Raw genomic sequence first — 54714 nt, 5'->3', positions numbered from 1 at the left:
TCCCCCGACATCACCCTTTTCCTCAACGACACCGTGGAACCCACTGACGATGAGTGGGAAAAGCTCGCGGCCCGGTCCGTAGCGGTCGTTGACGGCGCCGTGGCTTCCATTGACGCCGTCGACGGTGTCCTCACCGGGCTCACGCTCCGCCAGGGATCCTCCTTCGACGTGCAGGCCCTGGCTGTCGGAACCCGGATGGAGGCCAGATCCGCCCTGCTGGAATCACTCGGGCTGGAGTCCCAGGAGCACCCGTCGGGGGCCGGGTGCTTTATTGAGACCGACGCCATGGGTGCCACGGCCGTCCCCGGCGTGTACGCGGCGGGCAACGTCTCAAACATCATGGCCCAGGTGATCACCGCGGCGGCCGAGGGTGTTATGGCCGGCGCCAGAATCAACGCCGACCTTATCGAAGAAGAAACCCGATGGGCGGTTGAGGGGCACTTCGGCCCCTTCTCGGCTGCCTCGGAAGCGGCGGCCGCCGAGCTGGTGGCGGGTCACCGGCGCCATGGCCTTGAGGGGCGCCAGACGGCCGGCATGGGCCCTGCTGCCACAACAGAAAGTAGATGAGTATGAACCACGTGCCAATCCGGACGCCGGACGATTCCCATCTTCATCACCAGCACCCTGGCAGCCATGACCAGCACCGCGTCCTGGACCTCGACGCCGAAGTGTTCGGCGGCAACCTCGCAGCGGTCCTGGACATGGCCGGGGTGTCGGCGGCGCGCAGCGTCGTTGACCTCGGTGCCGGCACCGGCGCGGGCAGCCGGCTGCTTCGCGGGCGCTATCCCGACGCGTCGCTGACATGCATCGACAACGACCCGGAGATGCTCGAAGTGCTGCACAGGCAGGGCTTTGCCGTCGTGGCTGCCGACCTCGACGACGGCCTCCCTGTTCTTGCCGGCACCCTGAACACTTCGGATGCGGCGGTGACAGCGGCCGGGGCACCGGTTGACCTGGTGTGGGCGTCGTCATCGCTGCACCACCTCGCCAACCCCGCCCGGCTCCTGTCGGAGGTCCACCGGGCACTCGCGCCGGGTGGGGTGCTGGTGGTCGCCGAACTCGCCACACTGCCACGCTTCCTCAAAAACTTGCCCGGGGCGCTGCTGGAGCAGCGCTGCCACGCCGCTGCGGCGGCCGAGGGGTGGAACCGCCACCCGGACTGGACCCCGGTCCTCGAGGTCGCCGGTTTCGGCGTCACGCGGTCCGAGGTGACAACCAACGCACCGGTAACACCGGCTGCACGGGAGTACGCCCGGCAGTGGTTCGCGCGCTTCCTGCATCTGGCGGCGCTGACCGCAGAGGACCGTGGTGCCGTGGAAAACCTGCTGGAGCAGTTCTCCGACAACATCGAACTGGAACCGCGCGCCACCCGGACCGCCTGGATTGCCACCGTCGACTAAAACCAGAGGCAGCCATAGGCTTTGCCGCGAAACGCAGGGATGCCACCGGCGGGCTCAGTCGGCAGCGGCCGGGATTCCCGCCGCTTTTTCGGCTTCCGTCAGGGCCAGGCGCAGGCGCGCGACGGCGGGGACGTACCCCTGCTGGGGGACGGTCCGGAGCTGCTCGGCTTCCCGCATCGCCCTGATCACTGCCGCGGTTTCGGGCTGGCGGACGTCAGTCATGGCCGGGTAGTCGATGCAGAACGCAGGGTCCAGCTCGTAGCGGCTCCAGCGGGCCAGGAGTGTGGTGTGTTCAGCCTGCGCTGCCGTATGGAGGGGCTGCTCCTGCCGGCGCTGCCGCCGGCCGGTGTGCCACGCCATGATCCGCGGATGGCCCCGGTAGGCAGCGACGCCTGTTGCCCCGCCCACCGCGGCGAGCACCAGCCCGGACCATGGCGAGGCCAGCGTGGGGATCAGGAGCGCCGGGACTGCCACGGCCGAACCCATAAATACGTCCCAGAACAGCGTGTCCGAAGCACGGCCCGCCGGCTCCGGCGCGGAGTGCAACCGGACGGCAAAAACCGTCGCCGCCACCGCGCAGGCCAGCACGGCCCCCCAGAACAACAACTGCCAGGCTCCCGAAAGGACGGATTCTGTTAAGGCGGTCACCGCGGCACCTCCCAGCGTCAGGCCCGGCCCAGGACTCCGGGTTGCTACTTCCATTCCAGCCCCTGCGGCCACCCGGGTCAATGGGCAGGTCGCGGGCACGCGCAACCCCCGGAATACGAGCTACTCAGCCGTGGCGGCACCGCGTAGCGTAGGACCATGCGACTCAAAATGTGCAGCATCCACGTCCAGGACCCCGCCGCCGCCCACACGTTCTACACGCAGACCCTGGGTTTTGAGACCTTGATGGCGATGCCCGAATACAACCTGTTCATCGTCAAGGACCCGGGTGCGGAAGCCGGTTCGGTGGGCCTGCTGCTGGAGCCCAGCGACAACCCGATCGGGGCGAACTACATGAGCGCCCTGCACGACGCCGGAATCCCGGCCATCGTCTTCGGCGTACCGGATGTCCGGGCGGAGTACAAACGGCTCATCGAGGCAGGCGTGGCGTTCAAGGGTGAACCGTCCGAGGACCCTTCCGGGATCAGTGCGGTGTTCGACGACGGCTGCGGCAATTTCGTCCAGCTGCACCAGGACTGACGCCCCGCCGGGAGTACAGGACAGGTACCAAAAAGGCTTGTCCGCGGATCCGGCCCTTGAAGGCCAGGATCCGCGAACAAGCCTAGGATTCGCGGAGCGAAACGGTCTACTCTGCCTTGGCGCGGGCTTTCTTAGCGTCCTTCTTGGCTGCCTCGTCCTTGACCCGCTGGGCCTCGGCGCGGACGGCAGCGTGGGTGGAGCGCTCGGTGACCAGCCACGCGGGGGGAGCCTGCAGCAGCGCGGTGATTTCCGCCGTCGTCAGCGCTTCCTCAACACCGCCGCGGGCCAGGCCGCTGATGGAGACGTTCAGTTTCTGGGCCACCACGGGGCGCGGGTGCGGCCCGTTGCGGCGGAGTTCGGCGAGCCACTCCGGCGGGTTGGCCTGGAGCTCGGCGAAATCGGCGCGGGTGATGGTTGAATCCTGGAACTCCTGCGGTGTTGCGGGCAGGTAGATGCCAAGCTTCTTGGCAACGGTGGCCGGCTTCATGGACTGGGAGTTTGCAGAGGTCATGCTTCAAGGGTATCCGGGCGGGCGGTACTGTGAAGACGTGCCCGCTGACAATGAATCCCCGCAGAACCCCAGCCCCTCCGAATCAACGGAGGAAGAGGCGCCGCGGGTGCTTCGTTTCGCCTACGTTGCCGGCGTGACTCCGGGCAAGTGGATCCGCCGCTGGGAGGAGCGCGTGCTGGACATCCCGCTGCAGTCGTTTATGTCCGACGACGGCGCGCAGCTGCAGGTGCTCCGTGACGGTTCCGCGGACCTCAGCTTCGTCCGGCTCCCCGTGGAGCGCGAAGGCCTCAGTGTGATTCCCCTGTATGAGGAGCAGCCCGTGGTGGTGGCTCCCAAGGGGCACGAAATCTCGGTGTTCGAGGAAGTTGCCCTGGCCGACCTGGCCCAAGAGACCTTCCTGGATGTGGCTGAACTTGGCGGCGCGGAAATGGCCATGCAGGTAGTGGCGTCAGGGGCCGGCCTGATCATTCTCCCGATGTCCGTGGCGCGCCACTTCAACGTCAAGGACACCGTTGCCAGGCGCCTGACCGGCGCCCCCGCCACGGAAATCGCGGTTGCGTGGCCGAGTGACTCCACGGATGAAATCATCGAGGAGTTCATCGGCATAGTCCGTGGCCGGACGGCGCAGAGCTCCCGGCAGCCGTCAGCCCAGCAGGAGAAGCCCAAGAAGGAGCCGAAGCCGGACCGGCGGGGGCCTGCCGTCAAGAAGCCCAAGGTGGCCCAGCGCTACGCCCCCAACCCCGACAAGGGCCGGGGCAAGGGATCGCGGAAAAAGGGCAAGCGCTGAGCCGTTCGGGAGGGGATCAGTCGTCGTAGGTGTTGGCGATGTAGACGTCACAGGGGGCATTGTGCGCCACGCTGTTGGCCACGCTGCCCAGAACCCGGCCAATGCCGCGCATCCTCTTGTTGCCCACCACAATCATGGTGGCATCCAGGCGGGTTGCTTCTTTGATGAGGGCCTCGGCCGGCTTGCCGCGGGTGGCCGAAAAAGTCACGTTCAGCGGCTGCCCGGCTGAGCCGGCAAGCTTCTTGGCGACGCGTTCGGCGCTGTCGGCCTCGGAGATGACGATCTGGTCCGTGCCGCGGCCGATAACCTCCGCACGCTCGGTCTCGAACGCAGTCACCACGTGCAGGGACGCCCCCAGCGAAACCGCGAGGTCCCGTGCGCACTCTGCGGCTTTACTGGCCGTTTCGCTGCTGTCGACTCCAACGACGATGACTCCACCCATTTGCATGCTCCCTTTTGTTGCTGTGCTGTACGCATTGAAGCTGCCCGCGCCCCGGCGCCGGCAGCTTCAATGAGGATACAGACGGTCTAGAGGACTGACTTCAAATAGCGGACAGAATTTATGAAGTCCTCGTCCATATGAGGCTCGCACTTGGCTTCCATAGTGAGCTTTCCCGCGTAGCCGTCAGCCTTGAGAGCGGACACCTGCCCGGCAATGTCCGTGACTCCCGTGCCGAAGTGCTGCCAGGTCATGACGCCGTCCACGAATTGTCCGTCCTTCAGGTGCACGTTGCGGATGTAGGGCTTCAGCAGTTCGTAGCTCTCGCGGAAGTGCTTTTCTTCTGCCTCATAGAGATTTCCGGTGTCCCACACGTATCCGAAGTTGTCCCTTCCTACGCCCTTAAGCAGTGCGAGGCAGTTTTCGCCGGTGTCAGCCCACGAGCCTGGGATGTTCTCCAGCTGCACGGCGAAGCCCCGCCGTTCGGCGCGGTCGGAGGTCTGGCCGAGTAAGTCGATCACCTGTTGAACATCGGCGGCGGTATCGTCCTTCCCGCGCATTACGCCGAAGACGATCAGCGTCCTGATGTCCAGGCGTTCGGCCAGGTCAAGGCTCATATCAAGGACGCCGTTGGCGTGCAATGACAGCAGGTCGCTGCTCAGGGGTGCCTTGAACAGCCCTGGTGAGACCGCGGAAAGGGTGACGCCAAAGTCTCTTGCTGAAGATTTGAGTCGGTCCCAGGCGTCCGGGTCCACGACGGGGAATCTTTTGGCCTCGACCATGCGGATCTCAACGTCATTGATCCCTTCTGCCGTGGTCGCTTCGAAGATTCGGGGAAATGCGGTGGGGGACCGGTCGGGCGTGACCTCGTCCGTTACCGTCGACAAAATCATGTCAGGGATCCTACTTTCTGTGGGTTTTGCAGGCGCTGTCAGCCTTTGACAGCACCGGTGGTCATACCGCGGACCAGGGAGTTTTGGAGGAGAAGATAAACCACCAAAGATGGGATGAGGGCAAGGAATGCCCCCGCGAGGAGGACGCCTGTGCCGACCTGGACGTCGGCACGCAGGCTGGCCAGTGCCACGGTGATGGTGTAGTCCGAGGTGTTGTTGGCCGCGATCAGCGGAAGCAGGTATTGGTCCCAGACGCCGATGAAGCCGAAGATGGTGATGACGCCCAGCGCGGGCTTGCACAGGGGAAGGATGACCTGGCAAAGCATGCGGATCTCACCGGCGCCGTCGATCTTTGCCGCTTCTTCAATTTCGTCCGGGATGTCCTTCATAAATGCCGTCATCACCAGAATGGAGAAGGCCGAAGCGGCGACGGGCAATGCCACCGCCCAGATGGTGCCGCGCATGTTGATGCCGGTGAGTGGTACGTCTCCCAGAACAACGGCGAGGGGAACGGCCACCACTTCCTCGGGCAGCATCATGGTGGCGAGGAACAGGCCGAGTACCACTGCCTGGCCGCGGAACTTGTGCCGGGCCAGTGCGTAGGCGCTTGTCACGGCGATGACTGTCTGGAGGAGCAGCCCGAAGCCGGCGATGAGGACGGAGTTGAAGAAGAAGCCCCAGACGCCGCGATCGGTTGCTACTTCAAAGTTGCGCAGGCTGGGATTCTGCGGAATGAGGCTCAGCCGTGTGGGGTCTGAATTCAGGTCGAAGGCGCTGGCGATGATCGCAAGGATGGGCCCGGCGAAAAGCAGGACGACGATCAGTGCCAGCCCTGTCCGGAGGAGGATGGATGATGTCTTGCCGCTCTGCCATCCCAAGGCTGATTCGAATCTGCTGTCCTGTTGCGTGCTTCGCCGGAGTATCTTGACGGGGGTTGCTGCGGGGGTCTGGTTGTCAACGGACACGGTCAGCTCTCCTTCCTGCGTCGCATGACCAGCACTGAGCCCAGGGTCAATAAAAGAGTTGCGACAAGTAATAGGACCGAGGCAGCGGACGCCACGCCGATATCGTTGCGTTCGAAGCCCAGGGAGTAGACCCGGGTCATCCAGACGTCCGTAGCGCCGGAGGGCCCGCCACCTGTCAGGACCCAGACATCTGTGAAGACCCGGAGGCTGCGGATGGCGGCCAGGACTATCACGATGGTCATCGCCGGGCGGAGCGCGGGGAGGACGATGTATCTGAGGCGCTGCCAGGTGTTCACGCCGTCGATGGCTCCGGCTTCGTAAAGTGAGCGGTCAACGGCGGCGAGGCCGGCGAGGATGATCACCATGTTGTACGGTGCGCCTTGCCAGATGCCTACGGCCATGACGGACGCCAGTGCGGTGTCGGCGTCTTCGAGGAAGCGCACCGGTCCGATGCCGACGAGTCCGAGGATTGAGTTGAGGAGGCCGTCAGGGGCTGGAAAGTAGATGATCCGCCAGACTTCACCGATCACGGCGGTGGCGGTGACAACGGGCAGGAACGCCAGGGTCCGTACCAGTGCCAGGTGGCGGCTGGCGCCTTCGAGGATCATGGCCAGGGCAAGGCCGCCAATGACGGCTCCGGTGGACTGGCCGAAACCGAGGACCAGCGTGTGCCAGATGGCGCTGCCGAACTTGGGGTCGCTGAAGACTGTGAGGTAGTTATCCAGGCCCACCCAGATGTCGCCGAGGAAGGGGCGGACTTTGTGGAAGCTCATCGAGATGCCGGCAAACATCGGGATGAACTTGAAGTACATGAACAGCAGCAGGGCCGGGAAGAGCAGGAGCCAGACCATCCAAGGAAAGGCCCTGCGCCGCCGCCGGACCACGGTTCGTGCCCTTCCTCCGGCCGGGGCCGGTTCCCTCTCGGGTTCCGGGCGGGGGGCCGGAGCAGGAGAGGGAGCCGGGCGGACGCTGCGCTCTGTCATCGGAGCGCTTTCCTGCTCTCGAGGTCCTCGGTGATGCGGTCAGCGAGGGAGGACAACTCGGCCTGCACGTCGGATGAGCACTGGCCAAACATTGAGTTCAGGGTTTCAGCGACATCCTGGCGGATGACGGTGAAGTCGATGTCAGAGGGCAGCAGTTTCGAGTCGGCCAGCTGGTCCTGGACTACCGTCCAGCGCTGATCCCCGTAAACTGCAGCTGCATCTACCGACTCGTTGACTGGGATGCGGACAACGGGCTGTCCCGGGGCAGTCATGCCAATCTTCTGGGCCTCGGGCGAGATGAGGAATTCGGCGAGGGCCTGCTGCTTGTCCGGTTTGTTCGTGGAGGCGCCGAAATAGATGCTGGTCCGTTCGGTCAGTGTTGTGCCCCCGCCCGGTCCCTTGGGTGCTGCGATGACCTCGTACTTGTCTTTGCCGGGGGATTTGTCGAAGTTGACGAATGCGTAGGGCCCGGTCTGATAGATCCCTGACTTTCCTTCCGCGAAGAACGGCGTGGCACTGGCGTTGGTCAGGGCCCCGGGCTGGACCATGTTTGGTGTGCAGAAGAGTTCCTTCAACCAGGAAACCGCCTTGACCGTCCCGGGACTGTCCACCTCAACGGCGTACTTCCCGTCGCCGCCGCTGACGATGCTGCCGCCGCGTTGCCACAGATACGACGAAGCCCACCAAGTGAAGAATCCACGGTCAGTTGTTCCGGGAATAGTCATCCCGTAGGTATCCCCGTTGACGCCGTTACCGTCCGGGTCTCCCGTGGCGAATGCGGTGGCCAGGTCCAGGAGTTCATCATGGGTCTTGGGCGAAGCAATGCCAAGACGTTCTCTCCAATCTTTGCGGATGAAGGTAATTTGGGCGTGCTGGCTGAAGGGAACTGCATAGTGGCTGCCGTCGGCCGTTTGCACGGACTCCCACGAAGCGTCGCTGAGTTGGTCGGCGCCTGCGATGGCATCGCGTTTGACCGGCAGCAGCATGCCTTTTTCGGCGTAGCCCGCCATGCTGGCCTGGTCATAGATCATGACGTCCGGGAGATCCTTGGCCGCCGCGCGTGCCTGAAGTTGCGTCTCGAACTCCACCGTGGCTAGGTAGTCCACCTTAATGCCGGTCTTTTGGGTAAAGGCGTCGAGAACCGCCTGATAGGTCTTGGCCGCCTCGGGTCCGCTGCGGGACCAAACCTCCAAGGGTTGGCCATCGTCTGCGGTGCTGACCGGCTGGGACGACGAACATCCCGCGGAGCAAATCAAAGCGACCGAGCATCCCGCGGCCAGAAGCGAGCGGAAAAGAGTCAGTTTAGTCATGGGTTGATCCTCGGCTTTTCCTCCAGAAAGAGGTCCTCGATTTGAGGGTTAAGACCGACTGTACCCAGCAAAATTGCCTCTGTGAGGGGCGTCACCATACGGGTTCGAGATGCCCATATCTGCCATCACGATGGGTGGTTTCCGACTCTGGGATAATTGGAGCCCGGGGAACGGAAAAGGGAGCGTATGGATACCTGGAAGCTCGAGGCCTTCGTTAAGACTGTTGATCTTGGCAGCATTTCGCGCGCTGCCATAGCCCTTCACCTCGCGCAGTCGGCGCTGAGCCAGCACTTGTCGAACCTTGAAACAAAGCTGTCCGTGCAGCTGTTGGTTAGGACCAAGCAGGGGGTGGAACCCACGGCCGCAGGGCGGGTGCTTTACAGGCATGCCCAGTCCATCATCCGAGGCGTCGACAACGCCGTCCAGGAAGTCAAATCGGCGTCGGACGGACCTGGCGGGCGCGTTTCGGTGGGTCTGGCACCATACAGTCTTGCTGCCGCCTTGGCCGTGCCGCTCATTGAGGCTGTTCGCACGGCGGCCCCAAGGATTGTCCTGCATGTCAGGGAGAACTTCGGCGGGATCCTGAGCGAGGCGATCGCCACCGGGCAGATGGATCTGGGCGTGCTGTATACGCCTGTGCCGCTCCGGGCCGTGCATGTGGAGCCCATCGATCGCGAAAGGCTGTATTTGGCGGCCAATGCCAAGGCCGGCCTTGCGGCCACCGTCTCCTTCACGGCGCTGACGGACGTGGGAGTCTTTCTTCCGTCGCGCCAGCATTCCATTCGGCTTGCCGTCGACGCGGCCTTCCAGCAACAAAATCTCTTTCCCCGGCTGCTTGGCGAGGTCGAGTCAATGCCCACTCTGCTCGAGCTGATCGACAGGGGGCTCGGGGCGACAATTCTTCCCCTGTCGGCCTTTCCTGCCCTGGACAGCCATCCCGGGGTCCGGCTCCATGAACTTGAGGACCCGGTTGCTGAAATTGGTTTGGCCCTTTGCACGGGGAGCCATCAGCCATTGTCGGAGCAAGCTGTCGTGGTGGAGGGGATCCTCAAGGGCCTTCTGGCCGACCGGGCGAGTATGGCTAAGGCACAAGCGCTACACGGCAATTAAGAACTGGGATCAGACTGCGTCCGGCACCCTCCGGCCCGGCCGGAGCGCCCGCACGTGTGGCGAGGAATAATAAGCATACTTGCAATCTGCATGGTAAGCATGCTTATGGTGGAGGTGGAAGTGATGCACCATATCGAGGTGACATTGCGCCCGATCCGCCATCCATAGGAGGCAGCGGCCGATGACCAGCAATCTTGATCCAGATGCACGGAACAGCTACCGCCTGCTGACGCTCGCCGCACGGATGGTCCAGCGCCGGCAGGATGATGCGCTCGCGCCGCTGGGCCTGACCCGCGCCGCCGTCATAGCCCTCGAGGGGCTTGCCGACGGACCCCTTAATCAGGAGCAGCTGGCGGAAGTGGTCCACGTGCAGAGCCAGACCCTCGGACGTGTCCTGCTCCGGCTTGAGGGAACCGGCCACATTACGCGGACGCGGCAGGCGGTTGACCGGAGGCAGTTCCGGGTGGAGCTCACCGATGCGGGCGCGGCCGCGCTGGCTGCCGCGGGGCAGGCCGAACTCCGCGCCTATCCCCAGGATCCGGCCATTGGCTGGAAGGTGCTCCAGGAGGAGCTGGCCAAGCTGGTGGGTTCCCTGCCGGGCCCGGGGCCGGGCTCCGCCGTCGTGCCGTTCCCGGAGTACGACGACCGGCGTGCCCGCCACGCGGGAGACCAGGCCCCCAGGCTCCACGGAGTGGACAACATCGACAACTGGCGCGGATGACCGGCACCGCGCCCTTTAATTAGGCGGGGCAGGTAGCTAGTAACTAGGCGGGGCAAGCAATTAGGCGGGGCAGGCTGCCTTCAGGGCACTAACTGACTCGGCCGGAACCTGGTCCCCGGCATCGGCGATCTGGCCCAGCGGCGTCGTAATCTCGGCGGGGACGCCGGCTGTTTCGGCGGCTGCGACGAGCCCGCCGAGCGCCGCCTTGTCCTCCACGCTGACCAGGCCGTCCTGGATCACGGCGCAGACCTGCCTGGTCACCTCATCGGCCGCGGCGGTGGCGACCTTGGAGGCGGCGTCGCTGGCCGCCGTTTCGGCGGCCTCCTGCACGGATCCGCAGCCGGCGAGGACGAGCATCAGGGGGACGGCGGACAGGGCAGCAAAGCGGCGTTTCATGGTTCCAGCCTAACGGCCCGGAAAATTCCTCAGATTCAACATCGTTGGATTGTTGAACAATTTAGGGTTTTAGGGCATTCTTGGTAGAGCACACCCATGAGATGAGGATCACAATGGCAAGCATCGACCTGAACAGTGACGTAGGCGAATCATTCGGGCGCTGGACGCTCGGCGATGATTCGGCCATGTTCCGATCCGTCAGCAGCGCCAACGTGGCCTGCGGGTTCCATGCCGGGGATCCCAGCGTCATCAGGGCCACCTGCCGCCAGGCCGCGGCCGCCAATGTGGTCATCGGCGCGCACGTGGGCTACAGGGACCTGGCCGGCTTCGGCCGCCGCTTCCTGGACATCAGCCCTGGCGAACTCGCTGACGACGTCGTCTACCAACTCGGCGCCCTGCAGGCCCTGGCCGCCGCAGAGGGCGCCCGGGTCCGGTACGTGAAACCCCACGGCGGCCTCTACAACGCCATCGTCCACCACACCGCCCAGGCGCAGGCCGTGGTGGACGCCGTGAAATCCGTTGACCCGTCACTTCCCATCCTTGGCCTGCCGGGATCCGAAGTGCTCCGGCTGGCCGAAGCCGCCGGACTGCGGCCCGTCACGGAGGCCTTCGCGGACCGGGCCTACAACCCCGACGGCACCCTGGTGTCCCGTTCCCTGCCCGGCGCCGTGCTGGAGGACCCGGCCCAGGTGGCCGAGCACGTGCTCCGGATGGCCACCGAATCATCCGTCCGCACCGTTGACGGCTCGGTCCTGAAAATCCACGCCGAGAGCATCTGCGTCCACGGCGACTCCCCGGGGGCCGTGGAAATGGCCACCGCCGTCAAAGCCGCGCTTGCGGCCGCCGGCGTCACCATTTCGGCATTCGCCTGAGCCGCGGAATGTTCCCCATGGAAACAGTCAGCGAAACCAGCGCCGCAGCCCGTGTGCTCGCCGTCCGGCCGGTAGGCACGACGGCGGTGCTCGCCGAACTCTCCGGGCTCCACGATGTGCTTGCCCTGCAGGCCCTCCTCCTGGAGGATCCGCTGCCCGGCCAGGTGGACGTCCTGGCCGCCGCCGAAACCGTGATGGTCAAGGCGGACTCACCCGCCGCCGCCCGCCGGATGGGGGACCTGCTGCTGGGGATGGACCTGGCGGTCCAGTCCCATGCGGAGGGCACGCTGGTGCAGATCGATACCGTGTACGACGGCGAGGACCTCGCCGAAGTAGCGCGGCTCACCGGCCTCAGCGCCGAGGGCGTCATCGCCGCCCACACCGGACAGATCTGGACCGTGGCCTTCGGCGGCTTTGCCCCGGGCTTCGGCTACATGGTGGGCGAGAACCAGGCGCTGGAAGTGCCGCGCCGGAGCTCGCCCCGGACGGCCGTTCCCGCAGGTTCCGTTGCCCTGGCCGGCAATTACTCCGCCGTGTACCCGCGGAAGTCCCCGGGCGGCTGGCAGCTGATCGGCCGCACCGCGGCACACATGTGGGACCTCAGCCGTGACCAGCCGGCCCTGGCCGCACCGGGAGACCGTGTGCAGTTCCGGGCCGTGCGCGAACTCGTTGAGGTAAAGGAATCCGCCGCCTCCGGCTCCGCCACCAACACTGCGGACATCCAGTCGGGCCTGCGGATCCTCTCGCCGGGACTGCAGAGCCTGATCCAGGACCTCGGCCGGCCAGGCCATGCCGGCCTGGGCGTCTCCTCCGCCGGAGCCCTGGACCGTTCCTCCGTGCGGCGCGCCAACCGGATCGTGGGCAACCAGCCGTCCGCCGCCGTCGTCGAATCCGTTGCCGGCGGGCTGCGCGTGCAGGCTGTGGGGGACCAGGTCCTGGCGGTCGCCGGTGCGCCGTCGGCACTGACTGTGGTGACGCCGTCGGACGCTCCCGGCGCGGACGACGGCGCCGGCGACGGCGGACAGCCGGAGCAGCTGCGAACCGTACCCATGGCCACGGCGTTTGCCCTGCTCGACGGCGAGATCCTGACTATCGGGGCGCCCGAGCGCGGCTTCCGCAGCTACCTCGCGATCCGCGGCGGTGCCATGGCTGATGCGGTGCTGGGCAGCCGGTCCACGGACACGATGTCCGGGATCGGGCCCGCGCCGCTGGCTGCCGGACAGCTGCTGGGCGCGGGAGTGGCCACGTCCTCCAACGTGGTGGGCAACCCCGAACTGCAGCCGGAGTTTCCGGACACCGGCGTTACCGTGCTGGACATCGTGCCCGGCCCGCGCGACGACTGGTTCGACGCCGCGGCGCTGGAATCGCTCTGCAGCCAGGACTGGGCGGTGACGCCCCGCTCCAACCGGGTGGGCATGCGCCTGGACGGAACGCCGCTGGGCCGGAGCCGGGAGGGGGAGCTGCCGAGCGAGGGAACCATGGCCGGCGCGCTCCAGATCCCGCCCGAAGGCCAGCCCGTGCTGTTCCTGGCCGACCACCCCATCACGGGCGGCTACCCGGTCATCGGCGTGGTGGTGGACCACCAGCTGGACCTGGCCGCCCAGGTTCCCATCGGCGGTTCCATCCGGTTCCGCTGGGCTCCCGGCTACGGGCTGCCCACCAGCTTTTCCTTCCCCGACGTTTCCCAGACAAAGTGAGCAACTGATGCGCAAGGTCCTGATCGCCAACCGCGGAGAAATCGCCGTCCGCATTGCCCGTGCCTGCGAGGACGCAGGCCTGGAATCCGTGGCCGTGTACGCGGACGTGGATGCCGATGCCATGCACGTGGCCGCCGCCACCGAGGCATACAGCCTGGGCGGGAACGCCCCGTCGGAGACCTACCTGGACATCCCCAAACTGCTGCAGGCGGCCGCGGACTCCGGCGCTGACGCCATCCATCCCGGCTACGGCTTCCTGTCCGAGAACGCCGGATTTGCCCAGGCGGTCCTGGACGCGGGACTGACCTGGATCGGCCCCACCCCGGAGGCCATCCGGCAGCTCGGCAACAAGATCACGGCGCGCGAAATTGCCGTCCGCGCCGGGGCCCCGTTGGTGGCCGGCAGCGACGGCCCTGTGGCCACGGCTGCCGAGGCCCGCGAATTCGCCGAACAGCACGGCTTGCCCATCGCCATCAAGGCGGCCTTCGGCGGCGGCGGTCGCGGGCTGAAAGTGGTCCGCGAGATGGACCAGATCGAGGAATCCTTCGACTCGGCCGTCCGCGAAGCAGTGGTGGCCTTTGGCCGCGGCGAGTGCTTTGTGGAACGGTACCTGGACCGGCCCCGGCACGTGGAGGCGCAGGTCCTGGCGGACAAGCACGGCAACGTGGTGGTGGTGGGAACCCGCGACTGCTCGCTGCAGCGCCGGCACCAGAAACTCGTGGAAGAGGCACCCGCGCCCTTCCTGACCGACGCACAGACCCGGCAGATTTACGACGCCGCCAAGGCAGTCTGCCGCGAAGCCTCCTACTCAGGGGCCGGCACGGTCGAATTCCTCGTCGCCGCCGACGGCACCGTCGCGTTCCTCGAGGTGAACACCCGCCTGCAGGTGGAGCACCCCATTACCGAGGAGACCACCGGCATCGACCTGGTCCAGGAGCAGCTCCGCATCGCCGCCGGCGAGCCGCTGCGCTTCACCGCCGACCCCGAACCGCGCGGCCACTCCTTCGAATTCCGGCTCAACGCCGAGGACGTCGGACGGGGCTTCCTGCCGTCGCCCGGAACGATCGCGACATTCAGCGGCCCCACGGGTCCGGGCATCCGGCTGGACTCCGGTGTCCGCTCCGGTTCCATCGTGGCGCCGCAGTTCGATTCCCTGCTGGCCAAGCTGATCGTCACCGGTGCCGACCGCCAGCAGGCGCTCCGCCGGGCCCGCCGCGCTCTCGCGGAAATGGAAATCACCGGCGTGGCCACCGTCCTGCCGTTCCACCGCGCCGTCGTCGAAGCCCCGGACTTCACCTCCGAGACTGCGCTCGGCATCCACACCCGCTGGATCGAGACGGACTTCGCCGATTCCATCTCGGCTGACCCGGAATTCGGCACGTCCGTTCCGGACGGTGCGCGGCGCACCATCACCGTTGACGTCGACGGCCGGCGCCTCGCCGTCGGCCTTCCCGCTGACCTGCTGGATGGCTGGGCGCGGTCCGGCGCCGCGGTGCCCGCGGGGGTTTCCCTTGAAGGGGAGTACGACGGCGGTGCTGCCGCCGGATCCGCCGCCGATCCCGGTGAGCTCCGGGCCGGCATGTCCGGAACAGTAGTGAAGTGGCTCGTGGAGCCCGGCGCCGAAGTTTCGGCGGGCGATCCCGTGGTGGTGCTTGAGGCCATGAAGATGGAAACCCAGGTCGCTGCGCACCGTGACGGCACGGTCACCGACGTCAGGGCCCAGTCCGGCGGCGTCGTGATGGCCGGGGCCGTGCTGGCGCTGATCGGCTGACGCCTCAATACGTTGAGGCACCAGCGCACGCTGGCGACGGCAAAAAGGAGTCCGCCCAGTGCCTTTACTGGGCGGACTCCCTTGCTGTTGGACCTTTAGTCGGTGTGGTTGGCGAGTGCCACCAGCACGCCTGCGATGGCGAAGTACTTGTTGCTGCCGAGATCACGGATGGTCTTGATGCCGAGGCTGGCGAACAGCTCGTTGTGTCGTTCCGTCACCCCCGCCAGTGCAGACGGAGGCGAGTCCAGGAGTTCTTCCAGGCTCTTGTTCTCGTAGTCCTTGTCGAGTTTCTTACCAAGCTCAATGGAAACGGCCATCTTCATCCTTTGCGTGAACGAATCAACAGTCAAAATCCTGCAGTGATGGCTCCAGCCTCCACCGCGGATTCTGGGAATCCAGGTGGTCCCCGGCGCCCTGCCCGCAACGCTAGCGCAGCTTGGGCCGAAGCGGGAGAGGTGCGCCGGTAATTTTCTCAGCCATGCCGTGGCCGAGCCCCGGGAGATCAGCGCAGGCTGGCCGCCGGAGCTCCCAGGATGCTGTCCAGCAGGCCGTTGCGGAACTTGCCGGCCGGATCGTGCTCCCCGGCCAGGGCGCGGAAATCGGCGAACCTCGGGTACAGCGCCTCCCAGTCGTGGCTGGCCGGGGTAAACAGTTTGCCCCAGTGCGGCCGTGCCCCGAACGGGCGGAGGAGTTCCTCCAGTTCCGGAAGGACGGCCTCCACCTCGGCCTGAAGCGGCTTCCAGGTGAAGTGCAGGGCCACGCTCTGCTGCCGGTAGAACGGGCTGAGCCAGAACTCGTCGGCTGCTCCGGTGCGGATTTCGGAGACGAACAGCAGCGGCGCCAGCTTGTTCGCGAGGCCGCGGACAGCCTGGATGGCTGCGGGTCCGTGCTCGAGGGGAAGGATGTATTCGCTCTGCAGTTCCTCGCCGTTGCTGGGCGTGAATTCGTGGCGGAAGTGCGGCAGCCGGTCCAGCCACGGGCCGGGCTCATCCAGTTGCGCAGTGCAGTTTTCGCCGGACATTCCGGGCAGCGGGTGCCGGGCCTCCACTGCCGGCGTGGCGCCGAACAGGTCGGTCAGGACAGGGTCCGAATCAAGGGCCTTGAGCCACACCTGGTTGATGTCCTCACCGGCGTAGTCGGTGAAGAGGCTGACGCTGTAGGCGCTGGACACCAAGGCCGGGAAGTCGGCCAGAGCCCGCTCCCACGGAAGGTTTTCCAGGACCCGCTGCCGCATCTGGAAGCTGGGCAGGACGGACAGCTCCAGGCCGGTGACGATGCCCAGGGCGCCGAGGCCCACCACGCTGCCCAGGAATTCGTCCCCATCCTCTCGGGACAGGGACACCTGCTCGCCGGAGGGGCGGACCAGGTCAATGCGATCGACGGCGCCGGCAAGGGAGGGGTTGTCCACACCCGAGCCGTGCGTTCCCGTCTGGATGGCTCCAGCCACCGAGATGTGTGGCAGGGAGGCGAGGTTGTGGATCGCAACGCCCGACTTTTCCAGCGTCCGGCAGAGGGCTCCGTAGCTGATGCCGCCGCTGACGCGGACGGTCTGCCGCACGGAATCAAGCTCGATCTCCTGGGGCAGGGCGTCCAGCAGGATGTGGACACCGTCGGTATCGCCCACACGGTTGAACGAGTGCCGCGATCCGAGGGCCTTCACGCGGGCGGCGCCGGCCACTACCTCGGCGAGCCCGGCCACCGAGTCCGGACGGTGGACTTCGGCGGAGGAGTATTCGAGGTTTCCTGCCCAGTTCTTCATTGGATCGCTTTCCGGTGGAGGGTGTGGCTTCCACGCTACTTTGCTAAAGAAAGTTGTCAAGGATTTCGTAAAGTTTCTCAGAATCCGGCCAGCAGGGGAGTGCTGGTGCTTCAGTTTATATCGTTGTAAATTGGCCCGATGACACTTGCGCAGACGCCGCCGATGGGCTGGAACAGCTGGGACTGCTACGGCACCACCGTGACGGAGGAGGAGGTGCTGGCCAATGCCGCCTTTATGGCTGAACATCTGCTGCCGTACGGCTGGGACACCGTGGTGGTGGACATCCAGTGGTACGAACCGGCGGCGCGGGCCGGCGGCTACAACGACGGCGCCGTCCTGGAGCTGGACGGCTTTGGCCGGCAGCTTCCCGCCATTAACCGCTTCCCCTCCGCGGCAGGCGGCCGGGGATTCGGCCCCCTCGCCGAGCGGATCCACGGCATGGGCCTGAAATTCGGGCTGCACATCATGCGCGGCATACCCCGCCAGGCAGTCCGGGACAGGCTGCCCGTTGAAGGCACCGACGCCACGGCGGACCAGATCGCCGACACGTCCTCCACGTGCGAGTGGAACACCGATAACTTCGGCCTCAACCACCTCCACCCCGGTGCCCAGGCCTACTACGACTCCCAGCTTCGGCTGTTCGCGGAATGGGGCGTGGACTTCGTCAAGGCCGACGACATGCTGGGGCCGTACTTCGCGGCCGAGATTGCCGCCTACCAGCGGGCCATCTCGCGCTGCGGCCGGGACATGGTGCTCAGCCTCTCGCCGGGCCGTTCGCTGTCCCTCGCCCACCTGGAACACCTCCGCGGCAACGCCCAGATGTGGCGCGTCTCCGATGACCTCTGGGATGTCTGGGACGACGTCGAAGCCCAGTTCGCGCGGATGGCCCGCTGGGCCCCGCACCAGCGCCCGGGCGCGTGGGCGGATGCCGACATGCTTCCGGTGGGGCGGATCGCACTGCGGGCCGAGCGCGGCGCCGATCGGCTCAGCCGCCTGACCCTGGACGAGCAGCGGACCATGCTGACGCTCTGGTGCATGTCGCGGTCGCCCCTGATGCTTGGCTGCGACCTGCCGTCGTCGCCGCCCGAAACGCTGGCGCTGCTGACCAACGCCGACCTCCTGGAGGTCCTCAACGCCAGCCGCAACAACCGTGAACTGCTCCGCGACGGCGATCTGGTGTTGTGGGCGGCAGAGAGCACGACGTCGGAGGACCGCTTCGTCGCGGCGTTCAACACCGGGGAAGCGGACCTGGTCCGGGCGGTTCCGTTGGGCGATTTGGGGGTGGGTGCCGATGTTTTAGCAGGCGAGGCCCGGGAGGCATGGAGCGGGGATGGCGCCACGCTCGGGCTCGTGGATGGATTGCCCGCCCTCGAAGTGAAGCTGCCCGCGCACGGCGCAAAGCTCTATCGGTTCCCCGGCCACTAAGCGCGAACGTACACTTGGGGCCCGGGCCCCAAGTGTACGTTCGCGCATAAACCGGTGAGCCCGCCGGTTCAGCGATCCTGCCAGTGCGGCGGGGCGGACAGGCCCGGCGGGACCATCGTGGTGCTGCTGCCCCGGGCTGAGGTGAGCTGCGGCTGGGTGAGGAACAGCGCAGCGGTGAGGTCGGCGCCGTCGAGCCTTGCGTCCCGGAGATCCGCGCCCAGCAGGTCCGCGCCCGCAAGGTCGCTGCCGCGCAGGTCGGCAGCAATCAGGCAGGCACCCCGCAGGTCCGCCCCGCACAGGTTCCGGCCGCGCAGGTTGGCGCCCGCCAGGTCGGCGCCGGGGCGGAGCGCGGCATCCTGCCGGTCGGTTCCTGCGGCAAAGTAGCCCGCGCGCACTTCCTCGCTTACCGCCACGAGCATGGTCCTGACCGCTGAGTGGAGGCTCTCAAGGTGGCAGGCGAGCAGCCCCGGCAGGGGACCGCCGGCAAGGTTCCCGATGACCGTCCGGAGCTCCTGAGCCTCCCGGGCGGTGTCGGCGTCGAACGTCCTTTCCTGTGCTTCGGCCAGGTGCCAGAGCATCTCGTGCAGCTGCCGCATGACCTTGAACGCGGCGAACATGTCCTGCCGGGAGTCCGGGGCGTCGCGCCAGCTGATTCCTGCGAACAACTGCTGGGACACGGCCTGGCCGGCCCCGAAGCAGTCGAAAACCGTGCAGCCGCGGAATCCGCGGGGCCGCAGCCGGTCATGGATGGTGCAGGAAAAGTCCTGGTCCAGGTTCGGGCAGGGGGTGGCGGCGGGCTTGTCGATGGCAAAATCGGCGGACCGGGCGAAGCCGAAGGCGGTGCAGCACAGCGCAAAGCAGTTGCTGCAGTCCGGGCGAAGGCTGTCCCGTCCGGGGCCAGGTGTGGTGCCTGAATGGTTTTGTGTGGTGATGTACATGGGTTCTCCCGAGGGTGGTTCCGGTGTGTGCGGGGAGAGGGGAACTCGTGGTGAGTTCCCCTTTGCGGGCACGCGGAACCAGCGCTCCTGGACGGGATGGCGGGCGGAGCTGCGGGAGGCTGCGGGAACTCTGGGTCACATAGACATATGAAGAATCACTGCGGTCCAGAATACTCCCGGGATGCCGTGCTGTCAGGCGGCTTTGACCAGCGGGAGTTCGTCCCAGTGCGTGGTGTAGCGCGGGGAGCGCATGCCGCGTTTCATGCTCCAGTCCGGTCCGCCGCGGATGCCCGCGTGGCCCAGCCCGATGGAGCCGCGGCCGTAGCGGCGGGCGATGTCTTCGAGGAGGGGGCCGATGTTGCGTTCCTCGTGCGGGTTTTCGAAGATTTCCAGGGGTTTTTGGTTTCCCGTAGGCCGCAGGTCGGTGACCATGATCCCGGCCCGGGCGTACTTCACGCCTTCGTGGATGGCGGGGAGCAGTGCGTGGGCGGCCTTGGTCAGGATCACCGGGTCTGCCGTGGGCATAGGGAGCGGGACACAGACGGACGGGTACGAGGTGTCGTGCGGGTTGAAGTGCGAAGTGCCGGCGAAGGCCGTGAGGACCTTGGCCTGGAGATGGTGTTTGGCCAGCCGGGCACTGGCCTGCTGGCCGTAGACGCTCAGGACCTGGCGGAGTTCGGCGGCGGTGGTGATGGGGGTGGAGAACGAGCGGGAGAAGATCAGCTGATCCCGGCCCACGCGCTCCTCCTCCATGGGGATGCACGGGGTGCCCTGCAGTTCCAGGACGGTCCGCATCAGCACCACGGAGAATTTGTCGCGGATACGGACGGGGTCCGCCCGGCTGAGGTCAAGGATGGAATGGATGCCGATCGCGTTCAGGCGTTTGGTCAGGCGGGTGGCCACTCCCCAGAGTTCGACGACGGAGAGGCCCGCCATGAGTACCTCCCGCCGGGCTGCAGGCACCGAATCCCAGCGGCAGACGCCGTCGAACGCGGGGTTGTGCTTGGCCCATTTGTTGGCGAGCTTGGCCAGGGTCTTGGTCCGGGCGATGCCAACGCAGACGGGAACCCCCACGTTCCGCGCGGCGGCGGCTTTCATGTCCCGGCCCAGCTGGAGCAGTGCCTCGGGGGAGCCTTTGACGCCCAGGAAGGCTTCGTCGATGCTGTAGACCTCCAGCCAGGCGGAGTACCGGCCCAGGAGTTCCATGACGCGGGCGCTGATGTCGCCGTACAGCTCGTAGTTGCTGGACCTGGCAATCAGCCCCCACTCTTTCGCCCGCGGCGCGATCTTGAACCATGGCTCCCCGATCCCGATGCCCAGGGCCTTGGCTTCCGGTGAGCGGGTGACGGCGCAGCCGTCGTTGTTGGACAGCACCACCAGCGGTTTGCCTTCGAGGGACGGGTCAAACGCGCGTTCCGCGCTGGCGTAGAAGCAGTTCACGTCCACCAGGGCGATTTCCTGCATTTGCCGCATCAGTGCTGGTTTAGACATGGGACCGGCCGCCGGTCTCGGTAGAGTTTCGGCTATGGATACCGAGGTGAGAGTCCGTTGCGCACGCGTGGAAGATGCTTTCGGGATGGCGCGCATGCATGTGCGGTCGTGGCGTGAGACGTACCGCGGCGTAATGTCGGACCGCGTCCTCGACGACCCGGAGCTGCCCGCTGCGCGGGAACGATTCTGGACGACCATTCTCAGCGATGAGCGCTACCGGGCGAACCGCGTCGCGGTGGCCGAGCGCGACGGCGACGTGGTCGGGATTGCGATGGCGGGGCCCCCTCAGGACTCCGGGGCGCAGTGGGGGACGCACCTGTATGTGCTGTACGTCCTCGCGGCTGAGCATGGGACCGGCGCCGGGGCTGCCCTCCTGGATGCCGTCATTGGCCCGGACGACTCGGCAGCCCTCTGGGTTGCCGATCCGAATCCCCGGGCGCAGGCGTTTTATCGCAAGCACGGGTTTGTGGCGGACGGGACGGTGATGGTGGACGACGGCGTGCGCGAGATCCGTATGGTGCGGGCCCTGTGAACGCGCCTTCGGGCTGGGATGACCACTGTAATTCCGCGCCCTAGACATGGTGCAGGCACCTGGTGGCGACGCCCCAGATGGTCAGCTCGCTGAGGCTGGGTACGCGGATATCCGGGTAGCGGGGGTTCTCTGCCTGCAGCACCACGCCCGTGGCGGTGATGCGGAGCCGCTTGACGGTCAGTTCGCCGTCCAGGACGGCGATGACCACGGAGCCGTCCTTGGGTTCGAGCGCCCGGTTGACGATGAGTTCGTCGCCGTCGCTGATTCCTGCCCGCTCCATCGAGTCGCCTGTCACGCGGACAACAAACGTGCTGGTGATGTCCTTTATGAGGTGTTCATTCAGGTCGATCCGGCCGTCGAAATAGTCCTGGGCAGGCGACGGGTAGCCCGCCGCGACCGACACGGGGGCTACCAGCACCAGTCGCAAAGAGAGGCCCGCATCTATCACACGGGGACCGACAACAACGCCCACAACACACCTTTATTCGAATATATGTTCGATACTTTGAGTGTACAGGCAAGGGGAGACAGCGGCTCTGCTTTTCGGGATCGATGCAGCGCCGCTAGAGAGAGGCAGGGGCTTCGGGTCAGGGAAGCGGAGTAGGGAGGAGCCAGTTCAGGGCATCCTCGCGGGAGGTGAAAAAGCGTGTTGGGCACGGCAGGGCCTGCCGTGCGATCGTGAAATTGGCTATGACGCGGTCCACCGGGCTTGAGCCAAGCAAGGCGATGCGTGAAGCGGCGCAGGGGATCTGGAAAGCGGACTTGGCCTGGCGGGTCACAGCTTTGGTGGTTCCCATGTCGACCAGCATCGGGTATTCGGAGCCGGCGGCGAGTTCATTGAGCGTCGCCATGGCCCCGTGCACGTCATCACCGTCCAGAACGATCCCGGGTTTCCATACGAGATAGATAATTTCGTCGGCACCAAGTTTGATTGTGCCCTTGCCGCCATCAACATTGATTGGTTCCATTTTCTGATCCCCAGCATTTTCTCTCAGCCCAGCTTTACTGGCAGCATCAAACTCCCACCGCCGTGGCTATTCCCCAATATAAAGTGCGCGACGCAGCAGTATCTGACGTTGTTCCATCAGCGTAGATGGGGGTGTCCATTAGAGGAACCTTTAACGGGAGCTTCATGCGCAATTAGTAGTTAGTCCGGTGTCAGGGGGGATCATTCATCCCTTCATCCCTATGAATAGGTTTACGCAAGCTATATGCTCCGGTCACCGTCCACTTATGAGGGAGCACAATGAGGCGCATTCGGTTGTGGCTATGCGTATTTCCCTGCCTGCTCATCACCATGCTGCTGCCGTCATGCGGCGACAAGGTGACGGGCGGACCGGGAACGGCGGAACCCACGCCCAACTCCGCTTCCGCCAACTCCGCAACGTCCACCAGCTCAATCCCTGGTTCTGCCAGCAGCCCCGTCACAGGCGGTGGCACAGTTGCGTGCGTCGACTGGGTTCGGTTCGAGACCCCTCAAGACCAATACGACAAAGCCAGCGTGGTGCTCATCGGAACGTCTGTAGGCCGGGTCGGCGAAACCAGCATTTACGGTTCCAAGGCAGCCACCCACCTTGTAGAAGTCGAGCAGGTCCTCAAGGGGAATCCCGGCGAGGGGGACCTGCGTATTTCCTCCATGCCCCCGACCTGTACTGGAGGCGAAACGTACCCGGGCGGCGATCCGCTCGATACCGCTCAGCGAGTCATCATTTTTGCAACCAAGCAGGGCGGCGAGTGGTTCACCCAAACCCCCGCGCAAGGTGTCCTGCCTTTCCCCCTGGGCGCAGAGATTCCCTTTCACTAGTGTGAGTCCAAGCCCGTGGCCGTGGGCCCGTATCAATCCCTTGGCCATCTTTTCGGCGCTACGGATGGTCAAATCTGAAGCCGAACGTTCCGAAATGATCGGTGTCCACTGGGGAACCCAGGGCGGGGTTCGATGAGTACTTTGTCTTGCGCACACAGGCCACGGCCCGCCGGTACCGCGACAGTGTTGTGCCGGGTGCGGCGCTTGTGGACGAGGCTGCGCTGGCGCGCATCTTCGCCGGGTGGACGGTCGACGTCGGGTCGGCTTCCGGGCACTGGGTCTTCATCATGGCTGGTTAGAGCGGCCGACCGTAGGGATAGTCCACCCATAGACCCGTGCCTTCTTCTGGGCATGCCAGGTCGGCGCCCTTTCGCGTGGACCAGTAGTCGGCGGGGAAGCGGGCTCCCTGGAGAACGGCGTTCAGATCGACGCCGTGCTCTTCGCGTCCGTCGGCGAATCGCGCGTCATACCGAATGCTGCGGTAACGACTCTTCAACCAGCGACGCCTCTTCCATGAGGCAGCGGCTCGGATGGCAACCGGCATTTGTGAACTCATTCCTGCATTCTCCCGTGCCGCTCGCCCTCGTCTTGGAATCGGCACACGAAAGCGCAATCGGCATGTGCCCGTAAGCCGATCCCTCACCGGACACTCCCGACTCTCTGAACAAAATCTGTTTGCCGGATTGGCGGCGCACCTCCGAACGAGCGGCGACTCTTGGTGGATGCTTAGAACATGCCCTCGAACCCGAGCACCCCACGCACCTTGGGGTTCGCCGTATGGAGCGACAACCTAGCTCTTGTCCGCGAACTGCTGAACGCCGGTGCCACTGTTGACAATTACGGATCCGAAGCCGCTGCTGATGTGACGCCCTTGATGGAGTCAGTCGACGAGCTTGAGCCCTTCTATGACGCTTCCAGGCTCGTTCTGACACAGCTTCTCCTGTCGGCCGGTGCTGATGTAGCGAGGCGCGACAACGCCGGACGGACTGCCTTGCACTATGCCGTCGGGGCTGGTGCCATGGCGGTCGAGGTTCTCCTCGCGGCCGGTTCGGATGTGAACGCCGCCGGTGACGGAGGGGCCACACCGCTACACGAAGCGATCGTCCGCGGGAATGTCTCAGCTATCAAAGCTCTCTGCCAGGGCGGCGCCAATTGCAACGCTCGAGACCAAACAGGTCGCACACCCGCCGACCTACTGTCCGAGAACAAGGATGCGTTCACATCTGAGGAACTCGCTGCCGCGAAACTGCTGCTTGGGTCGAGCTAGTCTGCGCCCGTAAACCGGACGATCACCGCACTGTTGGTGCACGTTAGCCGAACCCTAAACGGACGCGGAAGAAGGTTGAGGTCGGATCGGCAGGTCACCGGCCGCTGATGAATTCTCCAACTTTTGTTTCGCCCTCTTTGTCGTAGACCGGAATTGGCTTCCCGCGATGGGAGTCGATCCAGGCCATCGCATCTTCAGGGCTGCTGAATGTTTTCCCCTCTACATTGCCGCTGGTCTCCCTGAGATCGTTTTTGTAGACGTAGCCGGACTGTCCTGTGGTGGCTGCGACGGCGATGAGGTCTGGTTCGCCGCGTTCATTGATCACGCCATATGTTTCGCCTTTTGCGTTGCGCGCCCATTCGATGATTTCCTGGTGGACGTACTTCGCGGTGAGTTTCCATCGTGTGTCCGGTTCCGTGACGATGGTGAAGCGTTCCATTCCAGCGGCATATTTCACGGTATACATGGCATCGCTAGCTTCACCGCCGATCTCTTTCTGGGTGCAATGGCTAGAAGCGCCGTCCGGGTACGTGAAATTACCCGGGCTCAGGCATGTGAGTTCCACCCGTACGCCGGTTGTTCCTGCCGGCGCTGTCCCAAGGTCGATGGTTACTTGGCCTGTGTATGTCCCCTCAACGCTGGACCCTAGCGGGGTCACTTTTTCGCCCCCTGGTGGGACGAAGATCCCTGCTGCAGCGGCACCAACGCCGCCAAGGACTGCCACACCGGCCACTATCCCGGCGCCCCACAGCCGTGCACTACTCCGGGCTTTGCCGGGGGCGGCCTGCTGCACGCGGGTGACCAGTTCTGCCTCCAGAGCATCACTGAACCGCTCATCGAAGTGCAGTCCATTCATGGCTGATTTCCTTCCATCGCTGGAACGTAGGAGTGCTCGACGGAGAGTTTCATCCGTTGGCGGGCCCTGTGCATGCGGGTTTTTGCTGCCGAGGGCGTGATCGCCAGCAAGTTGGCGGCCGAGGCGATGGTGTAATCCTCGAACACGACGAGGCTGACAAGTTGCCGGTCGATGAGGTTGAGCGATAACAGGGCCTCAGACAGTTCCCTATCCAAAGCCTCCTGGGGACTGCCGGCAAAGAATTCATCCATCACATCCGGTGCGTCCTCTGAACGCGGAAGAGATGCAAGGAGTTTTTGGTTTCGTCGCAGCGCGCGGCTGTTGTTCCGGGCAACATTGACAGTGGTGACCAACAACCAGGGAAGGATCGACCCGTCGACCAGCCGGACCTTCTCTCTTAGCCGCCAGAGCTCAAGGAATGCCGTAGCTGTAATGTCCTCGGCGGTGTGGTGGCCTATGGAGATGCGGTACGCGTGACGATGGACCCGGTCTCGGTGCCGACGGAACAGCACCGAGAAAGCGGCGCCATCGCCAGCAAGGCTACGCACCCATAGCTCTTCGTCCGCAGAATTAACTGTCCCCATGCACTGTATTGTCCGGGAACACCCAAAAAGGTTTCACTAAACCGAAAATACCTTCCCTGCGCATGCGGATATGCGCGGTCAGTGTTCCAATCGGGAACGTTTGCCGGACGGAAAAGCTATCCCTCAGTGGTCCTTGCAAGAAAGCCTTTTGCGATCAGGGTTGTAGTGCTTAGTCGGCTTTCAAGGCTAGGCCGAGCGAGGCACAGACGTCTTTATCGCCAGGGACTACGGCAGCGCGGCCGTCACTCAGAACACATACTGTCAGCGGGTTCGGGACCGGGTGGGAGGAGCTGGGGTCGTAGAGGCTTGGGTGTGCCATGCCGTTAGGGCTATCGGGGTCGAGCCCGTGGTGAGCCCACATGACTCGACAGATAGCCAGGGCGTCCTCGATAGGAATTGGGTTGGGTCGCGTTGATGGTTCTCCGACCCTGGTGCCTTCCCCCAGGACTGCTGTGGTGCCGGGGAATTGGTTGCCGCTGAGTTCGGCGCGTGCGAAGCAGGCGATTGAACTCTTATCAGTGACTGGCATCTGCAGCGCTACGGCCGCTCCGCTTACTGCTACGGCGACTACGACGCCGGAAAGTAGAATCCGCTTACCTTTGGTGCTTTGGAAGTGGCGGTTTTCGGGGGTTCCCTCCTGGGCGACATTGGTGAGGAGCTGTTCGATGGCTTTGCTGCGTTCGGCGTTGAAGCGCTGTGGGCGGTTGGTGTCGTTCATGGTGTGCCCTCTTCAGGGGTGAGTGGGTTGGCCAGCAGCAGCCCGCCTTGTGGATTCAGCACTTGGGCGAGTTTTTGTTTAGCGCGGGAGAGCCGCGACTTTACGGTGCCAGGCGGGATACGCAGCAGTCGGCTCACGTCGGTGGTACTCATCTCCTCGAGAACGCAGAGGACAATGATTTCCTGGTCTTTCCGCCCAAGAGAACGGTAGGCGCGGTGCAGGAGCTGAGAGCGCCGGTCCTGGTCGACGGCGTCGGCCACGGAGTCGCCAAGATCCGGTGCCATCTCCGCACGCGGTAGCTTCCGGATAAGTTGTTCATACCGGAGGCTGGACCTGATGCGATTCCTAGCCACGTTCGTGGTGGTAACCAGCAGCCAGCCGATGATCGACTCGTTGACCAGTCTGACGCTTGATCTGCAGCGCCAGGCCTCGAGGAATACCATCGCAGTGATGTCTTCTGCCTCGTGGGAAGATCTGACAAGGCGCAGGCTGTGACCGAAGACCCGGTCGCGGTGGAGAACGAAGAGTTCAGCGAAAGCCGAACCATCTCCATCCAAAACCCGTGACCAAAGATCGCTGTCCTTGTCTGCCTTCCCCTGACTCCCCATACCCATAAGTGTCCGGCAAACCCTCCGCGGTTCCATCAGGTTTGAGACGAACTTTTATCGGCATCGTGGGGCTTGGACGGTCGTAGCTGGTTGTGACTTCTTGCCGGCCTTTTCGCACGTCCCATTGCCGAACCCTCTCTTCACCCTACTTAGTCGATGTCCTGGCGTCAGAGCTGGCGGACTTCGCTGGGACTAGGTTTGAATCCGAAGATCGACCGTCCCTTCCGCGCCGTAAGGGGAACCCGCAGCGGGACGGCGAAAGTGGGCAGCTGCGGAACGCCGTCTAGAGGCCGACCCGACCTGTGGACCGTCTGGGGGACCAGTTCATAGATCGGTCCCCCAGACGGCTAGCTCGCCTCCAGGAATGGACACGATCAGTAGTCCGTCAGGCCCTGTGACGTTCCATGATTCGTACGCCGAGTCGGGCTCAGGTACCACATTTAGGCGGCAACCGTCCTGCAGAACGACCTGCAGCCGTCCGTCGTCGAACGCTCTTCCCTCCGCAATGACCTTGGAGCGCGAAAGTGGAAGAACGGGACTGAGTTGATCGAAATCGCCGCCAGGCTGGACTACATGCGAAGTGCCATCAGGATGTTCAAGAACGAAGCTCTCTTCGATGGTGATTCCGAAGTGTTCGAGAACCAGAGTTACTTGAAAGTCCAGGACGAGTTGCAGGATGGGTTGCCCACTCAGATCGAGAAGCCAGTGATCCTCAAACCTTTGCGCTCCACTCATGGAGACCGGCACATAAACCACGACCCTCACCATCCTTTGCGTTCATCTCCAACTTTGCCCCGCGGTCCTGTCACCCAGAACCGTCACGCCAGCACACCCGAACGAAGAGGGATCCTGCAGCGTACACCCCACCCACCCCATATTTGCCTGGGCCCTCTTACATCCTTGCAACTGGGCCGGCCGCGAGAGTCGCTAGGTGGCAGGGGGTTTCGACAGGTAAGAACCGAGCCGGTTGCCGATGTCCTCTGTCGTCCAGAACGAAATGCGTCGCGGACCTTCTGGGGACTCAATGTCCAGTTCCACACTGAAGCCGAGTTCGTCTCCAATTGTCCGGCTAACGCCGAAACCGCTCAGTCGGTTGTGCTCAGGAAGATCTGTTCCAATGAGAATGCTGATCCCTGCAGATTCCATGGGTTTGTTTTTCAGTCCGATGCCACCGTTGACCATCCAGCGGGCACCGCTCTCCAAAACCGCCTTGTGCTCTCCGCAAACGGGCACTTCCAGGTTCGACCCCGACATCAGCTTAAAGACGTCAACGGAGGTCTTAGGGCACCGCAGCACTGAGCACGTAGTCATGGTCGCGATGCTACCGGAGGGAAGGGGAAACTATCTTTCTACGCCCTCTCGTTTGCCAGGGCCTTAGCGGTACAGGCCCAGCCGATCCCCGTCGGTCTTTATAGGCGTCCTGCAAAGGATCGTTTACGGGGCGTTTCCTGTACGGACCATGCGAATGTCTCGTACGTCGTGTTCGACCTTCACAGCCCCGTCCGCGACAAAGCCGTTCTTTCGGTAGAAGGCTTGTGCGCGGGGATTAGGGTCGGCGACCCAGAGCGCAGCAGGCGTAGTGGGGTCGATGACTGCATTCAGGAGCGCCGTACCCACTCCCGAACCGTGGAACGCGGCATAGGCGTAGAGGAGGTATAACTGCTGCGGCTCGTCGGCGCCGTCAAGGGAGGGGCCTGACATTGCAATGCCGATAAAAGTGCCTTCATGCGAAGCAACGGCGACGGTGTTCTGCTCATATCTCGGGTCCGTTAGGGCCGCTTCCCAGAATCTATCGCGCCAGTCCAAGAGCGCGGGATCGTCCAGCACGGCATCGCTCATCAACCCTCGGAAAGTCTCGCGCCATGTGTCCACGTGAACTTTCGCCATGCTTGGCGCATCCGCAGGCTCAGCGCGACGCACCTCAAAGTTGATCGTCATTCCTAAACGGTACATGCGCCGCCTCCTACCAGGCGGACATGTTTGGGTGGCGGAGAACGCGGGCCAGCGGCGCCCGTAAGCCGGTCGATCACCGTGCTGCCAAAGCCTGTCGCCACGCTCCGCGCCACTGCTGGCTTGGGCCATGTACGTAAGACCCGCACGATGAAATGCACGGTGACGAGGGGATTACTGCAACCATGTTCCTTATGACTGGAATGAAGATCGGTTATGCACGGGTCTCGACGAACGACCAGGACCTCACCGCCCAACGCAATGCCCTCGTTGCTTTGGGTGTGGAAGAGACCCAGATCTTCGTCGATCACGGACTCACGGGAGCGAATCGTGTGCGCCCAGGTCTCCGTGAAGCAATGGCGGCCTGCCGGGCCGGCGATACGCTCGTGGTGACCAAGCTCGACCGGCTGGCGCGCTCTCTATCTGATGCCAGGGACATTGCCGATGAGCTGACGGCCAAGGGGGTTGTGCTTAGTCTCGGTGGAAGCACCCACGACCCAACTGACCCGGTAGGCCGTCTGCTGTTCAACGTCCTGGGAATGGTGGCCGAGTTTGAGGCGGATCTGATCCGGATGCGCACCCGCGAGGGCATGGCGGTAGCAAAAGCCAAGGGGCGGCTAAAGGGCAAGCAGCCAAAATTGTCCAAGACGCAGCGGAAGCACCTTCTGACACTGCATGACGCCGGCGATCATACGCAGGCCGAACTGGCCGAGCTGTTCCGGGTGTCACGGACGACGGTGTACCGCGAGCTCCAAAGGCGCACCATCTGAATCCCGGAGTGCTTGCGGTGTCGCTGGGAGGGTCTCGAGCCCCCGGCGCTCAGGGGCCTGACAGCGACTGGGACTTGACCCGAGGGGCGCATTGAGCAAGGGAGCGCGGCGAGGTTGAACGCTATTAGAGCACTGCCAGGATGGTGGCTTACTGGGAAGTTAGGATCCAGACTGCTTTGCCTTGGTGCAAGTTTGGGCGCGGTCGGAGCCGGAGTCTTCCATATCAGTTACGCGCTGGGCTATTTCAGCCCTTCTGCGATTGTCTGGGGGCTTTTCTTCCTCGTCCTTGAAGCGCTCTTTATGGGAATCCTTGGGACGATTGTTGCCGGTGTGGTCATTGCAGCGCGGCTCCTCCTATCGAACCAAGCATCATCACGTATTGCCCATAGTGTCTTCACAGGGGTCGTGGCACTAATATGCTCGGGCGCGTCTGTCTTTGCTGTGTTTGGCCTTTTTCCGGTGTTGACGGCCAATCCTTGGGCAGTCGCGGGCGCCACCGGGGTCATCGTGGGCAGCGCATTCGCTGCAGTTTCCCATTGGCACACATCTGAGTTGTGACAGTCGCCAAGGGTTCCTTCAACAGGACGCCGGAGCTGCCCGTTTGGCTCGGTCCATGGAAACCTCCAAAGCTCTCTTCGCGGCACTCCTGTTGGCGGTAGCTGATTCGAGGCCCTGAAAGCTGACACCGTCCCTATGTGGACCAATCCCAGCATTTGTCGCGTTCAAGGTTCGGCTTACGGGCAGTGCGGTAAGGGATTCTTCACCGGGACGCGAGCAATCCGACTCCCGTTCTCGATCAGGAACGATGGTAGTGTGTCGCCGATGACGCACCTCGCTTGCCTTGAAACTTGGGTTGCGGCGCACCGCGATCTCCTCGAGCAGCACGGTCAAGTCACCCTTGTGTCCGGTCCGCCGGGCAGAGCGAATCCATCAGCTCACCTCCTGGTGGCACTGTCTACTGATTCGGACGTTGAGTTGTTACTTTGGGACTCTGGTGACGCCGAGTTCAACCATGGACCCTTCACTACCTCGGTTTTTGAGCACCTTGAGTTGGAGTCGCCCGAGGAACTGGCCGATCTCCTGGAGCGATTCCTCGATGCTGTGACAGGCGGAGCGCCGTGATTCGTCGCCCGTTCTCCAGCGTTTATCGCCAGGGTGCGGAAGATTTTGACGGCGTCTTCTGGGCTGGTAGGCATGGGACCTCCGTACAGGGCACTGGCGTATGCGTACCCGGATTGACCGTTGGTGGTCATTACAGCGATCAGGTCGGGGGGCCGATTTCCTGGCTTTCAACGCCGTAGGTTTCACCCTTGGCATTTCCCACATGACCCGCCCGCAAAACTGTCCGGTGAAGGGACGGCGGACCCTGAATGGTACGCCCGGAGCCTGCTCATCGGATACACCAGTGTTCCACCACGAGTCGAAAGCGAAGCTGCCACAGCTCACAGTTCACTGGCGGGCGAGCACGATCATACGGTGGCTGCCCAGTAGCGGCGCTTGCCGTTGCGGGTGTCTTCGTAGACACCGCCGTTCTTTTCAATGGTCGCCCGTGAGCCGGCGTTGTTCTCGTCGCAGGTGAGAAGAACCCGTGAGATTCCCAGCTTCCGGGCGATCGGCAGCGCATCAGCCAGCGCCTTCGCTGCGTGGCCGCGGCGCCTGGCCGAGGGCCTCACGCTGTAGCCGATGTGTCCACCCTGATTGAGGAGGGCATCGTTCAGTTCGTGCCTGATGGCCAGGGAACCAAGGAACGTGTCACCCTCCACGATCCATAAGTACGTGCAGGGCACGTGCCCCGGCTTACGCAGGGTCTCCGGCAAGGCATCGTTGAGGAGGGCGTCGACAAAGCGGCGGAACGACTGGGCATCTTTGAGTTCTTCCAGCGGCCAGTCCTCCGCGCCGCCGCCGTCCCGGTGGGCGCCGTCAAATTCTGCGGATCCTTCAAGCCAAGAGGAGTGGTAGCTGATGTCAGGAGCTATAAGGCGAGGCATCACAAGATCGTATTCGAAGGACTAAGCATTCAGAAGCTACCCCGCGCCCTCCCTTATTATCTGGCAGTGAGGCTGCCGCCATCGCTGGCCGGACTGATACTACGGCTCTAAACTGGATCATGACCGGTGCCCCGGCCCGTCTTCTGGCGTGGCTTGTTGTCCTGGCGACCCTCCTCACGGCCTGCACGCCCGCCGTCGACCTCGACGAGGCCGCCACCGATCGAGCGATCACGGCTTCCTCGGCCCCGCCTACCTCGGCCGACGCCGACCTCGCCCCCCAGCTGACCCCGACCCCGACGGCGGTACCGACGCCGGTACCCACGCCACCCCCGGTGCCCCAGGCGTTCGCCGTCAACCTCTACCAGGAGGGGGACTTCGTGCCGCAGTACACCTTCGACTGGTGTGTGGCGGCGAGCATCCAGATCGCGCACAACCTCATCGATGACACGGGCGGCGGCGCATGGGCTGATCCCGCGCAGCAGGGCGAGCTGTGGGAGATGGCCCGGGCGCGGTCGTCCAACTCGTTCAACGGTGCCAACCCGCTCGGTTGGGCGCAGGTGCTGACCGAGGTTGGGATGGGGCCATACACCGTTGTCAGCATCGCCGACCGCGACGACGCGCTGCAGGCCGCGGCCCGCGCCATCGCCGCCACGGGCCGGCCCGTCGGGCTGGTCATGTGGAGCGGTCGCCATGCATGGGTGATGAGCGGGTTCGAGTCGCTCGGCGACCCCGCCCAATTCCCGGAGTTCTCCGTCACCGGCATCCGCGTCCAGGATCCGCTCTATCCGCACGGCAGCGGGCAGTGGGGCCCATCGCCCGCGCCAAACAGCCTGCTCACCCCCGAGCAGCTGGCGACGCAGTTCGTGGTCCGCGAGCCGCGGCGGTGGAGCAGCGACCTCCCGGCCGGCTACCTGATGGTGCTGCCGCTCGCCGAGAGCTGATCAGGCCACATGCGCAAAATCATGCTGATGTCGTCGGTTTCCCTGGACGGATTCTTCGAGGGGCTGTACCGGGATATCGGCTGGCATCAGGTGAATGAGGAATTGAGCGGCTACTTGAACCAGGAGTTCCGGACGGTGGGAGCGTTCATGTTCGGACGGGTCACCTATGAACTGATGGCAGATGTATGGCCCACGGCCCACAGGAATCCGGACCTCTCGGTGTCCCAGATCGAGTTCGCCTCGATCTGGCTCGATATGCCCAAGTTCCTCTTTTCGCGGACCGTCACGCAGGCGGGCTGGAACACCACGGTGATGCACGACGTCGTGCCTGAACAGATAGCGGAACTGAAGGCGCAGCCCGGCGGTGACATCGTCCTCAGCGGCGCCAATTTGGCCGCCACGTTCATGCGGCAGGATCTCATCGACGAGTTTCAGATTTTGGTCCATCCCGTAGTTCTGGGGCAAGGCCGGCGGCTTTTCGAGGTCCCCGATCCCCGGCTGAACCTCAATCTTGAGGGGGCGCGGACGTTCAGCAACGGCGTGGTTTCGCTCCGCTATTCGGCCGGGCGCGGGTAAGGGGCACGGCTGTCGCCATCGGGTTCTGCATCCGGTAGCCTGCTGGGATGGCCGGGGACGAGCAGGAACTGACGGGCGGAAATGCGTCCGGGCGTGTGGTCCGCGTTGGTCAGACCGTCCGAAAACCCTGGCTGGAGAATTCAGCCGCCGTGCAAAACTACCTTGGAACGCTCCGATCGTCCGGGGTGGATGTACCCCAGCCACTGGGCCGGGACGGCGGCGGCCGAAGCGTCGTCGAGTATGTCGAAGGCGCACTCGCGATGGATCATTTGCCGCTCGGGCACGACGGGCTGCGACGGGTCGGCCGGATGATCCGGCAAATCCATGATGCGAGCGAAACAGTCCCGATTCCCAATCCGGCCGACTGGAACATGCTGCTGCCAGCTGAGAATCCGGACCTGATGTGCCATAACGACCTCGCCCCGTGGAACCTCGTCATGGGCGACCGGTGGGTGTTCATTGATTGGGATGGTGCCGGTCCCAGCACCCGGCTGTGGGATCTGGCGTACGCCGCGCAGTCGTTCGGCCTGCTGTCCGAGGGGCAGCCGGTGGAAGACGCCGCCCTGAGATTGCGTGCAGTTGTTGACGGGTACCAAGCTGATGACGCGCTGCGCAAGGCATTGCCGGCCGCCATGGCGGAACGGACTGCAGCGATGTTCAACCTCCTGAAGTCCTCGAATGGGACCGGGTTCCAGCCGTGGGCAGACATGTATGTCAATGGACACGGCGAGCACTGGCGCGCAGCAGCTGAATACGTCGTGCGGAATCAAACGGCCTGGGGACGAGCCCTCGGGTAGCTCGTCAGCGGATGAGCCGGTAACGCACGTGGCTGACGAGGCGGGTGCCGCTCACTTCCGTCGGCTCAAGGGTGAGGTTCGTGACGCCGTCGAACAGCCGCTCGCCCGATCCAAGGAGGATGGGCGCGATGTGGAGCCGCAGTTCGTCGATCAGCCCGGCCGAAAGGTATTGGCGGGCGGTCTGCGCTCCTCCGGCTATGGCCACGTCCTTGCTGCCGGCGGCATTCCGCGCCTGGGCCAGCGCCGATTCGATCCCGTCGGCCACGAAGTTGAACGTGGTGCCGCCCTGCATCTGCAAAGGCTCGCGCCGCTGATGCGTGAGAACGAAAACGGGTGCGTGATACGGCGGATCCTCACCCCACCAACCCCGCCATTCCGCATCCCACGCCCCTGGCCCTGCGAACATGTTCCGTCCCATGATGTACGCCCCGGCTGCCAGGATGCCTTCGAGTGCGGCTGCGTTGTCCTCGGGTTCCTCGAACTGCCACCTGTGCAGCAGCTCCCCGTTATCGCCCAGGGGGTCGGCCGGGGTTTGGTTCGGGCCGGCGACGAACCCGTCGAGGGAGATAGTCAGATCACATGTGACTCGGCTCATGTGCCCCATCATGCCACCACCCTACGATTAGGCCCTAGACTCGGGGCATGTCAGCTCTTTGGGGGACGCAGACTCAGCGCAAGCAGGCACTGCTCATTGCGGCCGCGCTTGTCATTCCGCTGTCGGCCTGTGAGTACAGTGTCCCCGGTGAGGGGTCGGTCCAAACATCGCCACAGGCATCAACGGAGCAGGCCCCGTCCTTCGCGGAGAATGTCCCGAAGCCTTCGGGCTTCGACGACATGCGTGAGTGGTCATCGCAGCAGCTGCAACCACCGCTGCCAGGCCAGCTGGCCGGGTCCGCCAGTTCGAATACCGGAATCGCCTCCGGGCTGTCGGCCAAACCCGGAAACTACGAACTGCACTTCATCTGCGATGGACCATCCGAGGCGGAGCTGTCCGTGTCTTCCTGGGCAGGCGTCGAGGTTCTTGCGCCCGTTCAGGTCCCTTGCGAGGGCGGCGTCTTCAAAGCGCAGGTGCGGCTGGACACCGAGGGAGTTGACCTCTCGATGAATCCCGGCGGCGGACCCCAGGGCCGCTACGCTTTCAGGCTCGTGCCCTCCGCCTAGCACTCTCCAACGCAGCCCGACTGAACTCCGGCGCCGTTCACGGGCGGCGGACGTCCTGCGGCTGGGCTGCACTGGCCACGTCCTGGATCCGTTCCGTCGCGGCCCAGCTCGCGAGCAGGCGAAGCCTTTCATCTGACGGGGATCCGGGCACTGCCGGGTAGACGGTGAGCGTAAAGCCGGGGTCCTCGGCCAGCTCCATCGCTTCGTAGGCAAGCTCGAGTTCCCCCACCACCGGGTGGTGAAAAACCTTGGTGCCGGCGTAGTGGCGCCGGACATTGTGGGCGGCCCAGCGCGTCCGGAATTCCTCGCTGCGCACGGACAGCTCCCCGACCAGGTCCGCCAGCCGCTTATCAAAGGGGTTGCGTCCGGTCTGCGTCCGCAGGATGGCGACGTTGGTGTTGGCTGCCAGATCCCAGTTGGGGTAGAAATCCCGGGATTTGGGGTCCAGGAAGATGAACCGGGAGTGGTTGGCGGGCCGGGCGGGTCCACGGTACATCTCCGAGTACAGGGCAAAGCCAAGCTGGTTGGCGGCAACAATGTCCATGTGGTGGTTGCCAATGAAAGCCGGGGACGTGGTGATGGAGTCGAGCATGAACTGGAGCGTCGGCCGGACCGCGCCGCTCTGGAGGGGCCGCCGTCGTGCCCTGCCGGAAGGGCCGGACGCACGGGCAAGGTTGTAGAGGTGGTCCCGTTCGGCCTCGTCCAGCTTCAGCGCCCGGGCGATGGCGTTAAGGACGCTTTCGGACGTGCCGGACAGGTTCCCGCGCTCAAGCTTGGTGTAGTAGTCCACGCTGACACCGGCGAGCATCGCCACCTCTTCGCGGCGCAGGCCCGGGACCCGGCGCCGTCCCCCAAAGAGCGTCAGCCCCGCCATTTCCGGAGTGATCCGGGCGCGCCGTGAGGCGAGGAACTCGCGCACTTCCGTCCTGTTGTCCACCCGTCCACGCTACCCCCGGGCACCCAAGTTAGGGAGGTACTGCCAGGACCCGGATAACCGGAGCCGTCGCTAGGAACCGCCGGACCCTGTTGCATTGAGACAAGACCCCACCCTCCACCGGAATCCCCGGCCCCCACCCCGGGCCATGCCATCACCCCTGAACGGAGCACGCGTGACAGCCATCGGCACCCCGACGCCCGTACGTGAACAAACGGTCGCCCGCCCGCTCGCGGCAGTGCTCGGCCTGCTGACCATCTTCGGTCCCATCTCCATGGACCTATACCTGCCCGTCCTGCCAGCCCTCACGGCAGAGCTTCAAAGCACGACGTCGGTCGCCCAGTTGACCATTACCGCCTGCCTGCTGGGCCTCGCCATAGGCCAGGTCGTCGCCGGGCCGCTCTCGGATCGCCTGGGACGGCGGACCCCGCTGCTGATCGGAGTAGTGGCGTACACGCTGACATCCGCCCTCTGCGCGGTGAGCCCCACCATCGAGACACTCATCCTGGCGAGGTTCGTCCAGGGCCTGGCCGGCGCCGTCGGCATAGTGATCGCGCAGGCGGCAGGCCGCGACGTCTACACGGGCGGCAAACTGCTCCGCTACTATGGCCGGCTCACAGTGCTCGGAGGCCTGGCTGCCATTATCGGACCCGTCATCGGCGGGCAGCTCGCAACGGTCACCGACTGGCGGGGAGTCTTCCTGTTCCTTGCAGCCGTAGGAATCGCCATCCTGGCGGCTTGTCTGGCGGTCTTCCGGGAGACGCTGCCCGCAGACCGGCGCGTCACAGGGGGCTTCTCCCACACCCTCAACGATTTCCGCCGACTTCTCGCAGACCACGTGTTCGTCGGAGCCGTGCTGATCACCGGCTTCAGTTACGCCGCGATTTTCGCTTACCTGAGCGGGGCAACATACATACTCCAGGGCATGTACGGTCTGTCCCCGCAGGGCTACTCGTTGGCGTTTGGCCTGAATTCGCTCGGCTTTATGGTCTTCGGATTCGCCGCCGGCCGCCTGTCTGAACGCTGGTCCGAACGCGGAACGCTCACCCTGGGCTTGGCCATGGCAACCTCAGGCGCTCTGGGGCTGCTTGCCACAGCACTCCTGCACCTGCCGCTGGCCGCCATCATCCTGTCCCTGTTCGCCATGGTCAGCGGCGTGGCCGTCACCAGCCCGCCAGCGACTTCGCTGGCGCTCAAGGACTATCCCGACATCGCCGGCACGGCCTCTTCACTCCTGGGGCTGGCGCGTTTTGCCTTCGGTGGACTCGCCGCGCCCCTCGTAGGCATCGGCGGGGCCAACGATGCGGTTCCCTTCGGCGTCGTGGCGTCCGTGTCCGCAGCAGCGGCCGTATTTAGCCTTGGACTGGTCAGGCGGCGGCGCACCTGAGGTGGTTCGACCCCGCAGGGGGCTCCGACTCCGGACATAAAAGGGGGCCGGCGGTGGCTGGGGAGCGTGGCCTGGTCTCACCCTGAGGCCATCACACCGCCGGCCCCGGCATGTTTCCCAAACCCCACCTTGGGAGCGAACACGGCGGCCAAACCGCCGGTTCACTAAGTCGCACTCCTAATCTATTACCTAAGTCGACGAAGCGCACGGGTCACTTTTTCGGCGGGTCGTTTTTGCGGGAAGTACGACGGCGGCCCTCAGGCCGTGCGGTCCACCGCCTTCAGGATCGCCTGGCCCAGTTCGGCCGGCTTGGTGAACTGGGGCCAGTGCCCGGTGGGCAGGTCCACGTACTCCACATCCCGGATCCGGGCGAGCTCCGCAACAAACGGATGGCCGGCGTCGATCCACTCCGTCAGCAGCGACGACGGGAACTCGCACGCGATCACAGTGGCGGGGACGTCGTACCGGCGAACATCGTGGAGGTGCTGCTTGTCGTAGGCCACGCCCTTGGGCTGCGGGATGGCCCGGGACCGGAACTGGGTCCGGAGCCCGTCCGTCAGGTCCACCAGGTCGGCGTCCTCGAAACCGTCCCACGGCGGAAGCGGGATGTCGTCGCCGTCGGCCGGCAGTTCATTGTTGATCACGTCGCCTTCACCGAGGGGTCCGCTGTCCACAAAGATGTTCCGCTCAATACGGTCGGGCCGGGCGTCGGCCACGCCGTGGATGATGGCCCCGCCGCCCGAGTGGCCCACCAGGACCACCTTGCCGTCGAGGGAATCCAGCTTCGCCACGACGGCGTCGATGTGGGTCCGCAGTCCGATGCCGGCGCGTGAAGCGTCGGCTGATTCGAGGCCGGGGAGGGTGAGCGGGTGGAGGCGGTGGCCGGCGGCGGCCAGGGGAGGAGTGACCTCATCCCACGACGACGCGTCCAGCCAGAATCCGGGTACCAGGATGATGTCCATGACCCGAACCCTACCGGTGCTGCTCCGGCCCCTCAAGGGTCAGGGCACGGGCCAGGGATCAGCCCTGGACGGAAGCAGGCACGCGCATCAGCGACCGCAGGTGGTCACCGCGGCACGGGATGGCAGCGTCCACCAGGGCGCGGCTGTGCTCATGGGCGGGGCTGGCGAAGAACGCCTGGGTTTCGGCGACCTCAATCACCCGCCCGTCGAGCAGCACGGCCACCCGGTCGCACATGTACCGGACCACGTCCATGTCATGGGAGATTACGATCAGGGACAGCCGGTGGTCACGCTGCAGGCGCAGTAGCAGGTTGAGGACCGTGCGCTGGGTCAGGGCATCCAGGGCTGACGTGGCCTCGTCGCAGATCAGCACCCGCGGGTCGAGCAGCAGGGCCCTGGCAATCGTGGCGCGCTGGAGTTGCCCTCCCGAGCACTGCCCGGGGCGCCGGTCCAGCATGGATTCGTCCAGTTCCACCTCGGCCATCGCGTCAGCAATCCGCCGGGCACGTGCCGCGGCGGTGATCCCCCGCCGCCGCAGCAAGGGTGCCTCCATGCTGGCGCGCAGCGTCATCCGCGGATCAAAGGAACTGTGCGGCTCCTGGAACACCAGCTGGACGGCCGTGGCCTCGGGGACGCTGCCCGTTTCTTCCAGGTACCGGCTGATGGTGCCGCGGGTGACCTTTTCCAGCCCGACCACGGCGCGGGCCAGGGTGCTTTTGCCCGAGCCGGACTGGCCCAGGATGCCCAGGATTTCCCCGCCCTTCAGCTCCAAACTCACGTCCTCGAGGACGGTGTGCCGGCGGCGTCGCCGCCCGAAGGTCTTGTGCACACCGGCGAGGGTGAGGACGTCCCGTTCGGCCGGCGCCGGCCGGCGGCGGGAGTCCGGCGCCAGCTGCGACGCCGCGAGCAGCTCACGCGTGTAGTCCTGCTGCGGTGCGGCCAGGACCCGGGCGGTGGGTCCGCTTTCCACGATGCCGCCCGCATCCATCACCAGCACACGGTCGGCGAACGGGGCCACGGAGGCAATGTTGTGCGTGATGTACAGGACGCCGAGTCCCCGTTCCCGCCGCTCGCGGTCCAGCAGCTGGAGCACCTGCCGTTCCAGCATCTTGTCCAGGGCTGATGTCGGCTCGTCCGCCAACAGCAGTTGGGGACGGCCGGCGAGGGCGACGGCGGTCATCGCCCGCTGTGCCATCCCTCCGGACAGCTGGTGGGGATGGGCCCGGAAACCCCGGACGGGGTCCCCGAAACCGACCTCGTGAAGCATTTCCACCGCGGCATCCCTGGCCTTCGTCCCGCGCAGGCCGCCGTGGATCCGCAGCGGCTCCAGCAGGTGCTGGCCGATGGTCCGGTTGGGATTGAACATCCGCTTGGGCTGCTGGAACAGCATGCCCACCTGGCCGCCGCGGACCGCCGTCAATTCCTGCTCGGCCGCGGCGGTGACGTCCACGGAACCCAGCCGGATGGAGCCGGACGTGATGCCCAGCTGCGGCGGCAGAAGCCGCAGGCAGGACAGGGCGGTGAGGGTTTTTCCTGATCCGGAGCCGCCCACCAGCGCCACGAATTCCCCGGCGCCGACAGACAGCGACAAGTCCCGGACGAGGGGAGCCGCGGCACCCGCGGCCGTGCCGCCGTCGTACGTTCCGGCAGGCCCAAGGTTCCGGACCTCCAGGCCGCTGATCTCCAGCACGTTGTTCAGGCCGCTCATTTCGCCTCCGCCGCGGGCAGGAGCAGCGGACCGGCAGCCATGTGGGCCGCGCGCTGCCCCAGCAAAGTCACGCACAGGGCAACCACAAAGATCGCTAGGCCCGGCGCAAGGATCCCCAGCGGGGCGCGTTCGGTATACGGCTGCGCGGCCGCCATCATGGAGCCCCAGTCCGACTGCGGCGGCTGCACGCCGAGCCCCAGGTAGGACAGGGCGCCCACGCTGATCAGCAGCTGGCCGAACCGCAGCGTGGCCTGGCCCAGGATGGGGGCGGCCAGGTGCGGGATGACGTGCCGGAAGATGATGAACGACGGCGGGCAGCCCACCACGCGCGCGGCCTCCACGAAGCCGCGGCTTGAGACGTCGTAGGCGAGGGTCCGTGCCAGCCGCGCGAAAGGCGTCCAGCCGGTCACCGTCAGGGCCAGCAGGAGCGGCCCGAATCCGGTGCCGAGCGTGGCCACGATGAAGAGCGCCACCACCATCTCGGGAACCGCGAGCAGCACATCGTTGGTCCGGGTGAGGAATTCGTCCAGCCAGCCGCGCCGGCGCGCGCTGAGCACCCCGGCGGCCACGCCGAGCACACAAGTCAGCACGGTGGCCAGCGCGGCCACCGACATCGAGAACCGGCCGCCTTCGAGGAGCCGGCTCAGGGTGTCGCGGCCCAGGTGGTCGGTTCCCAGCCAGTGTTCCGCGGACGCCGGGGCGAGGCGTGCGGCAAGGTTCTGCTCCGAGGGCGGATACGGATAGATCCACGGTGCAATGAGGACCGCCAGGACCACGACGGCGAGCACGGCACCCGCCGCGACGGTTGCGAGCCCGCGCTGATTCGCTGTCCGCTTACGCATAGCTGCCTTCCACGGCGGGGCTGAGGAGCCGGTGCACGAGGTCGGCGAGGGTGGTCACCGTGACGGCGAGGGCGACAACAACCACCACCCCGCCCTGGGCCAGCGGTATGTCGCTGTTGATGACGGCGTCGAACAGCAGCCGGCCCATGCCCGGTACGGCGAAGATGACTTCCACAATCACCGAGCCGCCCAGCAGCCCGGCAAACCAGACGGCGAAAAGGGTGGACAGCGGGACCAGCCCATTGGGCACCACGTGGTGAAGGATCGCCTGGGCCTGGCTCAGGCCCCTCGCGCGGGCAGCCGGAACGTGTGCCGCGGCCGCGGCTTCGATCATGCCGGAGCGGACGGCGGACGTGAAATAGCTGATGGGCCGCAGCGCCAGGGTGACGGCCGGCAGGACCATCGACGCCGGGCCGGCCCAGCCCGCGGACGGCAGGACCGACAGCTTGAGCGCGAAGACCAGCACCAGCAGCGGCGCCACCCAGTACTCCGGCATGGCGATGAAGGACTGGGTGACGGTGGTGATCACCCTGTCGGTGGCCTTCCCCTGCCGCAGCCCGGCCGCGATCCCCAGCGGCAGGGACACCACGACGGCGAGGCCCAGCGACAGGACCACCAGGCTGAGTGTCACGGCCAGCGCCGGCAGGACCTGGTCCGCCACCGGTGTCCGGCTGACGTGCGAAAGTCCCATGTCGCCGGTGGCGATCCGGCCGAGCCAACGGAAATACTGGAGCGCCAGCGGATCCTGCAGGCCCAGGCTGAGGCTCAGGGACTGCACGGCGGCGTCATCCACCACATCCCCGGACACCCGCGACCTGATGATCTTGCGGACGGGGTCCCCGGGGGTGAAGTACGGAATCAGGAACACCGCGAAAGAGGACACCACAACGGCCGCCACCAGGGTGGCTGTTCTCTTGGCGATGAAGGGGAGCATGGCGGACGAAGGTTACTGGGAGGCCGATTTGGCCGTTTTGGCCGTCAGGACATAGCGGGACAGCGGGTCCTGGACGTAGCCAAGCACGTCGGTGCGGACGGCATCGGTTGCCTGCTCGTTGACCAGCCAAACATTGACGGCCTGTTCGGCGAGGATGTTTCCGGCGTCCGCGTACAGCTTGTAACGCTCGTTGGCGTCCACGGTCTTGGCTGCCTCGGCCACGATCCGGTCGTAGTCCGCGTTGCAGAAGTGGCTGAGGTTGTACGCTCCCGTGCAGGTGTAGTCGGCGGTGAGGAAGCCGATTGGATCGGCGATGTCGATCAGGCGGTTCCGCTGGCTGAGCAGCATGTCGTAGTTGCCCGCCAGGACCGCGGGCTCCGCCGCGGCGTATTCCTTGGCCTGGATGCTGACGGGGATCCCCGCGGCCTTCAGGTTTTCCTGGATGACGGCTGCCACGTCGGCGAACTCCGCCCGCTCCACGATGGCGATGATCTCCAGCGGCCGCGCCGCGGTGTAGCCGGCGCCGGCCAGCAGCTTCTTGGCGGCATCCAGGTCCTGCTTCGGGGCTTCCTGCTTGTCACCGGCCCAGGGTTCTGAGGGTGCGAAGACACCCTTGGCCGGGATGGCAGCACCCTCGTAGACGCTGGCGGCCAGCGACTCGAGGTCCAGTGCATCCCGGATGGCGGTGCGGACGTCCACGTTGTTCAGCGGTTCCCTGCCGTTGTTCAGGTACAGGGTGGCCGTGCGCGGCGAATCGGCCTTGTTGACCTTCACGCCGTCGGCGCTTTCCAGCGAAGCCAGGCTGGCCACGGGAATGGAGAGGGAAATGTCGGCCTCGCCGGTCTGGACCTGGGCGGCCCGGGTGGCGCCGTTGGTGATGAAGCGGACCTCGGCGCCGGCGAGCTGCACGTCGCCGCCCCAGTAGTCACCGTTCCGTTCCAGGGTCAGGGACTGCTGGGACACCTCGGACGTGGGGACGAAGGGGCCCGTGCAGTTCCCGAAGGGATCCAGGTTCTCCCCGGCGTAGGCGGCCGGGGCGAGGATGCCCGCGTTGACGCTGGCCAGCCGGTAGGGGACCAGCGGGCTCTCGGTGGGGGTGGTCACCCGGACGGTGTTTGCATCCACGGCGGTCACGGCGCTGACCATCTTGCTGTTGAAGGCGCGGGCCGGGACGGTGGCTGCGAGGACATGGTTCAGGGCGCCGGCCACCGACTCGGCGGTCAGGGCCGTGCCGTCCTGGAATTTCACGCCTTCGCGGATGGTGAAGTCCCAGTCGAGCGGGCTGGACTGGGTCCATTCGGTGGCCAGCATGGGCACCACCTCGCCCTTGGCGGCGTCGTAGCTGGTCAGCGTCTCAAGGCAGCCGGACAGTGACAGGACGTAGGCGGCGTCGGACTCGAGCGCCCAGTTGGCCACGGGGGCGCGGAAGTTGTCCACGACAATCCGCTGGTTGGTGTCGGCGGTGGGGGTCGCAGTGCCCTGCTGGGCCTGCCCGCCGGTGAAGCCGCAGCCGCTCAGTGTCAGGAGGGCAGCAACGCCCAGGGTGATCCGGGATCGGTGGAATGGACGCACGAAGAAACCGCCTAGCAGGACCCGGGGGGACGTCGGGTGAAAAATGGGGACTACTTAGGTTAGCCTTGCCTCCCCCAAAAGATGAATTCCGCACAGCGGGCCACCGTAATACTCGTGCTTGCAGTATTACGGTGGCCGTATGTGCCGGGCCGGGGTGGATCTCCGGCGATTACTGCTTCACGGAAAGTCCGACGGCGTCGGTGGTCACCTTGCCGTGGGCGTTCCGGAACACCGCGCGGACCTGCAGTCCGTCCCCGTCCGCGGACGCCGTGAACTCCAGCGTGGAGCTGTAGGTGCCCTCATCGGTGCGCCGGGTGGCAGGCTGGGTTTCGGTCGGCTGCCAGGAGGTGCCGCCGTCGGACGATGTTTCCCAGACGGCCACCGGCCCGGGTGTTCCCGTGGCGGTGGCACTGAAGGTGGCCTTCTTGCCTGCCTTCACGGCCGTGGCCTTCGGCTGTTTCTGGACTGCCGGCAGTTCCACCGTCTGATCGAACTCCGGCCAGCCGTCCACCCAGCTGATCTTCTGCACGCCCAGCGTGGGGAAGTAGGGGATCTCCTCGTTGGAGCCGTCGTAGTAGTGGAACGCCAGGTAATCGCCGAAGACCGACTGGCCGCCGGGGCCGGTGATGGCCCCGTGCGAATCGAGGACCACCGACCCGCCGCCGCCGAACATGTCGCGGCCGTCCTTGTCCAGGTACGGACCCTTCACCGAGGCGGAGCGTCCCACTGCCACCTTGTAGGTGGAGTCGGCGCCGCGGCAGCAGGAGTCGAAGGAGACGAACAGGTAGTAGTAGCCGTCGTGCTCGGTGATGTACGGGGCCTCGACGGGGTTGCCGGGCATAAAGCGGTCCGCGATGTTCACGGTCTGGGACTGCCAGCCTTCCACCGGCTTGCCCGTGGGCCATTCAATGGGGACCAGGAAGATCCCGTACCAGAACGATCCGATGGCCATGTAGGGGGTGCCGTCGGCATCCTCGATGATCCCGGCGTCGATCGCGTTGAATGTCTTGCCTGGGTTGTTCGGATCCAGGCCCGTGGCCGGGGAGGACACCACCAGGCCCTGGTCTACCCACTCGTAGTCGGGATCACTGGGATCCAGGGTGGTATTGGTGGCCAGCGCCGTGAGGGAGTTGTTCCCGCCAAAGCGCGACGCCGAGTAGTACAGGTAGTAGGTTCCGTCATGTTCGGTGATTTCGGGCGCCCAGAGATTCCCGGGGAGCTCGCCGTCGGAGAAATGCTGATCGATCCAGGCCGGAATCCGGTCCCAGACGGTGCCGGAGTACTCCCACGTGGTTCCTTCATCATGCGACGAAAAGATCTGGATAGTGCCGCCGTTCTCCCGGTTCAGGAGCCCGGTGGAGTACACATACCAGGTGCCGTCCTCGGCGATGATCAGGGCGGGATCGTGGATGGGGGAGGTCTGGCCCACCACCGTTTTCCCGCCGGGGAGGTCGGCGGGCAGCTCCATGCCCGTCTTCTGCCGGACGGCCGGGGCATTCCAGTCCGCTGCGGTCATGGGGTTCGTTGCTGACTGGGCTGTTGCTGCCTGGTTTGTTGCTGCCTGCGCGGGAGCCGAGGCTGTGGCTGGTGGCAGCGCCAGGGCCGACACGGCGAGGCCGGTAATGGCCGCCAATCCTGCGGCGCGCACAGCCCAAGAACGTGACTTCGTCATCACGTGGTCCTTCCGAAAAGTTGTCCGGGAAATGTGTTCACGGGCGTCGGGGATGCGCCGAGGCCACCGATTGTTGCAACGTTGTAAAGAGAAATATGGCATGCGGTGCCGCCACCGTCAAGGGACCTGGGGCCGAGCGGAAACTAATTTCGCATCACCCCTTGACGGCGTCCGAGTGGCTGTGTGAAGGTTTCTTACAACGTTGCAAACGAACCGCCCCGGATGCGGGTCCGCCACCGCGGACTGCGGGGCCGGCTCTCCACCAGCCCATAAACTTGATCGCTCAACCCAACCCGGAAGGACTGCGTGATGATGAAGTCACGTCCCATGGCCGCTACCTTGGCGCTCTTTACCGCCGCCGGCCTGATGCTCGGCGGATGCTCCGCCCCCACCGGTGGGGACACCGGCGAAAAGAAGCTGACCTTCATGTTCCGCGGAGGTGAAGACGAAAAGAAGGCCTACGAAAAAGCCGTTCAGCAGTTTGAAACGGAAAACAACGTGGACGTGGACATCATCGTCACCACCGCGGACCAGTACGCCACCAAGCTGAAGGCCGCCATCGCCGGCAAGCAGGTTCCGGACGTGTTCTACATCGGGCCCGGCGACGTCCAGGCCTACGTGCAGAACGGCATCGTCAAGGACATCACCGAATACGTGGAAGGCTCCGACACGATCGACCTGGACAACATCTGGGAATACGGCGTGGACAGCTACCGCTTCGATGGCAAGCGCGTGGGCGAAGGCGCCATCTACGCCCTGCCCAAGGACGTGGGACCGTTCTCCTTCGGCTACAACAAGACCATGCTGGAGAAGGCCGGCATCCCGCTGCCGGACAAGGACAAGCCCTACACCTTCGACGAATTCGTGGCTGCGGCCAAGAAGCTCACCGCCGACACCAACGGCGACGGCGCCCTGGACCAGTGGGGCACCGGCTTGAACGTCCAGTGGAACCTGCAGCCGTTCGTCTGGTCCAACGGCGGGGACTGGCTTAACGAAGACCGCACCAAGGTCACCGTGGACACCCCGGAGTTCGCCGAGTCCCTCCAGTGGTTCGCCGACCTGCAGAACGTCCACGGCGTAACGCCGTCCATGGCCGAAGCCCAGACCCTGGACACCTACCAGCGCTGGATGAAGGGCGAGATCGGGTTCTTCCCCATCGCCCCCTGGGACCTCTCCACCTACCAGAAGCTGGGCTTTGACTGGGATGTAATCCCTTACCCGGCAGGCGAGTCCGGCAAGACCGCCAGCTGGATCGGCACCCTCGGTATCGCCGTCTCCGACAGCACCAAGTACCCGGAGGACGCCGTCAAGCTGGTCGAATTCCTGACGGCCAACAAGGAAGCCCAGCAGAGCCTGGTTGACGCCGGGATCCAGATCCCCAACCTCAAGGACATGGCGGAAACGTGGGCCGCGGACACATCCACCAAGCCGGCCAACAAGGCTGAGTTCCTGGAGATCGTCAAGGATTACGGCCGCGCCCTGCCCGGCGGCAACACCTACAACGCCGAGTGGTACGACGAGCTGTTCACCAACATCCAGCCCGTGCTGGACGGAAAGCAGACCGCCGCGGACTACCTGAAGGAAGCGCAGCCCAGGATGCAGGAATTCCTGGATGCCGCCAACCAGCAGGCCGGCAACTAACCCAGCAGACCAGGTGCCGCGGCCCTGCCCGAGCGGGGCCGCGGCACCTTATCCACCACTCTTTTCCTGGTGCCCCAACCGGCGCCACCATCAAGAATCAAAGAGGATCCAGCGATGACAACCATCACGCGCCCGCGACGCTCGCGGCTTCACCGGAAGGAACACCAGGCCGCGCTGCTCTTTGTTGCCATACCGGTGATCGGGTTCCTCCTCTTCACGCTTTTCCCCCTGCTGTTCTCCGTCTACGCGTCCTTCACCAACTGGAACGGCATCTCCGCGCCGGTCTTCAAGGGTTTGGACAACTACACCAAGATGTTCGGTGACCGCTACTTCCTGAAGTCGCTGTGGAACACCTTGTTCATGATGATCGGCATTCCCGTCGGCCTGGTGATCTCGCTGGCGCTGGCACTGGCCATGAACCGCAAGATGCGCGGCACCACGTTCTTCCGCACCGTTTACTACCTGCCCGTCATCTCCTCGATCGCTGCGGTAGCCATCCTCTGGCAGTGGGCCTTCAACGGGGACTTCGGCCTGATCAACCAGGGCCTGGGCCTGCTGGGCATTGACGGTCCCAACTGGCTGCAGGACACAGCCACCGTGAAGCCCGCGCTGATCATCATGGCCGTCTGGAAGGGCCTGGGATATTCGATGCTGCTGTACCTGGCCGCGCTGCAGTCCGTGCCGCGGTACCTCTACGAGGCTGCTTCCCTGGACGGCGCCACAGCGTGGCAGCAGTTCCGCCACATCACCATCCCCATGGTCCGCCCGGTCACGTTCTTCCTGATTGTCACGTCCATCATCGGCGGCTCGCAGATCTTCGTGGAGATCAACATCATGACCCCCACCGGCGGACCGGAGTTCGAGTCGGCTTCGATCGTTTGGTACATCTGGCAAAAAGCGTTCGACAACCTCCAGATGGGCTACGCCTCGGCCATGTCCGTGGTCCTGGGACTGCTGGTGTTCACCATTACCTTCATCCAGTTCCGGCTCAACCGCCGCAACCAGTTTTCGATCGATTGAGGCAGGCAGCCATGTCCGCACAGAACGTCATCACCACCCCGCCGCTGGAACCCACCGACGCCATCCCGGCCGCCGCCAGGCGCGGTCCGTCCGGCCCGCCGCGGGGGAGCGGCCAGCGCTCGGCAAAGGCCGGGCTGAAGCTTGGCAACGTCATCACCACGCTCATCCTGTCCGTGGGTGCCGTCATCATGATTGCTCCGCTGGCCTGGACCTTCTCCACGTCGCTGAAAACCAAGGAGGGGGTGTTCGAACTTCCGCCCCAGTGGATTCCGGACCCGTTCGTCTGGGAAAACTACGCCCGGATCTGGACGGCCGGCCCGCTCCTGACCGGCATCCAGAACAGCCTGATCGTGGCCTGCTCGGTGACCATCATCGGCTCGCTTACCTCGGCGCTGGCTGCGTTTGCGTTCGCCAAGATGCGGATGCCGTTCAAGAACGTCCTGTTCCTGGGGCTCCTGTCCGGCCTGATGATCCCGTTCCCCACGCTGATGATCCCGCAGTTCACCATCTTTGCCAGCATCGGCTGGGTGGATACCCTGCTGCCGCTCATTGTGCCCGGACTCTTCGGCAACATCATCATGATCTTCTTCCTGCGCCAGTTCCTGAACAGCATCCCGGACTCCATCGTGGAAGCGGCCAGGATCGACGGCGCGTCCTACCTGCAGATCTTCTGGACGCTGATCATGCCCGCCATCAGGCCCGCCCTCGCCGCGCAGTTCATCCTCTGGTTCATGGCGGTGTGGAACGACTACCTCGCGCCCATCATCTACCTGAACTCGCCCGGCACCCAGACACTGCAGCTGGTCATCGCCAACTTCAACGCCCAGTACGCCATCCAGACCGACTACCCGCTGATCATGGCAGCCTCGTTCATCGCGCTGCTGCCGGTGCTGATCGTGTTCATCGTCTTCCAGCGCCAGATCATCGAATCCATCGCCCTCTCCGGGTCCAAGGGCTGAACCATGACCACCGCAGATATCACCAGCGCTGACCCCAGCGCAGACCCGGCCGCCTGGGGTGCCCGGCACGCCCACGACCCCACAGTGGTCCGCGACGACGACGGCACCTACTACATGTTCTCCACCGACTCCGTCGCCAACTCGGAATATATTCCCATCGGGGTACATATCCGGACTTCCGCAGATCTGATCAAGTGGGCATATGCCGGAACTGCATTCGATGGCGTCCCGGGACCCGCGGCGGAATGGTCCGGCGCGAAGGGACTGTGGGCACCCGAGGTGGTCCGCTGGGAGTCCGGGGACTGGCACATGTACTACTCCGCGTCCACCTTCGGCACCAACACCTCGGCGATCGGGCTGGCGGTTGCACCGTCGCCGTCGGGCCCCTGGCAGGACCGCGGCCTCGTCGTAGCCACCCGGGCGGGGCAGCACTCCCAGAATGCCATCGATGCCGCCGTGACGTTTGACGCAGACGGCGCGCCCTGGCTGACGTACGGTTCGTTCTTCTCGGGCATCTGCATCCTGCCGCTGAACCGCACGTCCGGACTGCCGCTGGTGGAGGGGGATCTCGGGGCGGCCATCGCCCGCCGGCCGAAGTCAGTGGAAGGTGCCGTGGAAGGGGCGTTTATCCTCCGACGCCCCGAGGACGGACGGTACGTCCTCTTCGCCTCCTACGATTCGCTCTTCAGCACCTACAACGTACGGGTGGCCGTGGCTGACGCCATCACCGGCCCGTACCGTGACGTCCGCGGGGTCGCCATGACGGACCTGGACGCGCCGCCGGCGTCGGTGGGCACCAAGGTGCTGGGCAGCCACCAGTTCGACGGCGGCACGGCCTGGCTTGCCCCCGGCCACAACTCGGTCCTCACCCAGGACGGCCCGGACGGGTCCCCGGAGCACTTCATGGTCCACCACGTCCGGTTCGCGGCCGACCCCACCGAGCATGTGGTGCAGCTGCGGCGTTTGTTCTTCAACGCTGCCGGCTGGCCCGTGGTCTCACCCCAGCAATTCGCCGGCCGGGAGGCCGAAACCCTGCCTACCCCGGAACAGGTGGCCGGCACGTGGCAGGTGCTCCGCTTTGATCCCGAGTCCACGGAACTCGTCCCCGCCGTAGCTGCCGAGCTGGTAAGCGGGGTTCCCATGGTTTCCGACGGGACACCCGCGCTGGCCCGGCTGCGTATCGCCGGGGAGCAGGACGGATCCGGCGAGGCCGTTGAGCTTGATGCCGTGGTGTTTGGGTCGTGGGACCCGGTTCGCGCCCGCTCCGCGCTGTCGTTCAGTGGAATCGACCAGCACGGCGTGGCCTGGAGCGGAACCAAGGGAGGCGTCTCATGACTGATGCTCCGCTGGGCTGGGCCGGGCGCGTGATGCAGTGGCTGGGCTTCGCCACCCGGCTGGTGCTGGTCAACGTGCTGTTTGTGGCCGGAACGCTGGGCGGGCTGGTGCTGTTCGGGCTGTTCCCGGCCGCAGTCGCAGCGACCACCGTCCTTGCCCGCCTGCGTCTTGGGGATACCGGTGATAGCAGCGGCGGTGACCACGTGGTGAGGGACTTTGCCACGGTGTACCGCGCCCAGTTTTGGCACGCAAACAGGGTGGGGAGTATTTTCTGGCTGGCCGGCGTCGTGCTGTTCCTCAACGTCCTGACCGTGCTGGCTCCATCGGATGCAGTGCTGCTTTCCCCCACGCATGCCGTTCTGCTGGTGCTTGCTGCGCTGGCCGGCCTCGGAACCCTGGCCGCGGCCGCGGCGGCGGTTGCCCTGTGCGGCCGCTACCGCGACTCGGTTGCCAGCACCTGGCGGACGGCGTTTGTGCTTCCGCTCGTATCACCCCTGCTGAGCCTGTCGCTGCTGGCCACCCTGGCAGCCGCCGTCGTCGTCTTTTCCGCACTGCCGGTGCTGGTGCCGCTGGTGGGGGCATCGCTTCCACTGCTGCTGTCGGGCTGGCTGGTGGGACGCCGTCTGGCCGTCCTCGAAGCAGCGGAGACGCCGGCCCCGGCACCGGCCGAAACCGCGCACACCACCGCCCCGGCCGCCGCTTAGGCGCCTCAACATTTGATACCCACCTTCAAATCCCCGACTTCTACAACGTTATACAGAACAGGAAAGAACCGTGACCATCACCTCCGCTGCTGCTGAACAGACCGACTTGGCTGTTGTGGCACCCACCGTCATCACCATCGACCGGGCCGCCGTCGTTGCCCCCGTCAGCCGCCGCATCTTCGGCTCCTTCGTGGAGCACCTGGGCCGCTGCGTCTACGACGGCATCTACGAACCCGGCCACCCCACCGCCAACGAGGACGGCTTCCGGCTGGATGTCATTGAACTCGTCAAGGAGTTGGGCTCCAGCACCATCCGCTACCCCGGCGGCAACTTCGTCTCCGGCTACCGCTGGGAGGACGGCGTGGGCCCGCGCGAGAAGCGTCCGGTCCGGCGCGACCTCGCCTGGCACTCGCTGGAGTCCAACCAGGTGGGCCTGGACGAGTTTGCCCGCTGGTGCAAGCTCACGGGCTCCGAACTGATGATGGCCGTCAACCTGGGCACCCGCGGCATCGAAGCAGCCCTTGACCTGCTCGAATACACCAACCACCCGTCGGGCACCGCGCTCAGCGAGCAGCGCATTGCCAACGGCGCCAAGGATCCGTACAACATCCGCATGTGGTGCCTCGGCAACGAGATGGACGGCCCGTGGCAGATCGGCCACATGTCCGCGGAGGATTACGGCAAGATCGCGGCCCGCACCGCGTCCGCCATGAAAACCGCGGACAAGAACCTTGAACTGGTGGTGTGCGGCTCGTCCGGGTCCTCCATGCCGACGTTCGGTGAATGGGAGCGCGTGGTCCTGGAGCACAGCTACGACTACGTGGACTACATCTCCTGCCACGCCTACTACCAGGAGCGCAACGGCGACCTCGGCTCCTACCTCGCGTCCTCGCTGGACATGCAGTACTTCATCGAAACCGTGGTGGCTACGGCGGACCACGTCAAGCACAAGCTGAAGAGCAAAAAGACCATCCAGCTTTCCTTTGACGAGTGGAACATCTGGTACCTGGACGAGCACCAGGCCTCCGACGAGGTCAACGAGGAATGGACCCACGCCCCGCGCCAGCTGGAGGACACCTACTCCGTGGCCGACGCAGTGGTGTTCGGCAACCTGCTGATCACGCTCCTGAAGAACCACGACCGGGTGGCCGCGGCCTCCCTCGCGCAGCTGGTCAACGTCATCGCCCCGATCATGACCGAACCGGGCGGCGACACCTGGCGCCAGACCACGTTCTTCCCGTTCTCCGTCACTTCCCGGCTGGCCCGCGGCGAGGTGCTGCGCCCGCGCATCGACGCCGGGACCTACACCACGGCGGTCTACGGCGACGCCCCGCTGGTGGACGCGGTGGCAACAGCCGACGCCGCCACCGGCGAGTCGGCCCTCTTCCTGGTGAACCGCAGCCAGACCGAAGCGATCGACGTCACCATCAACGTGGCCGACCTCAACGCCACGGTCATCACCGAGGCCGTGACCCTGCACGATGCGGACGTCTACGCCAAGAACACGCTCGAGGACCAGAACCGTGTGGGCCTGAAGCAGCTCGACGGCGCCGTCCTCGAGGAGGGCACGCTCACGGTGACCCTGCCGCCCGTGTCCTGGTCCGCCGTCGCGCTTGGCTGACGTGCCCGCCCAGCCGAAAAGCTCCGCTGCCAGCCGCCTCCTGAGGGTGCGGCTGGCAGCGGTGCTCGCCGCCGTCGTCGTCCTTGTCCTGGCCGGCTGCGGCACCTCGCCAGGTGCGGCTCCGGAGGAGAAGCCCGCCGGGCTCGCGGGTGATTTCTTCATCCACGACCCCGCACTGGTCAAGGGGGAGGGTGGCGGGCCGTGGTTCGTCTACTCGACAGGCAACGGGCAGGTGGCAGACGGCAACATCCAGGTCCGGCGCTCCGACGACGGCGTGGACTGGGAATACGCCGGCGAGGTCTGGCAGGAAAAGCCGGCATGGCTTACCACAGCAGTCCCGGGAGTGGACAACCTCTGGGCGCCGGAACTCTACGAACACAACGGCACCTGGTACCTCTACTACTCCGCGTCCACATTCGGCAAGAACCTGTCGGTGATCGCGCTGGCCACCAACACCACGCTGGACCCGGCCGATCCCGGCTACGAGTGGGTGGACCGCGGCGAGGTGATCTCCTCCAAGGGGGAACGGTTCAACGCGATCGACCCCGGCATCGTGGAGGACGAAAACGGGACGCCGTGGATGTCGTTCGGGTCCTTCTGGACCGGTCTCCAGCTGGTGCAGCTTGAGTGGCCCACCGGCCTGCGCGCCGACGCTTCCGATCCGTTGGCAATCGCGGACCGGAAGGCGCCGCCGAACGCCATCGAAGCGCCCTACATTGTGCCGCATGACGGCAGGTACTACCTGTTCTTCTCCCGGGACTTCTGCTGCCAGGGGCTGGAGAGCACCTACAACATTGCCGTGGGCAGGGCGGACAGCATCACCGGCCCGTATGTGGATGCGGACGGCAGGGAACTGCTCGACGGCGGCGGCACGCCCGTGCTGGCCACCGACGGCGGGCGCGTGGGGCCGGGCGGCCAGTCCGTCTCCGGGGACACCCTCGCGTTCCATTACTACGCCGAGGAACTGGACGGAGCGTTCCGGCTGGGGCTGGCGGACCTTGAGTGGAAGGACGGGTGGCCCACCGCGCGTTGGGAGTAGGCCCTGCGTGCGTTCCTGCCCGGTTGCTCCGGCCCCAAGGACGCGAACCGCGCCGGGACACGGCGCGTCACGCCAGGAAACCGCTTTACGGGCAGTGCCGCCAAAAGCAACTGGGCAGGAGCGCACGGGTGACGAAGCTCCCGCAGGCATCAGCGGCTCACAAGTTTGATAGGAATGAGTCATGCTCCGCCTCAAACGCATGGCCGTCCTGTGCGTCGTCCTCGTTTGTGTCATTACCGGCTTTTTGTTCTGGGCGCTCCGCATGGGCGGCCAGCCGGCGGCCCTGACGTTGCCCGCGCCGCCGCAGTCCGCGGCCCGGCTTGAGGTGCTCGCAACCACCAGCACGCCTGCGCTGAACGTCACGAGGGTTGTTGACGGGCAGTGGCTGGCTGGCGCGGCGGCGGAAACCGGCATCCCCGCCCGGGCCCTGCAGGCCTATGCCACCGCAGCCGCCGCTGCCAGTTCGAGCAACCCGGGGTGCGGGATCGGCTGGAACACGGTGGCGGCCATCGGCTTCGTCGAGTCAGCCCACGGGACGTACGGCGGCGGAAGCCTCTCGGCCGCCGGACAGGCAACCGGGCCGATTGTCGGGCCGAGCCTGGACGGCGACGGGTTCGCCGCCATCGCCGACACGGACGCCGGCGCCCTCGACGGCGACCCCCACTGGGACCGCGCCGTGGGGCCAATGCAGTTCATCCCGTCCACCTGGCAGTTCGCCGGCCGCGACGGCAACGGGGACGGAAACGCCGACCCCTTCAACATCGACGACGCCGCAATGAGTGCTGCCGCTTACCTGTGCGGCGGCGGGCGGGATCTGGTCACGGATCGGGGGTGGGCCGACGCGGTCTACGCCTACAACCAGTCAGATACCTACGTGAACCAGGTTCGGGAGAAGGCCACCGCGTACGCCGCGCAGGCAGCGAGCTAGCGCCAAACCCACTGGCGGGCCCGGGCGCACGAAGGCCTACGACGCGCTTGAGCCCACCGTGGATTCGCGCACCACTACCTGGAACGCCGTCTCGATCTCCCGGGGCGGCATGCCGTTCGGGTCCTTGATCCGCTCCATCAGCATCCGGATGGCGGTCTCGGCGATTTCCGTCCGCCCCGGATCGACGGTGCTGAGCGTGGGCAGGGTGTACCGGGTTTCGTCCAGGTCATCGAAGCCGATCACGGCGACGT

At 65.3% G+C, this 54714-nt stretch carries 59 protein-coding genes and 1 pseudogene (2 of these 60 cut by a window edge); 29 read left to right on the top strand and 31 right to left on the bottom strand.

Annotated features, from left to right (window positions below; translation table 11 throughout):
- On the top strand, window positions 1–567 hold the 3' portion of the coding sequence (locus J2X42_RS05840) for an NAD(P)/FAD-dependent oxidoreductase (RefSeq protein WP_310163153.1). Its footprint begins 495 nt before the window's first position; only the last 567 of its 1062 coding nucleotides appear in the window; its start codon lies off the left edge, out of view; it ends in the stop codon at window positions 565–567.
- A gap of 2 nt (window positions 568–569) precedes the next feature.
- Entirely contained in the window at window positions 570–1400 is an 831-nt protein-coding gene (locus J2X42_RS05835) for a class I SAM-dependent methyltransferase (RefSeq protein WP_310163151.1), read from the top strand.
- A gap of 54 nt (window positions 1401–1454) precedes the next feature.
- Here J2X42_RS05835 and J2X42_RS05830 read toward each other — a convergent pair whose 3' ends face one another.
- A complete protein-coding gene (locus tag J2X42_RS05830; RefSeq protein ID WP_310163150.1) occupies window positions 1455–2048 on the bottom strand; it encodes a hypothetical protein in 594 nt (197 codons plus the stop codon).
- Window positions 2049–2204: 156 nt separating this feature from the next.
- Between J2X42_RS05830 and J2X42_RS05825 the strand changes: the two genes are divergently transcribed.
- A complete protein-coding gene (locus J2X42_RS05825) occupies window positions 2205–2585 on the top strand; it encodes a VOC family protein (RefSeq protein ID WP_310163149.1) in 381 nt (126 codons plus the stop codon).
- Between the two features lie 106 nt (window positions 2586–2691).
- Here the strand turns inward: J2X42_RS05825 and J2X42_RS05820 are convergent, their stop codons facing one another.
- Window positions 2692–3096 (bottom strand): DUF5997 family protein, encoded by a 405-nt coding sequence (locus J2X42_RS05820; protein ID WP_066288419.1) that lies wholly within the window; start codon window positions 3094–3096, stop codon window positions 2692–2694.
- Here J2X42_RS05820 and J2X42_RS05815 point away from each other — a divergent pair.
- Window positions 3059–3883 carry a LysR family substrate-binding domain-containing protein gene (locus tag J2X42_RS05815; RefSeq protein WP_396134024.1) on the top strand — a complete coding sequence of 275 codons (825 nt, stop codon included), beginning with the start codon at window positions 3059–3061 and terminating at the stop codon, window positions 3881–3883. The genes J2X42_RS05820 and J2X42_RS05815 overlap by 38 nt on opposite strands.
- 16 nt (window positions 3884–3899) lie before the next feature.
- Here J2X42_RS05815 and J2X42_RS05810 read toward each other — a convergent pair whose 3' ends face one another.
- The 5 genes from J2X42_RS05810 to J2X42_RS05790 form a co-directional block, all read right to left on the bottom strand.
- Window positions 3900–4325, bottom strand: a complete 426-nt coding sequence (locus J2X42_RS05810) for a universal stress protein (protein ID WP_310163144.1) — start codon at window positions 4323–4325, stop codon at window positions 3900–3902.
- 86 nt (window positions 4326–4411) lie between these two features.
- Window positions 4412–5215, bottom strand: coding sequence for a sugar phosphate isomerase/epimerase family protein (locus J2X42_RS05805; RefSeq protein WP_310163143.1), 804 nt, complete (start codon window positions 5213–5215; stop codon window positions 4412–4414).
- A 38-nt stretch (window positions 5216–5253) separates the two neighbouring features.
- Window positions 5254–6180 carry a carbohydrate ABC transporter permease gene (locus tag J2X42_RS05800; RefSeq protein WP_310163141.1) on the bottom strand — a complete coding sequence of 309 codons (927 nt, stop codon included), beginning with the start codon at window positions 6178–6180 and terminating at the stop codon, window positions 5254–5256.
- 2 nt (window positions 6181–6182) lie between these two features.
- A complete protein-coding gene (locus tag J2X42_RS05795) occupies window positions 6183–7031 on the bottom strand; it encodes a sugar ABC transporter permease (protein ID WP_310163139.1) in 849 nt (282 codons plus the stop codon).
- 128 nt (window positions 7032–7159) lie between these two features.
- Window positions 7160–8473 (bottom strand): extracellular solute-binding protein, encoded by a 1314-nt coding sequence (locus tag J2X42_RS05790; protein ID WP_310163137.1) that lies wholly within the window; start codon window positions 8471–8473, stop codon window positions 7160–7162.
- A 186-nt stretch (window positions 8474–8659) separates the two neighbouring features.
- Here J2X42_RS05790 and J2X42_RS05785 point away from each other — a divergent pair, with 186 nt between their 5' ends.
- On the top strand, window positions 8660–9583 hold the full coding sequence (locus J2X42_RS05785; protein WP_310163134.1) for a LysR substrate-binding domain-containing protein: 924 nt from the start codon (window positions 8660–8662) through the stop codon (window positions 9581–9583).
- 181 nt (window positions 9584–9764) lie between these two features.
- On the top strand, window positions 9765–10304 hold the full coding sequence (locus tag J2X42_RS05780) for a MarR family transcriptional regulator (RefSeq protein ID WP_310163133.1): 540 nt from the start codon (window positions 9765–9767) through the stop codon (window positions 10302–10304).
- A 60-nt stretch (window positions 10305–10364) separates the two neighbouring features.
- On the opposite strand, the gene J2X42_RS05775 is transcribed toward J2X42_RS05780, so the two are convergent.
- Window positions 10365–10700 carry a hypothetical protein gene (locus tag J2X42_RS05775; protein WP_310163132.1) on the bottom strand — a complete coding sequence of 112 codons (336 nt, stop codon included), beginning with the start codon at window positions 10698–10700 and terminating at the stop codon, window positions 10365–10367.
- Between the two features lie 113 nt (window positions 10701–10813).
- On the opposite strand from J2X42_RS05775, the gene J2X42_RS05770 reads away from it, so the two are divergent.
- The 3 genes from J2X42_RS05770 to J2X42_RS05760 are packed head-to-tail and all read left to right on the top strand — an operon-like array spanning window position 10814 to window position 15040.
- Window positions 10814–11572: a 5-oxoprolinase subunit PxpA gene (locus J2X42_RS05770; protein WP_310163130.1), complete on the top strand. Its 759-nt coding sequence runs from the start codon at window positions 10814–10816 to the stop codon at window positions 11570–11572.
- Window positions 11573–11589: 17 nt separating this feature from the next.
- Window positions 11590–13269 (top strand): carboxyltransferase domain-containing protein, encoded by a 1680-nt coding sequence (locus tag J2X42_RS05765; RefSeq protein ID WP_310163128.1) that lies wholly within the window; start codon window positions 11590–11592, stop codon window positions 13267–13269.
- A gap of 7 nt (window positions 13270–13276) precedes the next feature.
- A complete protein-coding gene (locus J2X42_RS05760; protein ID WP_310163126.1) occupies window positions 13277–15040 on the top strand; it encodes a biotin carboxylase N-terminal domain-containing protein in 1764 nt (587 codons plus the stop codon).
- A 95-nt stretch (window positions 15041–15135) separates the two neighbouring features.
- On the opposite strand, the gene J2X42_RS05755 is transcribed toward J2X42_RS05760, so the two are convergent.
- Window positions 15136–15357: a hypothetical protein gene (locus J2X42_RS05755; RefSeq protein ID WP_131132086.1), complete on the bottom strand. Its 222-nt coding sequence runs from the start codon at window positions 15355–15357 to the stop codon at window positions 15136–15138.
- A 185-nt stretch (window positions 15358–15542) separates the two neighbouring features.
- The gene (locus J2X42_RS05750) at window positions 15543–16799 is read right to left on the bottom strand and encodes a D-arabinono-1,4-lactone oxidase (protein WP_310163124.1); all 1257 of its coding nucleotides are present in this window, start codon (window positions 16797–16799) and stop codon (window positions 15543–15545) included.
- Between the two features lie 138 nt (window positions 16800–16937).
- On the opposite strand from J2X42_RS05750, the gene J2X42_RS05745 reads away from it, so the two are divergent.
- Window positions 16938–18224 (top strand): glycoside hydrolase family 27 protein, encoded by a 1287-nt coding sequence (locus tag J2X42_RS05745; RefSeq protein WP_310163122.1) that lies wholly within the window; start codon window positions 16938–16940, stop codon window positions 18222–18224.
- 68 nt (window positions 18225–18292) lie between these two features.
- Here J2X42_RS05745 and J2X42_RS05740 read toward each other — a convergent pair whose 3' ends face one another.
- Entirely contained in the window at window positions 18293–19162 is an 870-nt protein-coding gene (locus J2X42_RS05740) for a pentapeptide repeat-containing protein (RefSeq protein ID WP_310163120.1), read from the bottom strand.
- A 192-nt stretch (window positions 19163–19354) separates the two neighbouring features.
- Entirely contained in the window at window positions 19355–20653 is a 1299-nt protein-coding gene (locus J2X42_RS05735) for a Y-family DNA polymerase (protein ID WP_310163117.1), read from the bottom strand.
- Window positions 20654–20747: 94 nt separating this feature from the next.
- Between J2X42_RS05735 and J2X42_RS05730 the strand changes: the two genes are divergently transcribed.
- Complete coding sequence (locus J2X42_RS05730; RefSeq protein ID WP_310163114.1) at window positions 20748–21185, top strand: GNAT family N-acetyltransferase; 438 nt, start codon at window positions 20748–20750, stop codon at window positions 21183–21185.
- Window positions 21186–21225: 40 nt separating this feature from the next.
- Here J2X42_RS05730 and J2X42_RS05725 read toward each other — a convergent pair whose 3' ends face one another.
- Complete coding sequence (locus tag J2X42_RS05725; RefSeq protein WP_310163111.1) at window positions 21226–21657, bottom strand: translesion error-prone DNA polymerase V autoproteolytic subunit; 432 nt, start codon at window positions 21655–21657, stop codon at window positions 21226–21228.
- Between the two features lie 115 nt (window positions 21658–21772).
- Complete coding sequence (locus tag J2X42_RS05720) at window positions 21773–22153, bottom strand: STAS/SEC14 domain-containing protein (protein WP_310163108.1); 381 nt, start codon at window positions 22151–22153, stop codon at window positions 21773–21775.
- 329 nt (window positions 22154–22482) lie between these two features.
- Here J2X42_RS05720 and J2X42_RS05715 point away from each other — a divergent pair, with 329 nt between their 5' ends.
- From J2X42_RS05715 to J2X42_RS05705, 3 genes are all read left to right on the top strand, one after another.
- Entirely contained in the window at window positions 22483–22989 is a 507-nt protein-coding gene (locus tag J2X42_RS05715; protein ID WP_310163104.1) for a hypothetical protein, read from the top strand.
- Window positions 22990–23135: 146 nt separating this feature from the next.
- Window positions 23136–23288: a hypothetical protein gene (locus tag J2X42_RS05710; RefSeq protein WP_310163101.1), complete on the top strand. Its 153-nt coding sequence runs from the start codon at window positions 23136–23138 to the stop codon at window positions 23286–23288.
- Window positions 23289–23722: 434 nt separating this feature from the next.
- A complete protein-coding gene (locus tag J2X42_RS05705; protein ID WP_310163099.1) occupies window positions 23723–24256 on the top strand; it encodes an ankyrin repeat domain-containing protein in 534 nt (177 codons plus the stop codon).
- 94 nt (window positions 24257–24350) lie between these two features.
- Here J2X42_RS05705 and J2X42_RS05700 read toward each other — a convergent pair whose 3' ends face one another.
- From J2X42_RS05700 to J2X42_RS05670, 7 genes and pseudogenes are all read right to left on the bottom strand, one after another.
- Window positions 24351–25112, bottom strand: a complete 762-nt coding sequence (locus tag J2X42_RS05700; RefSeq protein ID WP_310163098.1) for a hypothetical protein — start codon at window positions 25110–25112, stop codon at window positions 24351–24353.
- On the bottom strand, window positions 25109–25696 hold the full coding sequence (locus tag J2X42_RS05695; RefSeq protein ID WP_310163097.1) for an RNA polymerase sigma factor: 588 nt from the start codon (window positions 25694–25696) through the stop codon (window positions 25109–25111). Before J2X42_RS05695 ends, J2X42_RS05700 begins: the two co-directional genes overlap by 4 nt.
- A gap of 169 nt (window positions 25697–25865) precedes the next feature.
- Window positions 25866–26414 carry a hypothetical protein gene (locus J2X42_RS05690; protein WP_310163096.1) on the bottom strand — a complete coding sequence of 183 codons (549 nt, stop codon included), beginning with the start codon at window positions 26412–26414 and terminating at the stop codon, window positions 25866–25868.
- Window positions 26411–27022, bottom strand: coding sequence for an RNA polymerase sigma factor (locus J2X42_RS05685; protein WP_310163095.1), 612 nt, complete (start codon window positions 27020–27022; stop codon window positions 26411–26413). Before J2X42_RS05685 ends, J2X42_RS05690 begins: the two co-directional genes overlap by 4 nt.
- A 324-nt stretch (window positions 27023–27346) precedes the next feature.
- Window positions 27347–27778 carry a DUF6188 family protein gene (locus J2X42_RS05680; protein WP_310163094.1) on the bottom strand — a complete coding sequence of 144 codons (432 nt, stop codon included), beginning with the start codon at window positions 27776–27778 and terminating at the stop codon, window positions 27347–27349.
- 171 nt (window positions 27779–27949) lie between these two features.
- Window positions 27950–28333 (bottom strand): hypothetical protein, encoded by a 384-nt coding sequence (locus J2X42_RS05675; RefSeq protein ID WP_310163093.1) that lies wholly within the window; start codon window positions 28331–28333, stop codon window positions 27950–27952.
- A gap of 153 nt (window positions 28334–28486) precedes the next feature.
- Window positions 28487–28861 (bottom strand): annotated as a pseudogene (locus tag J2X42_RS05670) (GNAT family N-acetyltransferase); the annotation flags it as partial.
- A 314-nt stretch (window positions 28862–29175) separates the two neighbouring features.
- Between J2X42_RS05670 and J2X42_RS05665 the strand changes: the two are divergent.
- Both J2X42_RS05665 and J2X42_RS05660 read left to right on the top strand, forming a co-directional pair.
- Window positions 29176–29742, top strand: a complete 567-nt coding sequence (locus tag J2X42_RS05665) for a recombinase family protein (RefSeq protein ID WP_396134031.1) — start codon at window positions 29176–29178, stop codon at window positions 29740–29742.
- A gap of 192 nt (window positions 29743–29934) precedes the next feature.
- Window positions 29935–30300 (top strand): hypothetical protein, encoded by a 366-nt coding sequence (locus tag J2X42_RS05660; protein ID WP_310163086.1) that lies wholly within the window; start codon window positions 29935–29937, stop codon window positions 30298–30300.
- A gap of 911 nt (window positions 30301–31211) precedes the next feature.
- Here J2X42_RS05660 and J2X42_RS05655 read toward each other — a convergent pair.
- Window positions 31212–31730 carry a GNAT family N-acetyltransferase gene (locus J2X42_RS05655; RefSeq protein ID WP_310163084.1) on the bottom strand — a complete coding sequence of 173 codons (519 nt, stop codon included), beginning with the start codon at window positions 31728–31730 and terminating at the stop codon, window positions 31212–31214.
- Window positions 31731–31849: 119 nt separating this feature from the next.
- Here J2X42_RS05655 and J2X42_RS05650 point away from each other — a divergent pair, with 119 nt between their 5' ends.
- The 3 genes from J2X42_RS05650 to J2X42_RS05640 are packed head-to-tail and all read left to right on the top strand — an operon-like array spanning window position 31850 to window position 34044.
- Window positions 31850–32671 carry a hypothetical protein gene (locus J2X42_RS05650; RefSeq protein WP_310163083.1) on the top strand — a complete coding sequence of 274 codons (822 nt, stop codon included), beginning with the start codon at window positions 31850–31852 and terminating at the stop codon, window positions 32669–32671.
- Window positions 32672–32680: 9 nt separating this feature from the next.
- Window positions 32681–33247: a dihydrofolate reductase family protein gene (locus J2X42_RS05645; RefSeq protein WP_310163080.1), complete on the top strand. Its 567-nt coding sequence runs from the start codon at window positions 32681–32683 to the stop codon at window positions 33245–33247.
- A gap of 47 nt (window positions 33248–33294) precedes the next feature.
- Window positions 33295–34044 (top strand): phosphotransferase, encoded by a 750-nt coding sequence (locus tag J2X42_RS05640; protein WP_310163078.1) that lies wholly within the window; start codon window positions 33295–33297, stop codon window positions 34042–34044.
- A gap of 4 nt (window positions 34045–34048) precedes the next feature.
- Here J2X42_RS05640 and J2X42_RS05635 read toward each other — a convergent pair whose 3' ends face one another.
- Entirely contained in the window at window positions 34049–34639 is a 591-nt protein-coding gene (locus J2X42_RS05635; protein ID WP_310163076.1) for a dihydrofolate reductase family protein, read from the bottom strand.
- Between the two features lie 47 nt (window positions 34640–34686).
- On the opposite strand from J2X42_RS05635, the gene J2X42_RS05630 reads away from it, so the two are divergent.
- Window positions 34687–35205 (top strand): hypothetical protein, encoded by a 519-nt coding sequence (locus tag J2X42_RS05630; RefSeq protein WP_310163074.1) that lies wholly within the window; start codon window positions 34687–34689, stop codon window positions 35203–35205.
- A gap of 37 nt (window positions 35206–35242) precedes the next feature.
- Here the strand turns inward: J2X42_RS05630 and J2X42_RS05625 are convergent, their stop codons facing one another.
- Window positions 35243–36142, bottom strand: a complete 900-nt coding sequence (locus J2X42_RS05625; protein WP_310163072.1) for a helix-turn-helix transcriptional regulator — start codon at window positions 36140–36142, stop codon at window positions 35243–35245.
- Between the two features lie 181 nt (window positions 36143–36323).
- Between J2X42_RS05625 and J2X42_RS05620 the strand changes: the two genes are divergently transcribed.
- The gene (locus J2X42_RS05620) at window positions 36324–37526 is read left to right on the top strand and encodes a multidrug effflux MFS transporter (RefSeq protein WP_396134030.1); all 1203 of its coding nucleotides are present in this window, start codon (window positions 36324–36326) and stop codon (window positions 37524–37526) included.
- 257 nt (window positions 37527–37783) lie between these two features.
- Here J2X42_RS05620 and J2X42_RS05615 read toward each other — a convergent pair whose 3' ends face one another.
- The 6 genes from J2X42_RS05615 to J2X42_RS05590 form a co-directional block, all read right to left on the bottom strand.
- The gene (locus tag J2X42_RS05615) at window positions 37784–38488 is read right to left on the bottom strand and encodes an alpha/beta hydrolase (RefSeq protein ID WP_310163068.1); all 705 of its coding nucleotides are present in this window, start codon (window positions 38486–38488) and stop codon (window positions 37784–37786) included.
- A gap of 58 nt (window positions 38489–38546) precedes the next feature.
- Window positions 38547–40196 carry an ABC transporter ATP-binding protein gene (locus tag J2X42_RS05610; protein WP_310163066.1) on the bottom strand — a complete coding sequence of 550 codons (1650 nt, stop codon included), beginning with the start codon at window positions 40194–40196 and terminating at the stop codon, window positions 38547–38549.
- On the bottom strand, window positions 40193–41038 hold the full coding sequence (locus J2X42_RS05605) for an ABC transporter permease (RefSeq protein WP_310163064.1): 846 nt from the start codon (window positions 41036–41038) through the stop codon (window positions 40193–40195). The genes J2X42_RS05610 and J2X42_RS05605 overlap by 4 nt, the downstream gene beginning before the upstream one ends.
- The gene (locus tag J2X42_RS05600; protein WP_310163062.1) at window positions 41031–41972 is read right to left on the bottom strand and encodes an ABC transporter permease; all 942 of its coding nucleotides are present in this window, start codon (window positions 41970–41972) and stop codon (window positions 41031–41033) included. Before J2X42_RS05600 ends, J2X42_RS05605 begins: the two co-directional genes overlap by 8 nt.
- Before the next feature lie 12 nt (window positions 41973–41984).
- The gene (locus tag J2X42_RS05595; protein WP_310163060.1) at window positions 41985–43544 is read right to left on the bottom strand and encodes an ABC transporter substrate-binding protein; all 1560 of its coding nucleotides are present in this window, start codon (window positions 43542–43544) and stop codon (window positions 41985–41987) included.
- Window positions 43545–43713: 169 nt separating this feature from the next.
- On the bottom strand, window positions 43714–45216 hold the full coding sequence (locus J2X42_RS05590) for a glycoside hydrolase family 43 protein (RefSeq protein ID WP_310163058.1): 1503 nt from the start codon (window positions 45214–45216) through the stop codon (window positions 43714–43716).
- A gap of 309 nt (window positions 45217–45525) precedes the next feature.
- On the opposite strand from J2X42_RS05590, the gene J2X42_RS05585 reads away from it, so the two are divergent.
- The 8 genes from J2X42_RS05585 to J2X42_RS05550 all read left to right on the top strand — a co-directional run bounded on the left by J2X42_RS05585 (window position 45526) and on the right by J2X42_RS05550 (window position 54463).
- Window positions 45526–46857: a sugar ABC transporter substrate-binding protein gene (locus J2X42_RS05585; RefSeq protein WP_310163056.1), complete on the top strand. Its 1332-nt coding sequence runs from the start codon at window positions 45526–45528 to the stop codon at window positions 46855–46857.
- 114 nt (window positions 46858–46971) lie between these two features.
- Window positions 46972–47877 carry a sugar ABC transporter permease gene (locus tag J2X42_RS05580; protein ID WP_310163054.1) on the top strand — a complete coding sequence of 302 codons (906 nt, stop codon included), beginning with the start codon at window positions 46972–46974 and terminating at the stop codon, window positions 47875–47877.
- Window positions 47878–47888: 11 nt separating this feature from the next.
- Complete coding sequence (locus J2X42_RS05575; RefSeq protein WP_310163052.1) at window positions 47889–48836, top strand: carbohydrate ABC transporter permease; 948 nt, start codon at window positions 47889–47891, stop codon at window positions 48834–48836.
- A 3-nt stretch (window positions 48837–48839) separates the two neighbouring features.
- Window positions 48840–50171 (top strand): family 43 glycosylhydrolase, encoded by a 1332-nt coding sequence (locus J2X42_RS05570; RefSeq protein ID WP_310163051.1) that lies wholly within the window; start codon window positions 48840–48842, stop codon window positions 50169–50171.
- Entirely contained in the window at window positions 50168–50875 is a 708-nt protein-coding gene (locus J2X42_RS05565; RefSeq protein ID WP_310163050.1) for a YesL family protein, read from the top strand. The genes J2X42_RS05570 and J2X42_RS05565 overlap by 4 nt, the downstream gene beginning before the upstream one ends.
- 70 nt (window positions 50876–50945) lie before the next feature.
- A complete protein-coding gene (locus tag J2X42_RS05560) occupies window positions 50946–52496 on the top strand; it encodes an alpha-N-arabinofuranosidase (RefSeq protein ID WP_396134022.1) in 1551 nt (516 codons plus the stop codon).
- A gap of 1 nt (window position 52497) precedes the next feature.
- Window positions 52498–53535, top strand: a complete 1038-nt coding sequence (locus J2X42_RS05555; RefSeq protein ID WP_310163364.1) for an arabinan endo-1,5-alpha-L-arabinosidase — start codon at window positions 52498–52500, stop codon at window positions 53533–53535.
- A 181-nt stretch (window positions 53536–53716) separates the two neighbouring features.
- The gene (locus J2X42_RS05550) at window positions 53717–54463 is read left to right on the top strand and encodes a lytic murein transglycosylase (RefSeq protein ID WP_310163049.1); all 747 of its coding nucleotides are present in this window, start codon (window positions 53717–53719) and stop codon (window positions 54461–54463) included.
- A gap of 36 nt (window positions 54464–54499) precedes the next feature.
- On the opposite strand, the gene J2X42_RS05545 is transcribed toward J2X42_RS05550, so the two are convergent.
- A protein-coding gene (locus J2X42_RS05545; protein WP_310163048.1) for a LacI family DNA-binding transcriptional regulator crosses the window boundary here: on the bottom strand, window positions 54500–54714 show its 3' end. 805 nt of this gene lie beyond the right edge of the window; the window shows 215 of its 1020 coding nt (coding positions 806–1020); the start codon falls outside the window, past its right edge — the gene reads right to left on this strand; the stop codon is at window positions 54500–54502.

It is taken from the genome of Arthrobacter sp. BE255, assembly GCF_031457335.1.
Lineage (GTDB): Bacteria > Actinomycetota > Actinomycetes > Actinomycetales > Micrococcaceae > Arthrobacter.
This window is presented reverse-complemented; position numbering and strand designations above follow the sequence as displayed.

Excerpts from the sequence above, each read along its gene's own strand:
- J2X42_RS05835 (WP_310163151.1), top strand. The coding sequence starts at position 570 with ATGAACCACGTGCCAATCCGGACGCCGGACGATTCCCATCTTCATCAC.
- J2X42_RS05825 (WP_310163149.1), top strand. The coding sequence starts at position 2,205 with ATGCGACTCAAAATGTGCAGCATCCACGTCCAGGACCCCGCCGCCGCC.
- J2X42_RS05820 (WP_066288419.1), bottom strand. The coding sequence starts at position 3,096 with ATGACCTCTGCAAACTCCCAGTCCATGAAGCCGGCCACCGTTGCCAAG.
- J2X42_RS05810 (WP_310163144.1), bottom strand. The coding sequence starts at position 4,325 with ATGGGTGGAGTCATCGTCGTTGGAGTCGACAGCAGCGAAACGGCCAGT.
- J2X42_RS05805 (WP_310163143.1), bottom strand. The coding sequence starts at position 5,215 with ATGATTTTGTCGACGGTAACGGACGAGGTCACGCCCGACCGGTCCCCC.
- J2X42_RS05795 (WP_310163139.1), bottom strand. The coding sequence starts at position 7,031 with ATGGTCTGGCTCCTGCTCTTCCCGGCCCTGCTGCTGTTCATGTACTTC.
- J2X42_RS05790 (WP_310163137.1), bottom strand. The coding sequence starts at position 8,473 with ATGACTAAACTGACTCTTTTCCGCTCGCTTCTGGCCGCGGGATGCTCG.
- J2X42_RS05785 (WP_310163134.1), top strand. The coding sequence starts at position 8,660 with ATGGATACCTGGAAGCTCGAGGCCTTCGTTAAGACTGTTGATCTTGGC.
- J2X42_RS05780 (WP_310163133.1), top strand. The coding sequence starts at position 9,765 with ATGACCAGCAATCTTGATCCAGATGCACGGAACAGCTACCGCCTGCTG.
- J2X42_RS05775 (WP_310163132.1), bottom strand. The coding sequence starts at position 10,700 with ATGAAACGCCGCTTTGCTGCCCTGTCCGCCGTCCCCCTGATGCTCGTC.
- J2X42_RS05770 (WP_310163130.1), top strand. The coding sequence starts at position 10,814 with ATGGCAAGCATCGACCTGAACAGTGACGTAGGCGAATCATTCGGGCGC.
- J2X42_RS05765 (WP_310163128.1), top strand. The coding sequence starts at position 11,590 with ATGGAAACAGTCAGCGAAACCAGCGCCGCAGCCCGTGTGCTCGCCGTC.
- J2X42_RS05760 (WP_310163126.1), top strand. The coding sequence starts at position 13,277 with ATGCGCAAGGTCCTGATCGCCAACCGCGGAGAAATCGCCGTCCGCATT.
- J2X42_RS05755 (WP_131132086.1), bottom strand. The coding sequence starts at position 15,357 with ATGGCCGTTTCCATTGAGCTTGGTAAGAAACTCGACAAGGACTACGAG.
- J2X42_RS05750 (WP_310163124.1), bottom strand. The coding sequence starts at position 16,799 with ATGAAGAACTGGGCAGGAAACCTCGAATACTCCTCCGCCGAAGTCCAC.
- J2X42_RS05745 (WP_310163122.1), top strand. The coding sequence starts at position 16,938 with ATGACACTTGCGCAGACGCCGCCGATGGGCTGGAACAGCTGGGACTGC.
- J2X42_RS05740 (WP_310163120.1), bottom strand. The coding sequence starts at position 19,162 with ATGTACATCACCACACAAAACCATTCAGGCACCACACCTGGCCCCGGA.
- J2X42_RS05735 (WP_310163117.1), bottom strand. The coding sequence starts at position 20,653 with ATGTCTAAACCAGCACTGATGCGGCAAATGCAGGAAATCGCCCTGGTG.
- J2X42_RS05730 (WP_310163114.1), top strand. The coding sequence starts at position 20,748 with ATGCATGTGCGGTCGTGGCGTGAGACGTACCGCGGCGTAATGTCGGAC.
- J2X42_RS05720 (WP_310163108.1), bottom strand. The coding sequence starts at position 22,153 with ATGGAACCAATCAATGTTGATGGCGGCAAGGGCACAATCAAACTTGGT.
- J2X42_RS05715 (WP_310163104.1), top strand. The coding sequence starts at position 22,483 with ATGCTGCTGCCGTCATGCGGCGACAAGGTGACGGGCGGACCGGGAACG.
- J2X42_RS05705 (WP_310163099.1), top strand. The coding sequence starts at position 23,723 with ATGCCCTCGAACCCGAGCACCCCACGCACCTTGGGGTTCGCCGTATGG.
- J2X42_RS05700 (WP_310163098.1), bottom strand. The coding sequence starts at position 25,112 with ATGAATGGACTGCACTTCGATGAGCGGTTCAGTGATGCTCTGGAGGCA.
- J2X42_RS05695 (WP_310163097.1), bottom strand. The coding sequence starts at position 25,696 with ATGGGGACAGTTAATTCTGCGGACGAAGAGCTATGGGTGCGTAGCCTT.
- J2X42_RS05690 (WP_310163096.1), bottom strand. The coding sequence starts at position 26,414 with ATGAACGACACCAACCGCCCACAGCGCTTCAACGCCGAACGCAGCAAA.
- J2X42_RS05685 (WP_310163095.1), bottom strand. The coding sequence starts at position 27,022 with ATGGGGAGTCAGGGGAAGGCAGACAAGGACAGCGATCTTTGGTCACGG.
- J2X42_RS05675 (WP_310163093.1), bottom strand. The coding sequence starts at position 28,333 with ATGACTACGTGCTCAGTGCTGCGGTGCCCTAAGACCTCCGTTGACGTC.
- J2X42_RS05665 (WP_396134031.1), top strand. The coding sequence starts at position 29,176 with ATGAAGATCGGTTATGCACGGGTCTCGACGAACGACCAGGACCTCACC.
- J2X42_RS05655 (WP_310163084.1), bottom strand. The coding sequence starts at position 31,730 with ATGCCTCGCCTTATAGCTCCTGACATCAGCTACCACTCCTCTTGGCTT.
- J2X42_RS05650 (WP_310163083.1), top strand. The coding sequence starts at position 31,850 with ATGACCGGTGCCCCGGCCCGTCTTCTGGCGTGGCTTGTTGTCCTGGCG.
- J2X42_RS05645 (WP_310163080.1), top strand. The coding sequence starts at position 32,681 with ATGCGCAAAATCATGCTGATGTCGTCGGTTTCCCTGGACGGATTCTTC.
- J2X42_RS05640 (WP_310163078.1), top strand. The coding sequence starts at position 33,295 with ATGGCCGGGGACGAGCAGGAACTGACGGGCGGAAATGCGTCCGGGCGT.
- J2X42_RS05635 (WP_310163076.1), bottom strand. The coding sequence starts at position 34,639 with ATGAGCCGAGTCACATGTGATCTGACTATCTCCCTCGACGGGTTCGTC.
- J2X42_RS05630 (WP_310163074.1), top strand. The coding sequence starts at position 34,687 with ATGTCAGCTCTTTGGGGGACGCAGACTCAGCGCAAGCAGGCACTGCTC.
- J2X42_RS05615 (WP_310163068.1), bottom strand. The coding sequence starts at position 38,488 with ATGGACATCATCCTGGTACCCGGATTCTGGCTGGACGCGTCGTCGTGG.
- J2X42_RS05610 (WP_310163066.1), bottom strand. The coding sequence starts at position 40,196 with ATGAGCGGCCTGAACAACGTGCTGGAGATCAGCGGCCTGGAGGTCCGG.
- J2X42_RS05605 (WP_310163064.1), bottom strand. The coding sequence starts at position 41,038 with ATGCGTAAGCGGACAGCGAATCAGCGCGGGCTCGCAACCGTCGCGGCG.
- J2X42_RS05600 (WP_310163062.1), bottom strand. The coding sequence starts at position 41,972 with ATGCTCCCCTTCATCGCCAAGAGAACAGCCACCCTGGTGGCGGCCGTT.
- J2X42_RS05590 (WP_310163058.1), bottom strand. The coding sequence starts at position 45,216 with ATGACGAAGTCACGTTCTTGGGCTGTGCGCGCCGCAGGATTGGCGGCC.
- J2X42_RS05585 (WP_310163056.1), top strand. The coding sequence starts at position 45,526 with ATGATGAAGTCACGTCCCATGGCCGCTACCTTGGCGCTCTTTACCGCC.
- J2X42_RS05580 (WP_310163054.1), top strand. The coding sequence starts at position 46,972 with ATGACAACCATCACGCGCCCGCGACGCTCGCGGCTTCACCGGAAGGAA.
- J2X42_RS05575 (WP_310163052.1), top strand. The coding sequence starts at position 47,889 with ATGTCCGCACAGAACGTCATCACCACCCCGCCGCTGGAACCCACCGAC.
- J2X42_RS05570 (WP_310163051.1), top strand. The coding sequence starts at position 48,840 with ATGACCACCGCAGATATCACCAGCGCTGACCCCAGCGCAGACCCGGCC.
- J2X42_RS05565 (WP_310163050.1), top strand. The coding sequence starts at position 50,168 with ATGACTGATGCTCCGCTGGGCTGGGCCGGGCGCGTGATGCAGTGGCTG.
- J2X42_RS05550 (WP_310163049.1), top strand. The coding sequence starts at position 53,717 with ATGCTCCGCCTCAAACGCATGGCCGTCCTGTGCGTCGTCCTCGTTTGT.